Annotated in this window: 49 protein-coding genes and 2 tRNA genes (2 of these 51 running past the window's edge); 27 read left to right on the top strand and 24 right to left on the bottom strand. The window is 67.4% G+C overall.

Features of this window, described 5'->3' with window-relative positions:
* Both H7H34_RS06465 and H7H34_RS06470 read right to left on the bottom strand, forming a co-directional pair.
* Positions 1-554: the 5' portion of a DUF697 domain-containing protein gene (locus tag H7H34_RS06465; protein WP_147421864.1), read on the bottom strand. Its footprint begins 175 nt before the window's first position; only the first 554 of its 729 coding nucleotides appear in the window; the start codon lies at positions 552-554; its stop codon lies off the left edge, out of view.
* Positions 551-1,207, bottom strand: coding sequence for a ParA family protein (locus H7H34_RS06470; RefSeq protein ID WP_120269028.1), 657 nt, complete (start codon positions 1,205-1,207; stop codon positions 551-553). The genes H7H34_RS06465 and H7H34_RS06470 overlap by 4 nt, the downstream gene beginning before the upstream one ends.
* A gap of 206 nt (positions 1,208-1,413) precedes the next feature.
* Between H7H34_RS06470 and H7H34_RS06475 the strand changes: the two genes are divergently transcribed.
* Positions 1,414-3,243, top strand: a complete 1,830-nt coding sequence (locus H7H34_RS06475; protein ID WP_185924639.1) for a glucosamine inositolphosphorylceramide transferase family protein — start codon at positions 1,414-1,416, stop codon at positions 3,241-3,243.
* Here the strand turns inward: H7H34_RS06475 and H7H34_RS06480 are convergent.
* Positions 3,170-4,159, bottom strand: coding sequence for a hypothetical protein (locus H7H34_RS06480; protein ID WP_185924640.1), 990 nt, complete (start codon positions 4,157-4,159; stop codon positions 3,170-3,172). The two genes, H7H34_RS06475 and H7H34_RS06480, sit on opposite strands and share 74 nt — an antisense overlap.
* 39 nt (positions 4,160-4,198) lie before the next feature.
* The gene (locus H7H34_RS06485) at positions 4,199-4,768 is read right to left on the bottom strand and encodes a DUF2585 domain-containing protein (RefSeq protein WP_185924641.1); all 570 of its coding nucleotides are present in this window, start codon (positions 4,766-4,768) and stop codon (positions 4,199-4,201) included.
* 180 nt (positions 4,769-4,948) lie between these two features.
* On the opposite strand from H7H34_RS06485, the gene H7H34_RS06490 reads away from it, so the two are divergent.
* From H7H34_RS06490 to H7H34_RS06525, 8 genes are all read left to right on the top strand, one after another.
* Positions 4,949-6,589, top strand: coding sequence for a peptide chain release factor 3 (locus tag H7H34_RS06490; protein WP_120269032.1), 1,641 nt, complete (start codon positions 4,949-4,951; stop codon positions 6,587-6,589).
* A 230-nt stretch (positions 6,590-6,819) separates the two neighbouring features.
* Complete coding sequence (locus H7H34_RS06495; protein ID WP_067222624.1) at positions 6,820-7,293, top strand: NUDIX hydrolase; 474 nt, start codon at positions 6,820-6,822, stop codon at positions 7,291-7,293.
* A gap of 102 nt (positions 7,294-7,395) precedes the next feature.
* Positions 7,396-8,892 (top strand): inorganic phosphate transporter, encoded by a 1,497-nt coding sequence (locus tag H7H34_RS06500; RefSeq protein ID WP_185924642.1) that lies wholly within the window; start codon positions 7,396-7,398, stop codon positions 8,890-8,892.
* 148 nt (positions 8,893-9,040) lie between these two features.
* A complete protein-coding gene (locus tag H7H34_RS06505) occupies positions 9,041-10,393 on the top strand; it encodes a DUF2157 domain-containing protein (RefSeq protein WP_185924643.1) in 1,353 nt (450 codons plus the stop codon).
* Positions 10,390-10,944: a GDYXXLXY domain-containing protein gene (locus tag H7H34_RS06510; RefSeq protein WP_185924644.1), complete on the top strand. Its 555-nt coding sequence runs from the start codon at positions 10,390-10,392 to the stop codon at positions 10,942-10,944. Before H7H34_RS06505 ends, H7H34_RS06510 begins: the two co-directional genes overlap by 4 nt.
* 131 nt (positions 10,945-11,075) lie before the next feature.
* Positions 11,076-11,516 carry an Rrf2 family transcriptional regulator gene (locus H7H34_RS06515; protein ID WP_185924645.1) on the top strand — a complete coding sequence of 147 codons (441 nt, stop codon included), beginning with the start codon at positions 11,076-11,078 and terminating at the stop codon, positions 11,514-11,516.
* Positions 11,513-11,968 (top strand): group III truncated hemoglobin, encoded by a 456-nt coding sequence (locus H7H34_RS06520; RefSeq protein ID WP_185924646.1) that lies wholly within the window; start codon positions 11,513-11,515, stop codon positions 11,966-11,968. Before H7H34_RS06515 ends, H7H34_RS06520 begins: the two co-directional genes overlap by 4 nt.
* Positions 11,965-12,198 carry a hypothetical protein gene (locus H7H34_RS06525; protein ID WP_185924647.1) on the top strand — a complete coding sequence of 78 codons (234 nt, stop codon included), beginning with the start codon at positions 11,965-11,967 and terminating at the stop codon, positions 12,196-12,198. The genes H7H34_RS06520 and H7H34_RS06525 overlap by 4 nt, the downstream gene beginning before the upstream one ends.
* Positions 12,199-12,345: 147 nt before the next feature.
* Here the strand turns inward: H7H34_RS06525 and H7H34_RS06530 are convergent, their stop codons facing one another.
* Both H7H34_RS06530 and H7H34_RS06535 read right to left on the bottom strand, forming a co-directional pair.
* On the bottom strand, positions 12,346-14,166 hold the full coding sequence (locus tag H7H34_RS06530; protein ID WP_185924648.1) for an ABC-F family ATP-binding cassette domain-containing protein: 1,821 nt from the start codon (positions 14,164-14,166) through the stop codon (positions 12,346-12,348).
* Positions 14,167-14,282: 116 nt separating this feature from the next.
* Entirely contained in the window at positions 14,283-15,023 is a 741-nt protein-coding gene (locus H7H34_RS06535) for a FadR/GntR family transcriptional regulator (protein WP_120269037.1), read from the bottom strand.
* Positions 15,024-15,275: 252 nt separating this feature from the next.
* Between H7H34_RS06535 and H7H34_RS06540 the strand changes: the two genes are divergently transcribed.
* Positions 15,276-16,028 carry a L,D-transpeptidase gene (locus H7H34_RS06540; protein ID WP_120269279.1) on the top strand — a complete coding sequence of 251 codons (753 nt, stop codon included), beginning with the start codon at positions 15,276-15,278 and terminating at the stop codon, positions 16,026-16,028.
* 6 nt (positions 16,029-16,034) lie between these two features.
* On the opposite strand, the gene H7H34_RS06545 is transcribed toward H7H34_RS06540, so the two are convergent.
* Positions 16,035-16,742 (bottom strand): GntR family transcriptional regulator, encoded by a 708-nt coding sequence (locus H7H34_RS06545; RefSeq protein ID WP_120269038.1) that lies wholly within the window; start codon positions 16,740-16,742, stop codon positions 16,035-16,037.
* 175 nt (positions 16,743-16,917) lie between these two features.
* Here H7H34_RS06545 and H7H34_RS06550 point away from each other — a divergent pair, with 175 nt between their 5' ends.
* The 5 genes from H7H34_RS06550 to H7H34_RS06570 all read left to right on the top strand — a co-directional run bounded on the left by H7H34_RS06550 (position 16,918) and on the right by H7H34_RS06570 (position 22,762).
* Complete coding sequence (locus H7H34_RS06550) at positions 16,918-17,922, top strand: TRAP transporter substrate-binding protein (protein WP_120269039.1); 1,005 nt, start codon at positions 16,918-16,920, stop codon at positions 17,920-17,922.
* A 166-nt stretch (positions 17,923-18,088) separates the two neighbouring features.
* The gene (locus H7H34_RS06555) at positions 18,089-18,574 is read left to right on the top strand and encodes a TRAP transporter small permease subunit (RefSeq protein WP_120269040.1); all 486 of its coding nucleotides are present in this window, start codon (positions 18,089-18,091) and stop codon (positions 18,572-18,574) included.
* Positions 18,571-19,887, top strand: coding sequence for a TRAP transporter large permease (locus tag H7H34_RS06560; protein ID WP_097175591.1), 1,317 nt, complete (start codon positions 18,571-18,573; stop codon positions 19,885-19,887). The genes H7H34_RS06555 and H7H34_RS06560 overlap by 4 nt, the downstream gene beginning before the upstream one ends.
* Complete coding sequence (locus H7H34_RS06565; protein WP_185924649.1) at positions 19,884-21,248, top strand: malonyl-CoA decarboxylase; 1,365 nt, start codon at positions 19,884-19,886, stop codon at positions 21,246-21,248. The genes H7H34_RS06560 and H7H34_RS06565 overlap by 4 nt, the downstream gene beginning before the upstream one ends.
* The gene (locus tag H7H34_RS06570; protein WP_185924650.1) at positions 21,245-22,762 is read left to right on the top strand and encodes a malonate--CoA ligase; all 1,518 of its coding nucleotides are present in this window, start codon (positions 21,245-21,247) and stop codon (positions 22,760-22,762) included. Before H7H34_RS06565 ends, H7H34_RS06570 begins: the two co-directional genes overlap by 4 nt.
* 69 nt (positions 22,763-22,831) lie before the next feature.
* On the opposite strand, the gene H7H34_RS06575 is transcribed toward H7H34_RS06570, so the two are convergent.
* Together H7H34_RS06575 and H7H34_RS06580 are read right to left on the bottom strand one after the other, a co-directional pair.
* Positions 22,832-23,395: a rhodanese-like domain-containing protein gene (locus tag H7H34_RS06575; protein ID WP_185924651.1), complete on the bottom strand. Its 564-nt coding sequence runs from the start codon at positions 23,393-23,395 to the stop codon at positions 22,832-22,834.
* 175 nt (positions 23,396-23,570) lie between these two features.
* Positions 23,571-25,373: a methyl-accepting chemotaxis protein gene (locus H7H34_RS06580; RefSeq protein WP_185924652.1), complete on the bottom strand. Its 1,803-nt coding sequence runs from the start codon at positions 25,371-25,373 to the stop codon at positions 23,571-23,573.
* 245 nt (positions 25,374-25,618) lie between these two features.
* Between H7H34_RS06580 and H7H34_RS06585 the strand changes: the two genes are divergently transcribed.
* The 3 genes from H7H34_RS06585 (at position 25,619) to H7H34_RS06595 (ending at position 31,495) form a co-directional block, all read left to right on the top strand.
* Positions 25,619-27,100 (top strand): helicase HerA domain-containing protein, encoded by a 1,482-nt coding sequence (locus H7H34_RS06585; protein ID WP_120269045.1) that lies wholly within the window; start codon positions 25,619-25,621, stop codon positions 27,098-27,100.
* A gap of 213 nt (positions 27,101-27,313) precedes the next feature.
* On the top strand, positions 27,314-28,435 hold the full coding sequence (locus H7H34_RS06590; protein ID WP_185924653.1) for an efflux RND transporter periplasmic adaptor subunit: 1,122 nt from the start codon (positions 27,314-27,316) through the stop codon (positions 28,433-28,435).
* A 3-nt stretch (positions 28,436-28,438) separates the two neighbouring features.
* Positions 28,439-31,495, top strand: coding sequence for an efflux RND transporter permease subunit (locus H7H34_RS06595; protein WP_185924654.1), 3,057 nt, complete (start codon positions 28,439-28,441; stop codon positions 31,493-31,495).
* 334 nt (positions 31,496-31,829) lie between these two features.
* Here H7H34_RS06595 and H7H34_RS06600 read toward each other — a convergent pair whose 3' ends face one another.
* On the bottom strand, positions 31,830-32,639 hold the full coding sequence (locus H7H34_RS06600) for an IclR family transcriptional regulator (RefSeq protein WP_120269048.1): 810 nt from the start codon (positions 32,637-32,639) through the stop codon (positions 31,830-31,832).
* A 240-nt stretch (positions 32,640-32,879) separates the two neighbouring features.
* On the opposite strand from H7H34_RS06600, the gene H7H34_RS06605 reads away from it, so the two are divergent.
* The 7 genes from H7H34_RS06605 to H7H34_RS06635 all read left to right on the top strand — a co-directional run bounded on the left by H7H34_RS06605 (position 32,880) and on the right by H7H34_RS06635 (position 42,315).
* A complete protein-coding gene (locus tag H7H34_RS06605; protein WP_185924655.1) occupies positions 32,880-34,421 on the top strand; it encodes a M81 family metallopeptidase in 1,542 nt (513 codons plus the stop codon).
* A 159-nt stretch (positions 34,422-34,580) separates the two neighbouring features.
* Positions 34,581-36,167 carry an ABC transporter substrate-binding protein gene (locus tag H7H34_RS06610; RefSeq protein ID WP_120269280.1) on the top strand — a complete coding sequence of 529 codons (1,587 nt, stop codon included), beginning with the start codon at positions 34,581-34,583 and terminating at the stop codon, positions 36,165-36,167.
* A gap of 239 nt (positions 36,168-36,406) precedes the next feature.
* Positions 36,407-37,348, top strand: a complete 942-nt coding sequence (locus tag H7H34_RS06615; protein WP_120269050.1) for an ABC transporter permease — start codon at positions 36,407-36,409, stop codon at positions 37,346-37,348.
* Between the two features lie 57 nt (positions 37,349-37,405).
* The gene (locus H7H34_RS06620) at positions 37,406-38,290 is read left to right on the top strand and encodes an ABC transporter permease (protein ID WP_120269051.1); all 885 of its coding nucleotides are present in this window, start codon (positions 37,406-37,408) and stop codon (positions 38,288-38,290) included.
* Between the two features lie 2 nt (positions 38,291-38,292).
* On the top strand, positions 38,293-39,954 hold the full coding sequence (locus H7H34_RS06625; RefSeq protein WP_185924656.1) for an ABC transporter ATP-binding protein: 1,662 nt from the start codon (positions 38,293-38,295) through the stop codon (positions 39,952-39,954).
* Between the two features lie 37 nt (positions 39,955-39,991).
* Positions 39,992-41,155 (top strand): M20 aminoacylase family protein, encoded by a 1,164-nt coding sequence (locus tag H7H34_RS06630; RefSeq protein ID WP_120269053.1) that lies wholly within the window; start codon positions 39,992-39,994, stop codon positions 41,153-41,155.
* 29 nt (positions 41,156-41,184) lie between these two features.
* Positions 41,185-42,315 (top strand): M20/M25/M40 family metallo-hydrolase, encoded by a 1,131-nt coding sequence (locus H7H34_RS06635; RefSeq protein ID WP_185924657.1) that lies wholly within the window; start codon positions 41,185-41,187, stop codon positions 42,313-42,315.
* A gap of 1,296 nt (positions 42,316-43,611) precedes the next feature.
* Here the strand turns inward: H7H34_RS06635 and H7H34_RS06640 are convergent.
* Positions 43,612-44,109, bottom strand: coding sequence for a hypothetical protein (locus H7H34_RS06640; RefSeq protein ID WP_185924658.1), 498 nt, complete (start codon positions 44,107-44,109; stop codon positions 43,612-43,614).
* 46 nt (positions 44,110-44,155) lie between these two features.
* The gene (locus H7H34_RS06645; protein WP_185924659.1) at positions 44,156-44,602 is read right to left on the bottom strand and encodes a hypothetical protein; all 447 of its coding nucleotides are present in this window, start codon (positions 44,600-44,602) and stop codon (positions 44,156-44,158) included.
* A 98-nt stretch (positions 44,603-44,700) separates the two neighbouring features.
* On the opposite strand from H7H34_RS06645, the gene H7H34_RS06650 reads away from it, so the two are divergent.
* Positions 44,701-45,630: a mechanosensitive ion channel family protein gene (locus H7H34_RS06650; RefSeq protein WP_185924660.1), complete on the top strand. Its 930-nt coding sequence runs from the start codon at positions 44,701-44,703 to the stop codon at positions 45,628-45,630.
* Between the two features lie 126 nt (positions 45,631-45,756).
* On the opposite strand, the gene H7H34_RS06655 is transcribed toward H7H34_RS06650, so the two are convergent.
* A tRNA-Pro gene (locus H7H34_RS06655) sits at positions 45,757-45,833 on the bottom strand.
* Positions 45,834-46,084: 251 nt separating this feature from the next.
* Between H7H34_RS06655 and H7H34_RS06660 the strand changes: the two genes are divergently transcribed.
* Positions 46,085-46,159 (top strand) — tRNA-Gln (locus H7H34_RS06660).
* A gap of 198 nt (positions 46,160-46,357) precedes the next feature.
* Here the strand turns inward: H7H34_RS06660 and H7H34_RS06665 are convergent.
* The 11 genes from H7H34_RS06665 to H7H34_RS06715 form a co-directional block, all read right to left on the bottom strand.
* Positions 46,358-46,942 (bottom strand): formyltransferase family protein, encoded by a 585-nt coding sequence (locus H7H34_RS06665; RefSeq protein ID WP_185924661.1) that lies wholly within the window; start codon positions 46,940-46,942, stop codon positions 46,358-46,360.
* Positions 46,939-48,048 (bottom strand): ABC transporter ATP-binding protein, encoded by a 1,110-nt coding sequence (locus tag H7H34_RS06670; protein ID WP_185924662.1) that lies wholly within the window; start codon positions 48,046-48,048, stop codon positions 46,939-46,941. The genes H7H34_RS06665 and H7H34_RS06670 overlap by 4 nt, the downstream gene beginning before the upstream one ends.
* The gene (locus H7H34_RS06675) at positions 48,045-48,230 is read right to left on the bottom strand and encodes a hypothetical protein (protein ID WP_185926644.1); all 186 of its coding nucleotides are present in this window, start codon (positions 48,228-48,230) and stop codon (positions 48,045-48,047) included. Before H7H34_RS06675 ends, H7H34_RS06670 begins: the two co-directional genes overlap by 4 nt.
* A gap of 2 nt (positions 48,231-48,232) precedes the next feature.
* The gene (locus tag H7H34_RS23700; protein ID WP_185924663.1) at positions 48,233-48,394 is read right to left on the bottom strand and encodes a Com family DNA-binding transcriptional regulator; all 162 of its coding nucleotides are present in this window, start codon (positions 48,392-48,394) and stop codon (positions 48,233-48,235) included.
* Positions 48,395-48,561: 167 nt separating this feature from the next.
* A complete protein-coding gene (locus H7H34_RS06685; protein ID WP_185924664.1) occupies positions 48,562-49,131 on the bottom strand; it encodes a DUF4376 domain-containing protein in 570 nt (189 codons plus the stop codon).
* Entirely contained in the window at positions 49,128-50,168 is a 1,041-nt protein-coding gene (locus tag H7H34_RS06690) for a glycine-rich domain-containing protein (protein WP_185924665.1), read from the bottom strand. The genes H7H34_RS06685 and H7H34_RS06690 overlap by 4 nt, the downstream gene beginning before the upstream one ends.
* On the bottom strand, positions 50,161-53,928 hold the full coding sequence (locus H7H34_RS06695; RefSeq protein WP_185924666.1) for a phage tail protein: 3,768 nt from the start codon (positions 53,926-53,928) through the stop codon (positions 50,161-50,163). Before H7H34_RS06695 ends, H7H34_RS06690 begins: the two co-directional genes overlap by 8 nt.
* Before the next feature lie 20 nt (positions 53,929-53,948).
* Positions 53,949-54,383, bottom strand: a complete 435-nt coding sequence (locus tag H7H34_RS06700; protein ID WP_185924667.1) for a C40 family peptidase — start codon at positions 54,381-54,383, stop codon at positions 53,949-53,951.
* Between the two features lie 8 nt (positions 54,384-54,391).
* Complete coding sequence (locus tag H7H34_RS06705; RefSeq protein WP_185924668.1) at positions 54,392-54,910, bottom strand: DUF1833 family protein; 519 nt, start codon at positions 54,908-54,910, stop codon at positions 54,392-54,394.
* Positions 54,911-54,914: 4 nt separating this feature from the next.
* Positions 54,915-55,274, bottom strand: coding sequence for a hypothetical protein (locus H7H34_RS06710; protein WP_185924669.1), 360 nt, complete (start codon positions 55,272-55,274; stop codon positions 54,915-54,917).
* Positions 55,271-55,820, bottom strand: partial view of a phage tail tape measure protein gene (locus H7H34_RS06715; protein ID WP_185924670.1) — the final stretch only. The gene runs 1,181 nt beyond the window's last position; 550 of the gene's 1,731 nt are visible here — the last part of the coding sequence; its start codon lies off the right edge, out of view; its stop codon occupies positions 55,271-55,273. Before H7H34_RS06715 ends, H7H34_RS06710 begins: the two co-directional genes overlap by 4 nt.

Raw genomic sequence — 55,820 nt, forward strand, 5'->3', positions numbered from 1 at the left:
CCGACGCCAGCCAGCAGCGATAGGGCAATCCGGCCGCTGCGGTCGCGGTCGAGCGGGATCTTGTAGCAGCGTGACAGTTCCCGCAGCATCCGCGCCACCAGTGCGGCGACGGCGGCAAGATCGACCCAGGGCAGCGGCACGAAGCCGGCGATCCCTGCCAGCGTCGAATGCCGCTCGATGATCAGCCGCGCCCGGGCCCGGCGCAGCGCACTGCCGGTCGGCGGTCGCGTTGCCAGGGCGCGTCCCTTGGGCGGCGGCGCCTGCGTGCGTTCCGCATCTTCCCGTTCCGCGGTGGTCTGAGCCTTGCCTTCCGGCTGCCCGCCAGAGGTCGTGGCAGAGGCGTTGGCAGGAGCCTCAGCCCGCGCGTCGGCCTCCGGGGCGGGGGCTGACTGCGGCGGCGCGGCCTTGGCGGCAGCCTTGCTCGCCGGCTCGCTTGCCGGCGGGGGAGAGGGGGGCTGCGCCTGCGGGGTATCCTGCGCCTGCTCCGCCTCGTGCATCTCGCGGCGGATGTCGTGGATCGTGCGCTGCAAGGTCCTGGGGAGTTTCCGGCTCACGCGCTGCGCACCTTTCGTGTCGCCAGCAGGGCCTCGACCTCGCCGGCCAGTTCCTGCACGTCCTGCGCCGCCGCGCCGTCCGGCTGGGTCAGCGTCGGCGTTGCGCCATAGAGCGCGGCCTCCGCATAGGACACCCGGTTCTGCAGCTCCTGCCGCAGCAGCGGAAAACCGGCTTCCTCCAGCTCGGCGCGGATGTGGCGGGCGATCACGCTGCCCCGCGTCGTCTGCGTCAGCACGCAGCGGAAGGTCGGGGCCCAGCCCTGCACGCCCGCCATCAGCAGACCCACCGTGTCGGTCATCCGGTCGACATCGAGCGGCGACGGCTTGACCGGGATCAGCACCAGGTCGGCGACCGCAAGGCCTGCCGCGGTGATCTCGCTGTCGAAGCCCGGCGTGTCGACGACGATCAGGTCGTAGTCGCCTGCCTGCTCCTTGACCGCTTTCCACATGTCGCGGTCGGCGCGGGCGATCACCGGAAGTCCTCCGAGCGCCTGCTCGCGCGCCGCCAGGCGCAGTACGGAATGCTGCGGGTCGGCATCGACCAGCAGGACGCGCCAGCCGCGCATCCGCCAGTTGACGGCAAGGCAGCTGGCAAGCGTCGACTTGCCGCTGCCGCCCTTCAGCGACGCGACGGTGATAACCTGCGCGCTCATGGCCGAAACGCCCCCTTAAGCTGATTCCCCGTTTGCACTGCGTTAACTATAGCGCAGTTCGCAGGGGCGGGATGCCCATCCGGCGAGCAGGTCCGACTGTTCATGGCGCGCGGTTCTTCGGGCGCGCTTGCGCTCATCGCCCTTCTCCGACAAGAACGCATACGCCGGGGTGCGCTCCCCGTCTTCGTGCCGCCCGGGATCCCTTAATGTCGCTCACACTCGTCACCGCCGCCGATGCCGCCTTTGCGCCGACGCTGGCCCAGTATCTGGCAAGCGTGAAGGCGCGCGGGCTCGACAGCGATGCGCGCATCGCCGTCTACGATCTCGGTCTCGACCCGGGCGAGCGGGGACGCCTTGCGACGCGGTTTCCGTTCGCGGAATTCCTGCCCTTCAGTCTCGTTCCCTATCCCGCCCATGTGGCGCCCTCGGCGGGCACTTATGCCTGGAAGCCGCTTGTGATCGCCGATGCGGCGGAGCGGTTCGGCGGGCGGATCTTCTGGTTCGACAGCGCAACGCTCTTCCACGGCACGCTTGCAGAGCCGCTCGCCGAGCTTGCCCGCTGCGGCGTCTACACCCTTTCCGGCCAGTCGAACCTGGCGCAGCGCTGCGCCGCCGACGTGCGCGCCCGCCTTGCCGTAGAGCCGGCCTTTCTCGACCGCCGCATCCGCGTCAGCGGCGTCGTCGGTTTCGACCTGGAGCAGCCCACGGCTCGCGATATCCTCATCGACTGGGCGGAGCTGGCGCTGGCCCCTGCGGTCTTCACCCGCGCCGACCGGGCCAGCCACAACACCGACCAGGCGATCCTTTCGATCCTGCTGTTCCGGGCCGAGGCGGCCGGCCGCCTGGTGCTGAACGACGGCGATATCGACATCAGTTCGCCGCGTCCGGTGCGCTGGATGAGTTCACGCAACAAGCTCGATCCGGCCCGCCCGCGCTGGACCGATCCGCTCGCCCGCCTCTGGTATCGGCTCTACAAGGCCGGCGACCGGGCGAACCTGCGCTGGCAGGATTTCTACCGGCGTCGCATCCTCGGCATGCACCGTTGGCCGAAGGAGAACTTCCGCACCTACGTGATGCGCGCGGGCGATGCCGCGCCAACGCCGGTGCCGTGCCCTGCGCTCAGCTACTACGCCGATCCCTTCCTGTGGCGGCGCGACGGGCGGCTCTGGCTCTTCGTGGAGGAATTCCGTTATCCCGAGCAGCTCGGCCGCCTCGTTGCCATGGAGCTCGGCGAGGACCTGCGGCCCGGACCGTTGATGCCGGTCCTGCCGCTGCGCGAGCACGCGTCCTATCCCTTCCTCTTCGAGGCGGACGGCGCGCTCTACATGCTGCCCGAGACCTGCTCGCTGCAGGCGCTCGACCTCTATGTCTGCGACCGGTTCCCCGACCGATGGCGCCGGGTGCGGCGGATCTTCGAGCAGGCGGATGCCGTCGACAGCGCGCTCTTTCGCCATGACGGCGCCTGGTGGATCCTCACCTGCGGCAAGCCGCTGGGGCAGGACGGCGCGCGCACGCTGGCCCTCTACCGCAGCGAGGATCTGCTGACCGGCACGTTCGAACCGCACCCGGTCAATGCCGAGGGCATCTTCGCCGATGGGGACTACGGCTTCGGCCGCGGGGCGGGCAGCATCCTGCGCGACGAGACCGGCCTTCTGCGCGTGATGCAGAAGAACCTGACCTATTACGGGCAGGGCGTAGAGGTTCGCCGCATCACGCGCCTTGATGCGGGAGGCTACCGCGAGGAGCCGGCCGAGAGCGACCATCCGCTGGCGCGTCTCGCGGAGCTTGCCTCGCCGCACCACATCGCCCTGCATGACGAAGTCGTCGCCTTCGACGTGCGCGCCCGCGTCGGTTTCGTCTCAGGACTGCCGTGGATCGGCCGCCGGCTCAATGCGCTCGACCCGGCGGCCAAGCGTTTCCTGTCGGGCGCGCCCGGGCTTGCTGGGGAGATCGCTGCGGCCGTCAGCGCGGCGTGTCGCCGCCTGCGGCCAGTCGATGGCCGCCCACCGTCCAGCGATCCGCCATGTGACGGATGACGATGGTGTTGTTGCGGCTCTCGGGCGTGCCTTCGCCGCTGTTGACCTTACCCAGGCTGTTGGCCCGGTAGAACGATTGGCGGGTGATCATCTGGAAGCCCGCACGTGCCGCCGGCACCACGTATTTGCGCGCCGCGCAATGGCCGGAGATCCACACGTCGTCGACATAGAACGCGGACGGCGGGGCGCCGCGATGGGTCAGCATCCCCTCCATGTCGGGAAAAAAGCGCGGCCGCACCAGATAGCCGGAAAACCCTTGCAGGATATCGATCTCGTAGCGCTTGCGCAGCCGGCGAGCGCGGATCGGTGCGGGCGGTTGCATGTAGAGATTGCTGCGGATCGTCGTCGGGCGGTCGGTCAGGTCGGCCGGCACCACCCAGCCGGAGAGGCCGATGGCCGCATCCCGGTCGACCTCCGCCTCGCTCGCCAGCACCTTCAGGAAGTCCGGCGGATAGATCCGGTCGTCGTCTACCACCACGATGGCGGCATCCGCATCGAGAGCTGTGAGGCTCGGAAACAGCTTCGTCGCCGGGCCGAAATCCTCGCAGCGCACGATGGTGACCGTCGCAAGCGCAGACAGCCACTCGGGGATCTCGTAACCGCAGTTCTCCCGGCGCGAGTGATGCGGCACGTTGAGACGGATTTCCGCCGGCGGCAGCGACTGGTCGAGCAGGCTCTTTAGCGTCATGCCGATATGCTCGATGCGGCTCGGGATCGTCGTCAGCGTCACCACCGGGCCGCGAGACGTTGCCGCCTGCGCCTTTCTATCCAGCTCGGCGATGTCGCGCCGTGCCAGCCTGCGCGTGCGGAACAGGTCGGCAATCAGCGTCTCGCCTTCGAAGAAGTCGTGGACGGCGATGGCCGTGGCGACACCGCCGCCGATGGCTGCGAGCGAGAGCGGTAGAACGAAGGACATGGAACTCTTTCCTCGGCCTTTTGTCGGCTGCCTCGGCGCTCAGAGCGCCTGTTGCCACTCGCGGATCGCGTCCACGGGCCAGACCAGCATCAGCACGTTGAGGGTGAGGTTGTCGCGGATGACGGCGAGCGCGACCAGCTCCATGGCGATGGCCAGCAGAACGGTCACCCAGACCGGCAGGCGCAGCGCCATCCAGAAGCCGACCAGCATCCACACCACGTCGAAGACCGAGTTCAGCACGCTGTCGCCGGTATAGCCGGCCGCGATGGTTGCCTCGCGGTAGCGGTCGATGATCCAGGGGCTGTTCTCGACGATCTCCCACACCGCCTCGATGACGATCGAGCCGACCGCCCGCCAGCCCATAGAGAGCCGGGGCGTCAACAGGTGGAACAGCCCGTAGAACAGCATCCCGTGGATGATGTGCGAGGGGGTGTACCAGTCGGAGATGTGCTGCGAATTGTCGGAGGAGGTGACGTCGGCGGTCCACAGCTTGATCTCGCCGCAGGTGCAGATCGGCACCCGCCCCATGGCGAGCAGGATGATGGCGGTCAGCGCGATCAGGGCGAGCGCGACGAGAAGGGGGAGGGCGCTTTTTCGCGAAAGCGTCATCGACGGGGTTCCTGCGTTGGGGCAGTTTCGGGAGAAGGGCTTCGCATGAGCCGCCAGCTATGGGCGGTAACGCGGCCATGCGCAAGCGGCACTGGAATTTGCCGGCGCAAGCGACTAGACCTCTGTCCACGAAAAGCGGGCCGCAACCGGCACCGCGCCACGAAATTCCATGGAGAGCGCATGAGCCTCACCGAAGCCCAGGCCGACGGCGGCCGGGACACGGCGCCGGACGCGGCAAGCCACCTGTCGCGCCGGACCTTCGCCATCATCTCGCATCCGGACGCCGGCAAGACGACACTGACGGAAAAGCTGCTGCTGTCGGGCGGCGCCATTCGTGCTGCCGGTCAGGTGCGCGCGCGCGGCGAGCGCCGGCGGGCCCGTTCGGACTGGATGAAGATCGAGCAGGAACGCGGCATCTCGGTCTCGTCCTCGGTCATGACCTTCGAGCGCGACGGCATCACCTTCAACCTGCTCGACACGCCGGGCCATGAGGACTTCTCGGAAGACACCTACCGCACGCTGACCGCCGTCGACGCGGCGATCATGGTCATCGACGCGGCCAAGGGCATCGAGACGCAGACGCGCAAGCTCTTCGAGGTCTGCCGCCTGCGCGACATCCCGATCATCACCTTCGTCAACAAGATCGACCGCGAAGGCCGCCACCCGCTGGAGGCGCTGGACGAGATCCAGGAGGCGCTCGCCCTCGACGTGGTGCCGATGACCTGGCCGGTCGGTATGGGCTCGGACTTCTTCGGCGTCTACGACTGGCAGGCGAAGCGCTTCCTCACCTCCTCCGAAGGACGCGGCAACCGCTTCGACTCCATCGTCGACGTCGCCGGCCTCGACGATCCCGCGCTCACCGAACGGGTGTTCCCGAACGTGCTCGCCGAGTTGGAGGAGAATGTCGAGCTCGGGGCCGAGGCCTATCCGGCCTTCGACCGCGAGGCCTTCATGGAAGGCCACATGACGCCGGTCTTCTTCGGGTCGGCGCTGCGCGACTACGGCGTTGAGGAAATCATCCAGTTCATCGCCCGCTTCGGTCCCGCACCGCATGCGCAGCCGGCGACGACCCGCGTCATCCGCCCGGAAGAGCCGAAGGTGACCGGTTTCGTCTTCAAGGTGCAGGCGAACATGGATCCCAAGCACCGCGACCGCATCGCGTTCGTGCGCCTGTGCTCGGGCACCTTCCGGCGCGGCATGAAGCTGAAGCATGTGCGGGCCAACAAGACCATCGCCGTGTCCGCGCCGATCTTCTTCTTCGCCGAGGAGCGCGAGCTCGCCGAGACCGCCTATCCGGGCGATGTCATCGGCGTGCCCAATCACGGCCAGTTGCGCGTCGGCGACACGCTGACGGAGGGCGAGGAGATCCACGTCACCGGCCTGCCGGCCTTCGCGCCGGAAGTGCTGCGCCGCGTGCGTCTGTCCGACACGATGCGCGTCAAGCAGATGCGCCAGGGTCTGATGGATCTCGCCGAGGAAGGCCTCGTGCAGATCTTCAAGCCGCAGATCGGCTCCAACTGGATCGTCGGCGTGGTCGGCGTGCTGCAGCTGGACGTGGTGGTCGACCGCCTGCGCAACGAATATGCGACGGAAATCGGCTTCGAGGCCGCGCCCTTCAGCACCGCGCGCTGGATCGAGTGCGACGACGAGCTGAAGCTGCGCAAGTTCCTGGAATCCAACCCGTCCAGCGTTGCCGAGGACCGCGACGACCGGCCCGTTTACCTTTTCAAGAACTCTTGGGAGGTAAACTATGTCGGAGAGAAGAACCCGGACATCCGCTTCCGCGAGACCCGCGAGATCGTGCATACGCCGGAAGGGTGAGCGTGAGGTGCGCCGCAGGCCGCTTCACGGCGCATGCAAGTGCAGGGCAGGGACGCAGAAGGCGTAATGAGTGCGCCTTTTCCTTGCATTGCACAGCAATGCATCCTATTTAATACCAATGCGCCGTTTGTTTGACGGCTTCATGATTCCACGCGTTTCGTCAAAGGCTAAGTGACCGAAGGGGGCTTGTTGCCATGGCCCTGGCATTCCCGACCGTACCGAAGGCATCGATGCGCGCGTCCCGTGTGATCGAGACCCTGCGCCTTTGGCTCGGCGGCAAGCCGGAGGCGGTGCAGGTCGCGGCCCTTCCCTGGCGGCGCGATGCTGAGGGGCAGCTCCTGGTGCTTCTCGCCACCAGCCGCGATACCGGACGCTGGGTCCTGCCCAAGGGCTGGCCGCAAAAGGGCCGCTCGCTCAGCGAGACGGCCGCCGTCGAAGCCTGGGAAGAGGCCGGCCTGTCCGGTCGTATCGGCAGCGATCCGCTCGGCAGCTATTTCTATCGCAAGCTTCTCGACAATGGGCTGCCCCGCCGCGTGCGCGTGCAGGTCTTCCCGCTGGCTGTGACCGAAGAGGCGCAGGACTGGCCGGAAAAGGGCCAGCGCGAGCTGCGCTGGTTCCTGCCCCACGAGGCTGCCCGCAACGTCCACGAGCCGGAGCTCGCCCGTATTCTCGGCAATGCCCGTCTTCTGGAGGAGTTGCGGTGATCTCGGTCTTCGTCTCCGCCTTCGGCGGCAGGTGACAGCCTTGCAGCCTTCATCCGTGGCGACCGTCGCCGGATCGTTATCTTTTGCGCGCAGCATGGCGCCATGAGCGACGGCAAGACCTCCCGCAACCGCAACACCATCGACAAGGACCTCGACAAGTTCACCTATGTCGAGGAAGCGACAAGCTATCTGTCGCGCTCCTATGTCACGCTGGGGTTCGGCTTCCTCTTTCTCGTGCTCGTCGGCAGCCTTGCCAGCCTGCTTGTGGCCGAGAATTCCCACTGGTTCCTGCTGACCGCGGCGCTCGTCCTGGGCGGCTACATGGCGCTGAACATCGGCGCCAACGACGTCGCCAACAACATGGGCCCGGCCGTCGGCGCGCGCGTGCTGACCATGGGCAGCGCGCTGGTGCTTGCGGCCCTGTGCGAGAGTGCCGGCGCGCTGCTGGCTGGCTCCGGGGTGGTCTCGACCATCGCTTCCGGCATCGTTTCGGCCGACCAGTTCGCGCGGCCGGGCGATTTTCCGCTGGCGATGCTCGCCGCGCTTGTCGCTGCGGCCCTTTGGATCAATCTGGCGACGGTGATCGGCGCGCCCGTGTCGACGACGCATGCGGTGGTCGGCGCGGTCGTCGGTGCGGGGCTGGTCTCTGCCGGCTCGGTCGCATTGGACGGCTTCACGCTGATCGCCATTGCCTCCGGCTGGCTGGTCTCGCCGGTCCTGGGCGGGGTATCCGCCGCGGTTCTGCTGTCGATGATCCGGCGGTGCATCCTCAGGGGCGACAACCGCCTTGCGGCCGCACGGCGCTGGCTGCCGGTGATCTTTGCGACCATGGCGGGCACCTTCACGCTCTACCTGATCCTTGTCGGGCTGCCGTCGCTGCGCGATTCCGGCCCGGTTCCGGTCGCGGCGCTGGGCCTTGCGGCGGCCGTGCTTGCCTTTGCCGTGTCGCGCCCGGCGGTGACACGCGCCTCTGAAGGGTTGGACGACCGCAATCAGTCGCTGCGCAAGCTGTTCCGGCCGCCGCTGGTGGTTGCCGCCGCCATCCTGTCCTTCGCCCATGGCGCCAATGATGTCGCCAATGCGATAGGTCCGGTCGCCGCTATCTTCTCCGCCCTCGGCCAGGACGGCATCGCCGCGCCCGGCGGCGGGTTGCTGCTTCCCGTTCTGATGGTCGGTGCGCTCGGCATCTCCCTCGGCCTGCTGCTGTTCGGCCCGCGCCTGGTGCGCATGGTCGGCGAGCGCATTACCCGGCTCAATCCGATCCGCGCCTTCTGCGTGCTGCTTGCCACCGCCATCACCGTGCTGCTCGCTAGCGCCGCCGGCCTGCCGATCTCCTCCACGCATACGGCGGTCGGGGCGATCTTCGGCGTCGGCTTCTACCGCGAATGGACGATGAACCGCGAGCGCCGCCAGCGCCTTGCGGAAAATGCCACGGAGCTGCTTGCCCCGCCCGACGGCAGCGAGCCGGCCGATATCCGCCGCCGCATGCTGGTGCGCCGCGCCCATGTGCTCACCATCATCAGCGCCTGGATGGTAACGGTCCCCGCCAGCGGCTCGCTCGCCGCCATCGTCTGGCTGCTGCTCTCCGCCGCCCTTTGACGGCAATGCCTGCGCGCCGTGTCCTGCCTCGGACCGAATTTCGGCGCAATCCTCCGCGATCCGTGACGACTTGACCGAACGCTTGATCCATCCTCACTGGACCGGATGAAAGCGACGATGAGTCCCGGACGGGAAGGGCGATGAATTGATGAACCGCGCAAGCTATCTGAAACAGCTGGAGGCGGACCTTGCCCGCTGGTCCGCCAAGGGGTGGATCGGCGCCGACGGGTTGGCGCAGATCCGGGCCGAGATCGGCCAGGCGCCCTCGGGCTGGTCGCGCCTTCCGGCCCTGTTCGCCGGTATCGGCACCATCTGCCTTGCGCTCGCGGTCGCGGCCTTCGTTGCCGCCAACTGGGAGGTGATCCCGCGCCCGGTCAAGCTGACGGGCATTGCGGTTCTGCTGCTGGCGGCGCATGGCTTTGCCGCCGCCATGGCCTCGCGGGGGCAGCGCCTCGTTGCCGATCTGGCCACCATGTTCGCAACCCTTGTCTTCGTCAGCGGTCTCGCCCTTGTCGGGCAGATCTACCACCTGCCGTCCGACTGGGCGGGCGGTGCGCTGCTCGTTGCCATCGGCGCCCTGGCCGCTGCCTGGCTGTGCGGCTCGCGGTCCTCGCTCATGGTCGCCGCGGTCGCGTCCATCGCCTGGCTGTTGTGGATCGGCGACCCGCCGCGTCCGACCCTGGCCGAGGTCGTCACCGCCCTTGCGCTGCTGGCCGCCTGCCTGGGCCATGTGGTGCGCATGACCTCCTTTGCCGGCCGCTGGCTGGTGCTGTTGCTGCTGACCGCCGTCTATGCCTGGCTGTTCGCGGCCTGGCTCGACATCAACTACCTGTTGTCCTCGAGCGAGATGGAGTTCTCGATCCTGCTCGTCGGCGCCGCCTTCGGCGCGCTGCTGCTGGTCTGGGGCCATCTCCTGTCCGGCGACGAGGCGCAGGGCGATGACGGCTCGGGGGATGTTTCGGCCCTTGCCCGGTCCGCCGCCAGCTTCGGCGTGATGGTTCTGGTCGGCATTGTCTTGCTGACGCTGATCATCGGTTTCACCGAAACCGTCTCGGACGAGGTCGCGCGCGAGATGCCGCATGTCTGGCCGCTGCACCTGACGCTTGCGGCCATGCTGGCCGGTCTCGTGCTGCAGGCCTTGCGCGCTCCGGCATCGCGCCCGCTCCGTATCGTCGCCGCGGCCGTTGTCCTGTCTGTCGCTTGCCCGGCGCTGCTGGTCTTCCTGCCGGGCAATACGGTGGTTCTCGCCTCGTTCACTCTGGCGGCCCTCGTTGCGATCAGCGCCGCCGGTTCGACCGCCTCGCAGTCCGGCTGGAGCTTCTGGGGCAATCTCGGCCTGGCCGCCGCGCTGCTCTATCTGCTCTACGAGACAGTGGGCTCGCTGCTCGGTCAGTCGGTCTTCTTCTTCGTCGCCGGCCTGCTGCTGGTGGCGGTGGCGATTGTCTCCGCAAGGCGGCTCAGAAAAAGCTCGGCCGCAGCCGCCGGGGAGGGCGCACAATGAAAACGCTTCTTGCTTCTCCCTGGGCCCGTTGGGGCCTTGCCGGCCTGTTGCAACTCGCCCTCGTCGGCCTGCCGCTGGCGGATCGGCTGCAGGTTCACTGGTTCGGGCAGGAGGTGACGCTGGCGCTGCGCCCGGTCGATCCGCGCGATCTGCTGCGCGGCGATTACGTCATCCTCAATCCGGAGATCCAACTGGTGGATGTCGGGGTCGGCGTGCCGCAGGACCTGTTCGGCGGCGATGCCGTCTGGGTGGTCGTCGAGCCGGACGGCGAGGGGATTTCCCGCGCCGTCGCCGTGCTTTCGGCGCCGCCCGCCGATGGGCGCATCGCTCTCAAGGGACAGGTCAGCAGAACGTCGCCGCCGACCGCCGATACCCTGCGCATCGACTACGGGCTCGACGCCTTCTTCGTGCCGGAAGGGCAAGGACTGGAGATCGAGCGGATGCCGCGCGACCGCGTGCGCCTTGTCGTTGCCGTCTCCGCCGACGGGCGCTCGGCGCCGCTGCGTCTCGTCGCCGACGGCGAGGTGTTGCTGAAGGACAGCGCCTTCTAGCGCAGTCCCCTTTCAGACGGGGCCCGTGCCCCGGTCGCTTTGTCGCAGCCGCCCCGGTCCTTTCCGGGGCGGTTTGCGTTGAAGCTCTGCCTTAAAAGAGGTATATCAGATACTGCTTTTAAGGAGACCGCATGCGCCTGACCCTTCAGACCGACTACGCCTTGCGGATGATGATGCACCTTGCCGTCATGGACGGCGTGCTCGTCACCATCGCCGATGTCGCAGACACGTTCCGTGTTTCCCGCAATCACCTGATGAAGGTCGCCCAGGCGCTGGCCCATGCCGGTCTCGTGGAAACCGTGCGCGGTCGCAGCGGCGGGCTCCGGCTCGCTCAGCTGGCAGACCGGATCCGCGTCGGTACGATCGTCCGCAAGCTGGAGCTGCAGACCGCGCTGGTCGACTGCTTTCCCGGCGGCAACGGCACCTGCCGCATCACCCCCTCCTGCCAGCTGAAGCCGGCGCTGTTCCGGGCGCGCGAGGCCTTCTTCGCCGTGCTCGACGAATACACGATCCACGACCTCGTCGCCGGCAATGCCGGCCTCAGGGATATCCTCACGGGAGAGGCGGCATGAGCGACATCCGCATCCGCAGCGCCAGCGAGCGCCGGGCCGAGATCCAGGCCGCCGCGGCCAGCCTCGGGATCGATGATGCCTATATCTCGGTGCTGGTCGACACGTTCTATGCCCGCGTGCGCCGCGACCCCGAGATCGGCCCGATCTTCGAGGCCGAGATCGCCGACGACTGGGAGCCGCATCTGGCCAAGATGAAGGACTTCTGGGCCTCGGTCGCGATGAATGCCGGCCGCTACAGCGGCCGCCCGGTGCCGGCGCATATCAAGCTCACGGCCCTCGAGCCCCGGCATTTCGCCATCTGGCTCGGCCATTTCGAAGAGGTCCTGAAGGACACGGCCCCGCATCCCGGCGCCGTCCCCTATTTCATGGAACGGGCGCGCCGCATCGCGCAGAGCCTGGAATTCGCCATCTCCGGGCTTCCCCCGATCCTCGCCCAGGGAGAACGCACATGAGCACCGTCGGTCTCGTCGTCATCGGCGCGGAAGTCGCCACGTTCCTGTTCTTCGCCGTCTATCTCGCGGCGCTGACCATCGGCATTATCGAGGACCGCGCGGTCGGGCGCGTGCCGGCGCTGGATGCGACCGGGCGGGCGCTGTTCCGTGCCGCCAGATACGGCTTCACCACCGGCATCGCGGCGGTCGTCCTTCTCACCCTGTGGAACATCGCGGAGAGCATCGCATGAGCACGCCCATGAGCACGCAAGACACCGTCCGGCCGGTCCTCTGGCCCTGGCTGCTGCTGTGGGTCGCAGCGCCCATGCCGCTCTATATCTGGCTCGTCGTCGCGCTGCTGCTGTAGCAGTGCTGCAGTAGCAGAAACGGGGGCGGGCTCAGTCCGCCCCTTCTTCCTCGGCCAGCATCTCCAGCTCCAGCCAGGTGTCCTCGGCTTCCGCAAGCTTGGTCTGAAGTTCCGTCAGTTTGGCCATCAGGGTGTCGAAGCGTTTCGGGTCGCGGGCATAGAGGTTCTGGTCCTCCAGCTCGCCCTGCAGCTTGCCGATCTCCTTGCCCAGCTTCTCGATCTCCTTCGGCAGCGTCTTCAGCTGGTGCTGCTGGGTGAAGCTCAGGCGCGATTTCTTCTTCGGCCGCTCCGCCGCGGGCTTCTCCTTCGCCGCCGCCGGCTTGGCACCGCCCGCATCGCTTGCGCCCTTGCGCGCCGAGACGCCTTCGCCGCGCTGCGCCACCATGTCGGAATAGCCGCCGGCATATTCGCGCCACAGCCCGTCGCCCTCGGCAAAGACCGTCGACGTCGCCACCCGGTCGAGGAAGTCGCGGTCGTGGCTGACCAGCAGCACGGTGCCCGGATAGTCGGACAGCATCTCCTGCAGGAGATCCAGCGTCTCCAGGTCGAGATCGTTGGTTGGCTCGTCGAGCACCAGGAGGTTCGACGAGCGGGCAAGCGCCCGCGCCAGCATCAACCGGCCGCGCTCGCCGCCCGACAGCGCAGCAACCGGCGTGCGTGCCTGCTCCGGCGCGAACAGGAAGTCCTTCATGTAGGAGACGACGTGGCGCGGCCCGTCCGGCAGCATCACCGTGTCGCCGCCGCTGCCCGTCAGCACTTCGGCGACGGTCTCGTCGTCCTTCAGCGTCTCGCGCGACTGGTCCATGGTCACCATGGTCAGCGACGAGCCGAGGATCACCTCGCCGCTGTCGGGCTGCAGTTCGCCGGTCAGCAGCTTCAAGAGCGTCGTCTTGCCCGCGCCGTTGGCGCCGACAAGGCCGACCCGGTCGCCGCGCAGGATGCGGGTGGAGAAGTCCTTCACCACCGGCCCGTTGCCGTAGTCCTTGGAGATGCCGCGCGCCTCGATCACCCGCTTGCCGGAAACCTCCGTCTCGCCGACCGTCAGCTTGACGGTGCCCTGCGGCCCGCGATGGTCCTTCTTCTGCGCGCGCAGGTCGGCGAGCTCGCGCACGCGGCGCATGTTGCGCTTGCGCCGGGCGGTGACGCCGTAGGTCATCCAGTGCTCCTCGCGCTTGATCTTCTGCGCGAGTTTCTGCTGGTCGCGTTCCTCCTGCTCGAACACCTCGTCGCGCCAGGCCTCGAAATGGGCGAAGCCCTTGTCGAGCCTGCGCGCGATGCCCCGGTCGATCCACACGGTGGCGCGGGTGAGGTCGGCGAGGAACCGCCGGTCGTGGCTGATCAGCACGATGGCCGAGCGCATCGAGGCGAGTTCGCTCTCAAGCCATTCGATGGCCGGAAGGTCCAGATGGTTCGTCGGTTCGTCGAGCAGCAGGATGTCCGGCTCCGGCGCCAGCGTGCGGGCGAGCGCCGCCCGGCGCTTCTCGCCGCCCGACAGCCGTCCCGGCTCCTCGCGGCCGGTCAGGCCGAGCACGTCCAGAAGGTATTGCGCACGGTACGGGTCGTCCCCCGGCGCCAGCCCGCCGCTCGCATAGTCGAGCACGGTGGCATAGGCGGACAGGTCCGGCTCCTGCGGCAGGTAGCGGATCGTTCGCCCCGGCTGCACGAAGCGCTCGCCGTGATCGGCCTCCACCAGCCCGGCGGCGATCTTCAGCAGCGTCGACTTGCCCGAGCCGTTGCGACCGACGAGGCCGATGCGATCGCCCTCGCCGACCTGCAGCTCGGCCGAGGTGAGGAGCGGCGTGCCGCCGAAGGTCAGGGCGATGTCGCGAAGATGGAGAAGGGGAGGGGCCATGTGCGTCCGGGTCGGGGTTGTGTCGGAAAATCGGTATGGGCGCGCGTCAGCGACCTGCGGCCGCGCTGCGTCAACTGCTGCGCGGCTCGGCACCGTCCTAGGACGGAAAGCCTGTCTCAGTCCAGAGCCTTCACCCGGGTCAGCAGGGCGCGGGTCAGTGCCATCAGCTTGCGCATCTCCTCGCGCGCCCGCTCCGGCTCGCGCGCCTCGACGGCGTCCAGCACGCGGGCATGCTGGCCGAGCGCGATTGGGTCGCTGACGCCCGGATCGGAGCTGATGCGGATCGAGGCCCGCAGCGCGTTCTCGATGCAGGCGCCGAGGCCGGACAGCAGCGCGTTGCCGCCGGCCGCCAGCAGCAGCCGGTGAAAGCGCACATCCGCGTCCTGGGTCGCCGGTGTGCGGTTGCCGTCGGCGATGCCCATGGCGTCCAGCGCCTCGCGCATGGCGGCGATGGTCTCGGCGTCGGCGTTCTGCGCGGCAAGGGCCGCGGCCTCCGGCTCCACCATCTCGCGGATGGCGACCAGCTCGGCCAGCAGCTGGCTCTGCGGCACCACCTTCTGCCGCCAGGCCAGCATCTGGTCGTCGAGGAAGTTCCAATGGACTTCCGGGCGCACGCTGGTGCCGTGCTTGGGCCGCGAGGTGATCAGCCCCTTGCCGACCAGGATCTGCAGCGCCTCGCGCAGGCAGGTGCGGCTGACGCCGAGGCTGCCCAGCAGTTCGGCTTCCGTCGGCAGGGTCGCGCCGGGCTGGTAGGTGCCGTCGAGAATGCGCAGGGCGAGCGTCTCCGCCACTGCCGACTTGAGGTTGCCGCGCATCGGCTGGGATGCGACCGGCAGGCTGGTCTTGTCTTTCTGCATTGTCCCGGTGGGGCTTGTGCTTCGCCGTCTATGCCTTCGGCTATTGCACCGGCCAAATCAAGAGAAAGCGCCGAATTTGGTCGCAGGAGGGTACTAACCCGTATGCCGACGGGCATTCTCGCGCGAATTTTATCGAATCTTGGCGCTGCGTTGCGCGCCTGCACTCGCGCGCGGCACGCTGATCGGATATTGAGGCGATAGCATCGCGAGGGGGCAAGGCGAGGCACCAGACGGGAGCATGGATTGACCAGCATGGACGCCGATACCAAAGACATTCGCCAGATCGCTAGCGCGGCCGAAGGGCCGCTGCGGCTCAGCCGGCGTGCACTCATCATCGGCGCCCCGCTGGTGCTGGCGGCCTGCCAGAGCTCGGGCATCGCCACCACCGGTGCCGCCGTCACGCCGGCGGTCGTCAAGGGTCCGCCGCTGCCGGGCGAGGATTTCGACTACGCCTCGGCCTATGCGGCGGTGACCGACTACGACTTCAAGGTTCCTGCGCTCCCCTACAAGAAGTTCGATCGCAAGTACTGGCGCCAGGTCGTCGATTACGACAGCCGCCATCCGGCCGGCACCATCATCGTCGACCCTTACGGCAAGTTCCTGTACTGGACGTTGCCGGGCGGCAAGGCGCTGCGCTACGGCATCGGTGTCGGCAAGGCCGGCTTCGCCTGGTCGGGCGATGCCAAGGTCCGCGTCAAGCGCGTGTGGCCGCTCTGGCGCCCTCCTCGGGAGATGATCGCCCGCAACCCGCAGCTCGAGAAGTACTGGAAGGACGGCTATCCGCGCGGACCGCAGAACCCGCTCGGCGCGCGCGCCCTCGACCTGTGGCAGGGCAGCGTCGACACGCTGTACCGCATCCACGGCACCAAGGAGCCGAACAGCATCGGCCGCAGCGTGTCGTCGGGCTGTATCCGCATGTGGAACCAGGACATCATGGACCTGTTCGAGCGGGTGCCGACCCACACCAATGTCGTCGTTCTGGGCAAGCCTTCGGCGAGTTCCTGATCGGCCTCAGATTTTGAGCCGGCGCGCCTGTGCCGGCTCCACCCGGGCGAGCGAGGCGACGAAGTCGTTGAACCGCTCGCCCTGGATCAGGATATGCGAGCGCAGCGCCGCTTCCGCCTTGCGGTCGTCGCCTGCCACGATCGCGTCGACGATCTCCTTGTGCTCGCTCAGCGAATTCCCCACACGGTTTCGCACTCTCAGCTGAAGACGCCGATAGGGCTTGAGCCGGTTCTGCAGCGCTCTTGCCTGATCGGCGAGGAAGCCGTTGCCGCTGCCGCGATAGATCGTGTCGTGGAACGTCTCGTTGGCGTAGAAATAGGCGTCCGGCTCGCCGGCATCGGCCGCCGCCGTGCAGGCCTCGTGCGCGGCCAGCAGGTCCGCGTGCTCGCCCGCCGTCATCCGCCGGCAGGCCAGCCTTGCGCACATCGCCTCCAGCTCCGCCATCACCTCGAACATCTCGATCAGGCGGGAGACGCCGATCTCCTGCACGAAGGCGCCGCGCCGGGGACGGATCTCCACCAGCCCGGATGCCGACAGCTCGATCAATGCTTCGCGGATCGGCGTGCGCGAGACGTTGAAGCGCTTGGCCAGCGACACCTCGTCGAGCCGCGTTCCGGGCGCGAAGACGCCGGTGGCGATGTCGTATTCCAGCGCTTCACGCAGGATCTGGGCGGTGCGAAGAGCTGGCTTGTGTGGGGTCGGCGAGGCATCCATGCGCACATTTTATGCAAGCCCCGCTCCCTTGTATACAAAAACCGTTGACTTGAATGCATGCCCCGTGGTCACCTTCGGTCGAGACGGGCTGCCCCAGGGAAGAGGGGGGCGGTTATCGTCCGCACATGCAAGCCGGTGGCCGCGAACATGGCCGGCCGGCACTGGGAGGAAACCAATGTTCAAGTCATTCACGAGGGCCGCTCTCGGCCTGACCACCGCCCTTGCTCTCGCCGTGCCGGCCGCGCATGCCGCCGACGTCGTGCTCAAGGCCTCGCACCAGTGGCCGGGCGGCAAGGGCGACGTTCGCGACGAGATGGTCCAGATCCTTGCCCGCGAGGTCGCCAAGGCCAATGTCGGCGTCGAGATCAAGGTCTATCCCGGCCAGTCGCTGTTCAAGGCGAACGAGCAGTGGGGCGCCATGACCAAGGGCCAGCTCGACATCTCCGCCTTCCCGCTGGACTACGCCTCGGGCCGCCATCCGCAGTTCTCTGCGACCCTGATGCCGGGCCTGGTGCGCAACCATGACCGCGCCGGCCGCCTCAACACCTCGCCCTTCATGGACGACATCAAGAAGATCGTGAACGATGCCGGCGTCGTCGTCATCGCCGATGCGTGGCTGGCCGGCGGCTTCGCCTCCAAGAAGCAGTGCATCACCTCGCCCGACACGATGCAGGGTCAGGTGACCCGTGCGGCGGGACCGGCCTTCGAGCAGATGCTGGTGGGAGCGGGTGCCTCGATTTCCTCGATGCCGTCCTCGGAGATCTATACCGGCCTGCAGACCGGCGTGCTCGACGCGGCCAACACCTCGTCCGGCTCGTTCGTGTCCTATCGCCTCTATGAGCAGACCACCTGCCTGACCGCGCCGGGCGCCAACGCCCTGTGGTTCATGTACGAGCCGATCCTCATGTCCAAGCGCAGCTGGGACAAGTTGTCGAAGGAGCAGCAGGACGCTCTCATGGCGGCCGGCAAGGTGGCCCAGGACTACTTCGCGGCCGAGGCCAAGGGGCTCGACGACAAGATGATCAAGGCGTTCAAGGATGCCGGCGTCGAGGTCGTGGAGATGTCGCCCGAGAACTATGACGCCTGGCTCGCGATCGCCAAGGAGACTTCCTACAAGAACTTCTCCGAGAACGTGCCCGGCGGCGAGGACCTGATCGCCAAGGCTCTGGCTGTCGAGTGATCGCGGTTTGCCGGCGGCAACAGACCGCCGGCATTCGCCCTGCGCGGGGCCGGCACGGCCGGTCCCGCAACATCCAACACCTGCGCTTGCCGTTGCCGCCGGCCGACCTGCCGGCCGGGGAGGGGCTTTGCCCGGCGGGCGCCGATGCAACCGGAACCAAAAGGCGATGTCCTTCTACATAACCGCGGTCTCGGCCGTGTCGCGCTTCTTCGGGCTGATCGCGATGGTGCTGACGGGAAGCGCCGCGCTGGTCGTCACGCACATGGTCATCGTGCGCTATTTTCTCGGAGGCTCGACCGTCTGGCAGACCGAATTCGTCATCTATGCGCTGGTCGCCGCCACCTTCCTCGGCTCGCCTTACGTGCTGCTTAACAAGGGCCACGTGAACGTCGACCTGCTGCAGCTGCGTGCCGCCCCCGTTCCGCGCCGGATCATGCAGACCCTGTCGGCGCTGGCCGGCATCGCCTTCTGCGCCCTGCTGGCCTGGTCGGGCTGGATCTATTTCCACGAGGCCTGGTCCTACGGCTGGCGCACCAGCACCGTGTGGGCGATCCCCTTGTGGATCCCGTTGTTGCCGCTGCCGGTCGGCGTCGGTCTGATGGTCCTGCAATACATCGCTGAAATCATGAAAATCCACGGAGGTGCGCGATGACGCCCATGCTCTGGGGCGCCGGCGTCCTCGTCGCGCTGCTCGCGCTTCTCGCGGTCGGAACGCCGATCGCCTTCGCCCTCGGCCTCGTGTCGATCCTGGCCCTGATCCTCGCCGACGGCTGGGGCAGCGTGTCGATCCTCGGCGAGACCTTCTTCGGCGGCCTGGCCTCCTTCGGCCTGGTGTCGATCCCCATGTTCATCCTGATGGGTGCGGCCGTTGCGTCCTCGCCCGCCGGCAAGGACCTCTACGAGGCGCTCGACCGCTGGCTGAACCGGGTGCCCGGCGGCCTCGTCCTGTCAAATCTCGGCGCCTGCTCGATCTTCGCCGCCCTTTCCGGCTCGTCCCCGGCGACCTGCGCTGCCATCGGCAAGATGGGCATCCCGGAGATGACCAAGCGCGGCTATCCGAACGAGATCGCCGCCGGCTCCATCGCCGCCGGCGGTACGCTCGGCATCCTCATCCCGCCGTCGGTCACCATGATCGTCTACGGCATCGCCACCGAGACCTCCATCGGCCGCCTGTTCCTGGCCGGTCTTCTGCCGGGCTTCATGCTCACGGTCCTGTTCATGGCCTGGACCATCTACGACTGCCGCCGTCGCGGCGTCGGGCTCGACATGCTCGGCCGCCGCTTCTCCTTCCGCGAGCGCCTCGAGGTGCTGCCGCGCGTGCTGCCCTTCCTCGGCATCATCGCGGCGATCCTCTACGTGCTCTATGGCGGCGTCGCCACCCCGTCGGAGGCCGCCGGCGTCGGCGCGCTGTTCTGCCTCATCTTCGTGGCCGTGATCTACCGGCTGTGGAAGCTTTCGCTCTACAGCTCGCTGTTCCGCGACACGCTGAAGGAAAGCGTCATGATCATGATGATCATCGGCGCCTCGGAGCTGTTCTCCTTCGCCCTGTCCTCGCTCTTCATCACCCAGACCATCGCCGAGTGGATCTCCCTGCTCGACGTCAACAAGTGGGTGCTGATGGCGATCATCAACGCCTTCCTGCTGTTCGCCGGCTTCTTCCTGCCGCCGGTGGCGGTGATCCTGATGACGGCGCCGATCCTGCTGCCGATCATCATCCAGGCGGGCTTCGATCCCTACTGGTTCGCGGTCATCCTCACCATCAACATGGAGATCGGGCTGATCACCCCGCCGGTGGGCTTGAACCTCTATGTCATCAATGGCATAGCGCCCAACATCACCCTGGGCGAGATCCTGCGTGGATCGCTCCCCTATGTCGGGTGCATGGTTGTCGGTATCGTCTTGCTGTGCCTGATGCCGGAGATCGCGCTCTGGCTGCCTAACCTCCTGATGGGACCCGCCCTATGAGCAGCAGCAGCTTCTTCAACGACCTTCTCGCCTCCATCGCCGAGCAGGGCCGCCACTTCCTCGACCTTCGGCGGGACCGTCCGCCGAGCGGTCGGGCGCTCGGCGATCTGTGCGAGGCGCTGCTGTCGGGGCGCGGCGAGGCGTCCGGCGTCGCCCTGGCCAAGGACGTGCTGGCGAGCTATGCGGCCCTGTCGCCGGAGGGGCGTGCCGAGTTCTTCGACGATCTCGCCGCCCGCTTCGGCCCGGACCGCGACAAGGTCGAGGAAGCTGCCCGCTCTGTGCTCGAGGACCCATTGGACGAGGCGCGCCTGCGCCGCCTGCACGCCGTCTCCGAGCCGCGCCGGCAGGAGCTGATCCGTCGGCTCAACCTGGCGCCGGGCGGGACCTCCGCGCTGGTCGGCATGCGGCGTCAGCTGCTTGCGGGCCTGCGCGAGCATCCCGACTGGGCCAATGTCGACCGGGACTTCGAGCACCTGTTCTCCTCGTGGTTCAACAGGGGCTTTCTCGTGATGCGCCGGATCGACTGGTCGACCCCGGCGGTGATCCTGGAGCGGATCATCCGCTATGAGGCGGTGCACGAGATTCGCGACTGGGACGACCTGCGCCGGCGCATCGACGTGCCCGACCGGCGTCTTTACGCGTTCTTCCACCCCGCGCTCGTCGATGATCCGCTGATCTTCGTCGAGGTGGCGCTCACCAAGGCGATCCCCGACGCGATCCCGCCGATCCTTGCCGAGCAGCGGACCGGTATCGACGCGGTCGAGGCCAACACGGCGGTCTTTTATTCCATCTCGAACTGCCAGGAGGGCCTGCGCGGCATTTCCTTCGGCAACTTCCTGATCAAGCAGGTGGTGGAGGAGCTGCGCCGCGACCTGCCCAACCTGAAGACCTTCGTCACCCTGTCGCCGGTGCCGGGTCTGCGCACCTGGCTCGGCAAGGCGCTGGCGGAGGAGGGCAATCCGGCCGTCTCGATCCTGACGCCGGAGCTGCGCGAACTGCTGGCAAACGGCGGCGGCGAGGCGCCGCTGCCGGAGGAGGCGCGCGAGCCCTTGCGGGCCCTTTGCGCCCATTACCTTGCCCGCGAGAAGCGCGGCGGCCGCAAGCCGCTCGATCCCGTCGCCCGCTTCCATCTGGGCAACGGCGCCCGGCTTGAGCGCATCAACTGGAACGCCGATCCCTCGCGCAACGGCCTGCGCCAGTCCTTCGGCCTGATGGTCAACTATCTTTACGATCTCGGCGATATCGAGAAAAACCACGAGGCCTTCGAGGCTCAGGGGACGGTCGCTGCCGCCAGCTCCGTCATCCGTCTGCTGAAATCCGTCCCAGAACTCAGGACACAGACACCGGATCCCGTCGCATGACGCAAGAAAACCATCTCTTCTCCCGTATCCGCGCCGCCATCCGCAACGAGCAGGCGCCCTTCATCGAAAAGCCCTCGGGAGAGGTCATCACCTATGGCGGGCTGCTGGCCCGCTCGGCCGCCTATGCCAATGCGCTCGTTGCCCTCGGCGTCAAGCCGGGCGACCGCGTCGCCGTGCAGGTGGAAAAGTCCGCCGATGCCCTGATGCTCTATCTCGGCACCGTGCGCGCCGGCGCCGTGTTCCTGCCGCTCAACACTGCCTATACCCCGGCGGAGATCGACTATTTCGTCGGCGACGCCGCTCCGGCCCTGCTGGTCTGCGATCCCGCTCGCAAGGACGCGCTTTCGCCCATCGCCGAAAAAGTCGGTGCGCGGGTCGAGACGCTGGATCCTGAGGGGCGCGGTAGCCTCAGCGATGCGGCGGATGCAGCCGCCACCGACTTCGACGACGTTGCCCGCGGCGCCGACGATCTTGCGGCCATCCTCTACACCTCCGGCACCACCGGGCGCTCCAAGGGCGCCATGCTCAGCCACGAGAACCTGACGTCCAACGCCTCGGTTCTCGTCGACTACTGGCACTACACCTCTAACGACGTGCTGCTGCATGCCCTGCCGATCTTCCACACGCATGGGCTCTTCGTCGCCACCAACGTGACGCTACTGGCCGGCGGATCGATGCTGTTCCTGCCGAAGTTCGATCTCGACGAGATCCTGCGCCTGATGCCGCGCGCCACCACCATGATGGGCGTGCCGACCTTCTATGCGCGCCTGCTCGGCACCGACCGCTTTACCCGCGAGCTCGCGGCCCACATGCGCCTGTTCGTCTCCGGCTCGGCGCCGCTCTCGGCCGAGGTGCACAAGGCGTTCAGCGCCCGCACCGGCCACGCCATTCTCGAGCGCTACGGCATGACCGAGACCAACATGAACACCTCCAACCCCTATGACGGCGACCGCCGTCCGGGCACCGTCGGCTATCCGCTGCCGGGCGTGGAGCTGCGCATCGCCGATCCGGACAGCGGCAAGGTGCTGGCCCAGGGCGAGGTCGGCGTCATCGAGGTCAAGGGCCCGAACGTTTTCAAGGGCTACTGGCAGATGCCGGAAAAGACCGCGTCGGAGTTCCGCACCGACGGCTTCTTCATCACCGGCGACATGGGGCTCATCGACGAGCGCGGCTACGTCTCCATCGTCGGCCGCGCCAAGGACCTGATCATCTCCGGCGGCTTCAACGTCTATCCGGCCGAGGTCGAGGCAGCGATCGACGAGATCGAGGGCGTGGCGGAGAGTGCGGTGATCGGCGTGCCCCATGCGGATTTCGGCGAGGGTGTCGTCGCCGTGGTCGCCCCGCACAAGGGCGTTTCGCTCGATCCGGAGGCGGTGGTCGCCCCGCTCGCCGAGCGCCTTGCCCGCTTCAAGCAGCCGAAGAAGGTCTACGTGCTACCCGAGCTGCCGCGCAACACCATGGGCAAGATCCAGAAGAACGTCCTGCGCGACATGTACAAGGACACGTTCGCCTGACGGATCGGTCTTGCGGATAAGCTCAAAGGGCCGGCGGTGCGTCTTGCACCGCCGGCCTTTTGCGTTTCGTCAGAACAGGTTCTCGACGGTGGTCAGGCCCAGCACCAGCCAGTCCTGCATGCCGCCGCGATAGTAGTGGATCTTCTCGGCCGGAAAGCCCTCGCGCACCATGGCGCGGATCGCCTGCGGGCTCTGGCCGCAGGCCGGGCCGTTGCAGAAGGCGAAGACGTCCAGCGCGCCGCTGCAGTCCCACTTGCCCTGCTCGCCGGAGCAGCCCAGCTCGTCGAGCCGCATCGACACTTCGGTATAGGGAATGTGGATCGAGCCGGGGATCGTCGACTTCACCCGCCACTCCATCGTCCGCATGTCGACGACACGGGCGTTTTCGTCCTGGAGCGCGGCCAGCACTTCCAGCTCGCCGGCCGGATGCACGCCGGGCACCGGGATCATCGGCTGCAGCACGCCGCCGATCAGCTGGGTCTCGTTCATCGTGCGGGTGATCTCGACCGGCCCGTCCTCGGTCTGGATGGTGACGGACTTGGTGTCCGGACCAAGATCGAGAGCTTCTTCCGCGGCAAGCGGAAGCGTCGAGGCGGTCAGGCCCATCGCCACGAGGGCGGTCAAAAGGCGCATCGGATTTCCTCCCGTTGGGCTGTCGGCGCAGCCCTGTTACACATTCATGATTTCGAATGCGTGGCCGTTACGCAAGCCGGAAATGGTCGCGCCTTGCGTTTTGTCGGAAGGAACGGCTGGAAGGGACGGAAAGGGAAGGGCGCCCGGCGGCAAGCCGGGCGCCCGTTCCAGGTGTCTAGTGTGCCTTGCCGCGCGTCGCGGGGGCACTGGCGGGCTGATGCCGGCGCCGCTCGAGGCTGCTGAGTTCCGTGTCGAATGCTTCCGACAGGGCGTCTAGCGCGGCCAGCACCTCGTGGCTCGCCTTGTCCAGATCGCCGAGGCGTGCGGCGGCGACATCGCTATCGCCGATGGCATGGGCGGCAAGCGCCGCCTTGGCTGCGGCATGCACGCGCTGGTGCGGCGCCTGTACGGCCAGATAGGCCGGATGCGCGCGCACGGCTTCGTTGTCGATGGCATCGTACCACTGCCCGAAGCGGCAGCCGTGATGGTCCGGCACCGCATCGACGGTCCAGTCGTCGCGGCCGATGACCGTGTCCACAACCTTCTTCTTGAACAGGACGTGGTCGATCTTCGCCATCTCGCAGAGCGAGCGATGCGAGGTCGCGTTGAACCAGGTCTGCGCGTTGTTGGAGAAGCGGTCGTTGCTGGCCTGCAGCGTCGCGCTCATCGAGATCAGCTGGCGGTCGTTCTCGGCGGCAAGGTCGGCAACGCCGGTGATGCTCACCGCGATCTCCTGGCTCGATTCCTTCTGCTGGCCGAGGATCTGGGAGATCTCCTGCATCCGGGCCGAGACTTCGCTGATCTGCGCGCTGATCGAGTGCATTTGCTCGTTGGCGCCCGAGATCGTCTCCTGTCCGCGCGTCACCGCCTCGCAGGAACTGTCGATGGCCATCTGCGTCGTGCTCATGCCCGCGCGCAGCGCCGCGATGCGCTGGGTGATGTCCTCGGTCGCCTTCGCCGTCTGGGTGGCGAGGCTCTTCACCTCGCTGGCGACGACGGCAAAACCGCGGCCCGCCTCGCCGGCGCGCGCCGCCTCGATCGTGGCATTCAGCGCCAGCAGGTTGGTCTGGCTGGCGATGCTCTCGATCACCGACAGGAATTCGCCGATCTGCTCGGACGCCTTCTGCAGCTCGGCGAGGTTGGACGAGCTCTCCTGCGCGGTTGCCGCGATCTCGCCCATGCAGCGGGACACGTCGTCCATCGCCCGCAAGCCGTGTGCCACCGCCTCGTTGGTGGCGTCGGCCTGGCGTGCGGCGCTGTCGCTGTTGCCGGCGATCTGCTCGACCGAGGTGACCAGTTCCGTCGCGGCGGCGGAAATTGCCTGGCCGCTTTCGCGCGCCCTGCGGGTGTTGCGCGAGAAGGTGGCCATGCCGATGGCCACGTCATTGATGTCGGACACCGTGCCGGCCAGGCTGCGCAGCGAGGCCAGCTCGTTGTCCATCTTGTTTTCCTGCGCCTGTTGGCGCAGCACGCCGTTCTCGTACGCGTCGTAGGAGACGATCATGTCGAGGAAGGTGCGGCTGACCAGCACCTGCAGCGCCTCGGCGAGCTTCGTCGGCTGCAGGCGGTGACGGCTGGCGAGCGCGGGGATCGCCTCCACCAGCAGCCGGCCGTAGGAGGCCAGATACCACTTCGGTTCCAGGTTGATGCGCACATGCGCTTCGCCGATCCTCACCGCACGCGCCTCGAACTCCGCGTCCGGCTCGTGGTTGAAGATGTAGTCCCAGTGGTCGGTCTGGGCATTTTTCAGCCGAGGCACGTTCTCGCCCTTGGCGCCCAGCTTGGGCGCCAGCGAGGGGTGCTTGGAGATGCTGGCATAGAAGCCGTCGAGAATTTCCGGCATGGCCGGCTTGAGCTTCTGCCACACGGCCCTGGCCTGGTCGGTGGTAAACTCGTCGGCACCGATGAAACCGGCAATCTCCTCGCCAATATTCTGGGATTTCTTCGAGGGCCCGGTTTTCCGCGCTGCACTTGCCATTCTTTGTCCTTCGCCAGTCGAGACGCTTTACGGAGGTTTCGGACAGTCGGGTAAACAGTGAGCTAACAGTTCTGAAATATCGAATGTTTTCGAGCTTTTGCCGGCAAGCCGGTCGGCCCGCTTTGGAGCGCGGGGCGAATCGCCGATAGTGGCGGGGTTCCCGCGAATGGCCCTTGCAATGCGCAGGCCGGGCTGCCATGCCGGCGGGACCGTTCGACTTCCACCACACGAGACCATCGGCACGCATGACTGTCAGCATCGACATGGGCGAGGTGAGGGGAGCGGGCTCGGCCGCCTCCTGCCAATTCGATCTCGAGGAGCTGCTCGCAACGCGCCTGCTCGTCCAGGGCAATTCGGGCTCCGGCAAGTCTCACCTGTTGCGCCGCCTGCTGGAGCAGAGCGCACCCTGGGTGCAGCAGGTCGTCATCGACCCGGAAGGCGATTTCGTCACCCTCTCCGAGCGCTTCGGCCATGTGGTGGTCGATGCCGCAGGCAGCGAGCGCGATCTTGCGGTCATCGCAACGCGTGTGCGCGCCCACCGTGTTTCCGTCGTTCTCAACCTGGAAGGGCTCGAGCCCGACCGGCAGATGAAGGCCGCCGCCGTCTTCCTCAACACCCTGTTCGAGGCCGAGCGCGACCACTGGTATCCCGTCCTTGTCGTTGTCGACGAGGCGCAGCTCTTTGCACCGGCCGCGTCCGGCGATACGGGCGAGGAGGCGCGCCGCGTTGCCCTCGGTGCCATGACCAACCTGATGTGCCGTGGCCGAAAGCGCGGCCTTGCCGGCGTCATCGCCACCCAGCGTCTGGCCAAGCTTGCCAAGAACGTTGCCGCCGAAGCCTCCAACTTCCTGATGGGCCGGACCTTTCTCGATATCGACATGGCCCGTGCCGCTGATTTGCTGGGCATGGAAAAGCGTCAGGCCGAGGCCTTCCGCAATCTCGACCGCGGTCATTTCGTGGCGCTCGGGCCGGCCGTTTCGCGCCGTCCCATGACGGTGCGCATTGGTGCGGTGGAGACCGCCGGCCGCGGCGGCGGTCCGCGTCTGACGCCGCTGCCGCAGGGCCGTCCGGAGGATCTGCAGGACCTTCTGTTCCAGCCGGCAAGCCAGGACGAGCGGGTTGCCGCCGAGCGCCCGCCGGTGCAGCACGCGATTCCCGCCTCCGAGGTGCTGGAGCGCCTGACCCGTCAGGCGGCCAAGCGTGAGGAGGCGGAGACCGAGCCGCTCGACCGCGAGGCGCAGGACAAGGCGGTGGACGCCGTGATCGCCGAACTGCTCGGCGATGGCGAGGCCGCGTTCCAGCCGATGGCCGCCCTCTATCAGGACTTTCTCGTGCGCTGCCGCATCGCCCGCCTGCCGGGCCGCCCGCCGGAACTGCCCGAGTTCCGCCAGCGTGTCGCGCTCGCGCGTGCCGGCGTCGAGGCCAGCGACATCGACCCGTCCGTCTGGTCGGCCGCCGAAACGGTCGCCGGCAGCCTTCCGGAGGAAATGCGCGGCGTCTATCTGCTGCTCGCCAAGGCGGCGCTGGAAGGGCGCCCCTGTCCGCCCGACAGCGAGATCGCCCGCGCCTATGGTACCCGTTCGCCGGGCCGTGCCCGCTGGCTCCTGACCCATATGGAGGAACAGGGCGTTCTGGTCTGCGCCAACGACCTGCGGGGCAACCGCATCGTCACGTTGACCGACCTCGACTGCCAGACGGCGCCCCAGTCTTCGCGCGCGGCCGGCTGAGCCGGAAAAGCCTCTGCGGTCACGAAGAGTTGACCGCAGAAAACCGCGCGTTTTGCGCGATTGCTCTCCTTGTCAGTCCTGACAGGCCGGTCTAATCTTTCCGGTGTTTTCTCATGCATTGCGCGGTTTCGGTCGTTTGCCGGGGGCTCGGGCCGCATGAACCTCCCGGCCCGGCTGCCTGAGCCGGCGGGTCAGCCTTGGGGTTGTTGCCAGATGAGTTACCGGAGCGTACCCGCCGTCGGAACCGCCATCGTCGCGTTGGCGCTTGCTGGCGGCGTCGCCTATCTCAGCTGGACCGAAGGACCCTCTCTCTTCGCCTCCGCTTCCTCGACCGTATCCACTGCCACCGCCTCTCCGGGGGCAGCTGGCGCCGGCCAGCGCCGCGGCGTTGCCGTTGAGACCGCCGCCGTCGGCGTGCGTGACGTGGTGGAGGACATCCGCGCCTTCGGCACGCTGGTCGCCAATGAGTCCGTCGTCATATCGCCGGAGATAGCGGGCCGCGTTGCGCGCATCGGCTTCCAGGAAGGGCAGCGGGTCGAGGAAGGCGATGTGCTGGTCGAGCTCGACGCCCAGATCCTGCGGGCCGAACTCGACAAGGCCAAGTCGGAAGTCTCCCTTGCCGAGGCCAATTTCGAGCGCGCGCGCAAGCTTGCCGAGCAGGGCAGCGGCACCTTGCGCGCCCGCGACGAGACCTCGCAGGGCTACACGGCGGCGCAGGCCAATGTGGCGCTGGCCGAGGCGCGCCTTGCCAAGACCTCGATCGCCGCGCCGTTCTCCGGCATCGTCGGCTTCCGCGACATCAGCGTCGGCGCCTATGTCAGCCCCGGCGATCGCATCGTCGAGCTCGCCAGCATCGATCCGCTGAAGGTCGAGTTCCGCGTCTCCGAGACCTATCTGCCGAACCTGCGCACCGGCCTGCCGGTCACCGTCACCGTCGACGCGCTGCCCGGCGAGACGATCACCGGCAAGATCACCGCCATCGACCCCATCGTCGATGTGTCGGGCCGGGCCATCCGCCTGCGCGCCGAACTGCCCAACCCGGACGGGCGCCTGTCTCCCGGCCTGTTCGCCCGCATCCGCATCGTCATCGAGGAGCGGTCCGAGGCGATGGTGGTGCCGGAAGCGGCGGTCTTCCGCGACGAGGGCAAGCTCTTCGTCTACCGCCTCGAGGACGGCAAGGCGGTCAAGACGCCCATCGAGATCGGCCTGCGCAGTCCGGGCGACGTGGAGATTCGCGCCGGTCTTGCCTCCGGCGCGGTGGTCATCACCGCCGGCCAGCTGCTGCTGCGCGATGGCGCTGCGGTCGAGGTGGTCGACGGTCCGCGCGGGGGCTGAGCCATGCTCGAGTTCTTCGTCCGCAAACCGGTCTTCGCCACCGTGGTCAGCCTGATGGTGCTGCTGCTCGGCCTCGTCGCCTTCTTCCGCCTGGCCGTGCGCGAATATCCCAACATCGACCCGCCGGTCGTCTCCGTGCGCACGGACTATCCCGGCGCCAGCGCCGAGATCATCGAGTCCCAGGTCACCCAGGTCCTGGAAGGCTCCATCGCCGGCATCGGCGGCGTCGAGGTGCTGGAAAGCCGCTCGCGGCCCGAGTCCAGCCGCATCACCGTCCGCTTCCTGCTGACCGTCGATCCGGACGAGGCCGCCAACGAGGTGCGCGACCGCGTCAGCCGCGTGCGCGGCCGCCTGCCCGACGAGGTGTCGGAACCGGTCGTCTCAAAGGTCGAGGCGGACGCGCAGGCGATCATCTTCATCGCGCTGACCAGCGACCGGAACACCGCCATCGAGGTCTCGGACTATGCCGACCGCTATATCCGCGACCGGCTGCAGAACCTGCCGGGCGTGGCGGAAGTGCGCATTTTCGGCGAGCGGCGCTACGCCATGCGCATCTGGGTCGACCGAACGCGCCTTGCCGCCTACGAACTGACCGTCCAGGACGTGGAAAGCGCCCTGCGCCAGCAGAATGTCGAGGTGCCCTCGGGCCGCATCGAGAGCCTCGACCGCGAGTTCACCGTGCTCTCGCGCACCGGCCTCACCACCAGCGAGCAGTTCCGCCGCATCGTCGTCAAGGACGCCGGCGGCTTCGCCGTGCGGCTTGGCGATGTCGCGCGTGTCGAGATCGGGCCGGAGGACGAACGCCGCACCACCCGCTACAAGGGCGAGAACGCGGTGATCCTGGGCATCGTCAAGCAGGCGACGGCCAATCCGCTCGACGTCTCGCGGGCGATGAACGACGCGATGCCCGACATCCGCCGCGACCTGCCGGCGGGCATGAACGCCGACATCTCCTACGACCGCTCGATCTTCATCGACCGCTCCATCGAGGCCGTGTTCACCACCATCGGCGAGGCGGTGGTGCTCGTCGTTCTGGTGATCTTCTTCTTCCTGCGCTCGCTGCGGGCGACGCTCATCCCCATGGTGACGATCCCGGTCTCGCTGATCGGCTCCTGCATCTTCATCTATGCGCTCGGCTTTTCCATCAACACGCTGACGCTGCTGGCGATGGTGCTGGCCATCGGCCTCGTCGTCGACGATGCCATCGTCGTGCTGGAGAACATCCACCGCCACATCGAGAACGGCATGAAGCCGGTCCGTGCGGCCATCGTCGGCATCAAGGAGATCTCCGGCGCCGTCGTCGCCATGACGCTGACGCTCGCCGCCGTCTACACCCCGGTGGCCTTCGCGGACGGGCGCACCGGCAAGCTCTTCACCGAGTTCGCGCTGACGCTCGCCGCCGCCGTGCTGATGTCCGGCATGGTGGCGCTGACGCTCTCGCCGATGATGTGCTCCAAGCTGCTCAAGGAGCACGAGGAACGCGGCCGCGTCTCCGCCGCCCTGGAGCGCGGGCTGAATGCCCTGAACGACGGCTACAAGTACCTCCTGCTTCTGTCGCTGAAGGTGCGCTGGCTCATCGTGCTGATGGTCTTCGCGGTCGCCGGCGGCTCCTGGGTGCTGCTGACGACGCTGAAATCGGAACTGGCTCCGCTGGAGGATCGCGGCGTCCTGTTCATCTCCGGGTCGGCGCCGGAGGGCTCGACCATCGACTTCACCAGCCGTTATGCCACGCAGGTGGAGACGCTGCTCGCCGAGGTTCCCGAGGTGCGCTCCTATTTCGTCATCGCCGGCTCGCCGGAGGTCACGGACATCACCTCCTTCTCGCAGCTGGTGCCGTGGGAGGATCGCGAGCGCAGCCAGATCGAGATCGGCGGCGAGCTGCAGCCGCAGATCCGCCGTGTTGCGGGCCTGCGCGCCTCGGTCAACCATCCGGGCTCCTTCGGCGTCAGCGCCCGCTCGCGGCCCATCGAGTTCATGATCCTCACCTCCGAGCCCTATGAGCGGCTCGACGAGATGGTCAACACGTTCCTGGAGGCCATCGAGGAGAACCCGAACCTCGTCAACGTCACCAGCGATCTTGCGCTGAACAAGCCGCAGATCGAGGTGGAGCTCGACCGCGACCGCGTCGCCGACATGGGCGCGGGCGTGCTCACCGTCGGCCGCACCATGGAAACGCTGCTCGGCGGGCGCAAGGTCACCCGTTTCAACATGAACGGCGAGCAGTACGACGTCATCGTCCAGGTCGACCCGTCCGGCCGCCAGACGCCGGGCGATCTGGAGGATATCTACGTTCGCGCCCAGAACGGCTCGATGGTCCAGCTGTCCAACCTGATCAGCGTGCGCGAGACCGTTTCGCCCAAGGAGCTCAACCGCTTCAACCAGCTGCGCGCGGCCAAGATCGCCGGCAACCTCGCCCCCGGCTACTCGCTCGGCGAGGCGCTGGACTATCTTGAGGCGACGGCGCAGCGCGTGCTGCCGTCCACCGCGCGCACCGATTACGGCGGCGTCTCGCGCGAGTTCCGACAGACGGGGTCCAGCCTCGCCTTCATCTTCGTGCTGGCGCTCGGCTTCATCTATCTGGTGCTGTCGGCCCAGTTCGAGAGCTTCGTCGATCCCTTCATCATCATGCTGACGGTGCCGCTGTCGATGCTGGGAGCACTGGCGGTGATGCACCAGACTGGCGGCACGCTCAACATCTACAGCCAGATCGGCCTGATCACGCTCATAGGCCTGATCACCAAGCACGGCATTCTCATCGTGCAGTTCGCCAACCAGCTGCAGGAAGAGGGCAAGAGCCGGTTCGATGCGGTGGTGGAGGCGGCGGCCCTGCGCCTGCGTCCGATTCTCATGACCACCGGCGCCATGGTGTTCGGCGCGGTGCCGCTGGCGCTCGCCGGCGGGGCGGGCGGCGAAAGCCGCCAGGCCATCGGCTGGGTCATCGTCGGCGGCATGTCCTTCGGCACGGTGCTCACCCTCTTCGTCGTGCCGACCGCCTACACGCTCTTCGCCCGCGACCGTTCGCGCACGGCCGCCGTTCCCGCGGCCCATCCGGCGGAATAGGGCGGGCTGCGCTCCATCGCGGGCGCGAGGCCTCGCTTCTCTCTCGGACGTCATCCCGGTCAAGCGCAGCGCAGAACCGGGAACCATTGGCTGCCAGAGCGGGGCAATTTTATGGTGCGGTCGAGAAGACTCGAACTTCCACCTCGCCTCGACCTCTCAGCGGCGTCTTCCCGGACGAGGCCGAAGGCCGAAGATCCGGGACCGGAGAGGCACAAGCGTTTGTGGGACAGTTCCGGAGCGTACCCCAGAGGCCCTCGGCTCCCCGATCCCGGGTCTCGCGATGCTCGCCCGGGAGGACGCCGGGATGGGTCGAAGAGCGGGTGGCCCGCCCCCCTCACGCCCGGCTGATCGCCCGTGCGGCCGATTGCGCCAGCGGCGCGAAGCGCTGGGCAAAGTCTTCCGGCTGCCATTCCGACAGGGAGCCGGCCACATGGATCGCGGCGACCGGCCGACCGTCCGGCCCGGTGATGGCGGCGCCGATGGCGATCTCGCCCGGCACCACCTCTTCCAGCGCCAGCGCATAGCCGAGCTCCCGCGCCTCGCCCACCTTCTCGCGGATCGCTGCAGGATCGGTGATGGTCTTCGGCGTGATCTGGATGAACTGCGACCGGACGAGGATGTCGTCGACCTCCGCGTCCGGCAAAAGCGCCATGATCGCCCGTCCGCCGCTTGCACAGAATGTGGGCACGGAGTGGCCCACCAAAGTGGCGAAGAATGTCTCCCGCTTGCTCTGGTTGCGCGCGGCATAGACCACACGCAGGTCGTCGAACAGGCTGAGGTCGACGCGCTCGCGCACGTTGCGCCGCAGCTCCAGCAGAATCGGCGTTGCCCGCTCCACCAGCGGATTGAGCCGCAGATAGTCGAGCGAATGGTCGAGCAGCCGCAGCCCCGGCACGAAGCCGCGGTCGGTCGGGTCCCGCTCGATGTAGCCCAGCTGTCGCAAGGTATGGACGAACCGTTGCGCCGTGCTCTTGCCCATGCCGGCGGCGGCGGCGATCTCGGCTAGCGTCAGCGGGGCGTCCGCCTTGTGGAAAGCCGCCATCACATCGGCGGCACGGGCAATGGAGCGGACGAACAGCGGGTCTTGCACCTGTTCGTCTGGTGTCCCGGCCTTTGGCCTGGCGCGCGGCGACCAGCTGGTCATGTCGGTCTCCCTCGAGAAACGGTCTGCTTAGAAAACAGCATTGACTCGTCAACTTCAGCATTCGTATCGTAGAAAAATAATACGATCGTATTATATTTCAATACGAACTGGAGTTCCGATGGTTCGCAGGCTGGATCGAGGTCTGAAACTCCTCTGCGTGGCACCTGAATATGGTGCCCCGCTCGCACGCGCCGCTCACGCCGCAGCGTCCTCCAGCCTCGCCATCTGCGGAGCCGTTCGATGAGCCGCCGCGTCGCCCTTGCCGGCTTCCTGCACGAGACCAACACCTTCGCGCCCTCGCTCGCCACCATGGCCGAGTTCGAACAGGGCGGCGGCTATCTGCCGCTGTCGCGGGGCGAGGAGGTCATGGAGCGCTCGCCCGGCGTCAATCTCGGCATTTCCGGCGCCATCGCCCATGGCCGCGCCGCCGGCTGGAACATGGTTCCGGTTCTGTGGACCGGCGCCATTCCCTCCGCCCATGTCACGCGCGAGGCCTATGAGCGCATCGCCGGCGAGATCGTCGAGGGCATCGCGGCCGCCGGCCCGCTCGACGGCGTCTGCCTCGACCTGCACGGTGCGATGGTCGCCGAGCATCTCGACGACGGCGAGGGCGAGCTGATCGCCCGCGTGCGCAAGGTCGTCGGCCCGGATGTGCCCATTGCCGTCAGCCTCGACCTGCACGGCAACACGACGCAGCTCATGGTGGAGTCCGCCGACCTGCTGGTCGCCTTCCGCACCTATCCGCATGTCGACATGGCCGAGACCGGTCGCCGTGCGGCCGAAGGGCTGGACCGCTTGATGCAGCGCGGCAAGCCCTTTGCCCATGCGTTCCGCCAACTGCCGTTCCTCATCCCGATCCCCTGGCAGTGCACCTTCATCGAGCCGGCCCGCACCCTTTACCGGGAGCTGGAGGAGATGGGGGGCGGCGACGTCGCGAGCCTCTCCTACTGGATGGGCTTTCCGGCCGCCGACATCGCCGATTGCGGCCAGACCGTGCTGGCCTATGGCGAGACGCAGGAAGCGGCCGACCGGGCCGCCGACCGCCTGGTCGCGCGCATCATGGAGAGCGAGGCCGCCTTTGCCGGACGGGCCTTCGACCCGGACGAGGGCGTGCGCGAGGCCATGCGCCTTGCCAAGGACGCTACCCGCCCTGTCGTCATCGCCGATACGCAGGACAATCCCGGCGCTGGCGGCGATTCCAACACGATGGGCATGCTGAAGGCCCTGCTGCGCAACGGTGCGCAGAACGCGGCCATCGGCCTCATCATCGATCCCGCCGCCGCCCGCGCCGCCCATGCGGCCGGGGAGGGGGCGGAGATCGCCATCGCGCTCGGCGGCCAGTCGAACGTTCCCGGCGACAGCCCGCTGGAGGCGACGTTCCGCGTCGAGGCCCTGTCCGACGGATCCCTGCATGCGACCGGCCCCTACTATGGCGGCACCCGCATGAATGTCGGCCCGTCCGCGTGCCTTTCCATCGACGGGGTGCGCGTCGTGGTGGCCAGCCACAAGGCACAGATGGCCGATCTGGCGATGTACCGCTATGTTGGTATCGAACCGACACGCATGGACATCCTCGTCAACAAGAGCTCGGTGCATTTCCGAGCCGATTTCGACCCGATTGCCGAGACCGTTCTCGTCTGCACCGCCCCGGGGCCCATGCCCCTCGATCCGGCGGATCTTGCGTGGACGAAGCTGCGTCCCGGCATGCGCCTGTCGCCCGGTGGTCCGGCTTACGACCCGGACCGTGCCGCGGCGCAGATGCCGCAACCTGTGGAGGGCTGATCCGCCATCGGCGAAAGGTCTCAAGGGGTTTGCGTTGCGGAGCGGGAGGAGTTTCCGCTTCAAAAATAAAAAAGAAAATCACCTGACCAGAAAAAGGGAAGCATCATGTTGCATGACACTGTCACCACCTGTCAGCCCCGCAGCCGCAAGGGCTGGGCGATGAAGGCCCGCCACACCGTCGCCGGCCTGCTCGCCGGTGCGTTGCTGGCCGGTACCGGTCTCGTCACCCCGGCCGACGCTGCCGGCAAGACCATCACCGCGGTGATGCACTCGGGTCTGCGTGTGCTCGACCCGATCATCACGACGGCGCATATCAGCCGCAACCACGCCTACATGATCTACGACGTCCTGGTCGCGGTGGATGAGAACTTCACCCCGCGCCCGCAAATGGCCGACTGGACGGTCTCCGACGATGGCCTCGTCTACACCTTCACCCTGCGCGACGGGCTGAAGTTCCATGACGGCGCCCCGGTCACCTCGGCCGATGCCATCGCCTCGCTGACCCGCTGGGGCAAGCGCGATTCCGGCGGCCAGCTGATCTTCGACATCACCGCAAGCCTCGAGGCCAAGGACGACAAGACCTTCGTCTGGACGCTGAAGAGCCCGTTCCCGGCGCTGCTCGACACGGTCGGCAAGCAGTCGGCTCTGCCGCCCTTCATCATGCCCGAGCGCGTCGCCAGCGGCCCGGCAGATGCGGCGATCACCGAATATGTCGGCTCCGGTCCCTTCGTCTTCGTCGAGGAAGAGTACCAGCCGGGCGTCTCCGTCACCTATCGCAAGTTCGAGGACTACGTGCCGCGCGACGAGCCGGCGAGCTGGATGGCCGGCGGCAAGGTGGTGAACGTCGATGAGGTCAAGTGGGTGACCATGCCGGACGCCCAGACCGCCATCAACGCGATCATGTCGGGCGAGATCGACTATATTGAACAGGTGCAGATCGACCTTCTGCCGATCCTCGCCTCCAGCGAGGACGTGACGGTCGAGACCCGCGACGATCTCGGCTACCAGACCATCGGCCGGATGAACTTCAAGCATCCGCCCTTCGACAACAAGAAGATCCGCCAGGCCGCCCAGATGGCCCTCAGCCAGGCCGATGTCCTCGGCACGCTGATCGGCAATCCGGACTACTACACGGTTTGCGGTGCGATCTTCGGCTGCGGCACCCCGCTCGCCGACGAGTCCGGCGCCGAGACGCTGACCTCCGGCGGTGACATCGAAGGTGCCAAGAAGCTGCTCGAGGAAGCCGGCTATGACGGCACCCCGATCGTCCTGATGCAGCCGACGGATGTCGTCAGCCTCACCGCCCAGCCGGTGGTCGCGGCCCAGGCGATGCGCAATGCCGGCTTCAACGTCGACATGCAGCCGATGGACTGGCAGACGCTCGTGACGCGCCGCGCCAGCCAGGCCAAGCCCTCCGAGGGCGGCTGGAACATCTTCTTCACCAACTGGCTGGTGCCGGAGATCAACTCGCCGCTCATCAGCCCGATGCTGAACGGGCGCGGCGACAACGCCTGGTTCGGCTGGCCGACCGACGAGACGATGGAGGCCCTGAAGGCCGAGTTCATCGCCGCCGATACGCCGGAGAAGCAGAAGGAAGTGGCGGTCAAGATCCAGAAGCACACTCTGGACAACGTCCTCTACATCCCGCTCGGCCAGTACGCCTCGCCGCAGGCGCGCAGCAACAAGCTGACCGACATGCTGCCCTCGCCGGTTCCGGTCTTCTGGAACGTCAAGAAGGCGGACTGATCGGGTCCTGAGATCCGCCGCCCGGCCCTTGCGGGCCGGGCGGACGGCTCGCAAGATCTCGTGAAGCGCGTCTTTTCGAACAGACGCAGGCTGCGATCCCCGATGCGGACCGGCACTGCCGGCCCGCGCCCCCGTCCCGTGGGCGCGCCCATCATGGCGTGAAGCGGTGGGCCCTCGCACCTCGACGTCCGGCGGAACAAGCGGTTCCGCGCAACCAGGTCCAGGAGCAGCAACCCGCGATGCTAGGCTATATCCTGCGGCGCATCCTCGCCGTCATCCCGGTGATGATCATCGTCGCCGTCTTCGTCTTCCTGCTGTTGCGGCTGACGCCGGGCGATCCGGCGGCGATCATCGCCGGCGACATGGCAACGCCCGCCCAGCTGGAGCGTATCCGCACCTCGCTCGGTCTGTCCGAGCCCCTTCATGTCCAGTTCGTCACCTGGGTCGGGCTGTTGCTGCAGGGCGACCTCGGCACCTCGCTGATCTCCAACACGGCGGTCACGACGATGATCGGCCAGCGCATCTGGCCGACGATCAACATCGCCATCATGACCATCCTGCTGTCGGTGGCGATTGCCGTGCCGATGGGCGTGCTCGCCGCCTGGCGGCACCGCACCTGGGCCGACTACGCGGTGATGAGCTTTTCGGTGCTCGGCTTCTCGATCCCCGTCTTCGTCATCGGCTACATCTTCATCCAGGTCTTCTCGATCGAGCTGCGCTGGCTGCCGGTGCAGGGATATGCCGCCCCGTCCGACGATTTCGGCCGCTTCCTCGCTAGGGCGATCCTCCCGTGCCTGACGCTGGCGACGATCTATGTGGCGCTGATCGCCCGCATGACCCGCGCCTCCATGCTGGAAGTGCTCGGAGAGGACTATATCCGCACCGCCCGCGCCAAGGGCGTGACCGAGCGCATCGTCCTGTTCCGCCATGCGCTGCGCAACGCGGCCGTGCCGATCATGACCATCATCGGCACCGGCTTCGCGCTGCTGATCGGCGGCGTCGTGGTGACCGAGAGCGTGTTCAACATTCCCGGCATTGGCCGGCTCACGGTCGATGCGATCCTTGCCCGCGACTATCCCGTCATCCAGGCGATGATCCTGCTGACCAGCGGTCTCTACGTTTTCATCAACCTGCTGATCGACCTGTCCTACACCCTGTTCGACCCGAGGATCCGCTACTGATGGCCCGCCCGTTCCAGGACCTTGCGTCCCTTGCCCAGAGGAAAAGGAGGGCGCGCGATGCAGGCTGACCCGCAACCCGCCTCCCGCATGCAGTGGCTGTTCGGGGCCATCGCCCTGCCGGCCGGCTGGCGCCTCGGCGCCGGACCCGTGATCGCCGCCATCGTGCTGGTGGTGATCGCCGCCTCGGCGCTGCTCGCGCCCGTCATCGTCCCGCACGATCCCATGACCATGGACGCCGTCCAGCGGCTCAAGGGACCGAGCGAGATGTATCCGCTCGGCACCGATGCCTATGGCCGTGACGTGCTTTCGCGCGTCGTCACCGGCGGCCGCATCTCGCTGCTCATCGGCGTCGGCGCTGCCGTCGTCAGCGTGCTGATCGGCCTGATGATCGGCCTCGTCTCCGGCTTCTTCCGCACCGCCGATGCCATCATCATGCGCGTGATGGACAGTCTGATGGCGATCCCTTCGATCCTGCTGGCCATCGCGCTGGTCGCGCTCAACGGGCCGAGCATCTGGTCGGTCATGGCGGCCATCACGATCCCGGAGATCCCGCGCGTGGTGCGCCTTGTGCGCTCCGTCGTGCTGTCGGCGCGCGAGGAGCCCTATGTCGAGGCGGCCATCGCCCTCGGCTCCTCCATGCCCAAGATCCTGTGGCAGCACCTGATGCCCAACACGCTGGCACCGCTGACCGTGCAGGGCACCTATATCTGCGCCTCCGCCATCCTCACCGAGGCGATCCTCTCGTTCCTCGGCGCGGGCGTTTCCACCGAGATCCCGACCTGGGGCAACATCATGGCCGAGGGCCGCGTCTACTTCCAGCTCAAGCCCTCGCTGATCTTCTGGCCGGGCCTGATGCTGTCGCTGTGCATCCTGTCCATCAACCTGCTCGGCGACACGGCCCGCGACGTGCTCGATCCGCGCCTGAAGAAGCGGGAGGCCTGACCATGCTGTTCAAGACCCGCACATTCGACGAGGCTCCGAACGTCCTCACCATCACCGACCTGACGGTGCGCCTTGCCGGCAATGCGTCCGCGCAGCCGATCCTCGACGGCATCTCGCTGCAGATCCGCGAGGGCGAGACGGTCTGTCTCGTCGGCGAGAGCGGCTCGGGCAAGTCGGTGACCTCGCTCGCCGTCATGGGGCTTCTGCCCAAGGGCGCGCTCGAGGTGACCGGCGGCCGCATCGAGCTGGAGGGCCGCAACCTCCTGGAGTTCTCGCCCCAGGCGATGCGCCAGATGCGCGCCAGCAAGATCTCGATGATCTTCCAGGAGCCGATGACGGCGCTCAACCCGGTTATGCGCGTCGGCGCCCAGATCGAGGAAGTGCTGGACACCCATGCCAAGCTTCCAGCGCGGGAGAAGAAGGCCCGCGTCCTGGACATCATGAACCAGGTGCACCTGCCGGACGTGGAGCGCATCTATCGCTCCTATCCGCACCAGCTGTCGGGCGGTCAGCGCCAGCGCATCATGATCGCCATGGCGCTGATCCTGGAGCCCAAGCTGCTGATCGCCGACGAGCCGACCACCGCGCTCGACGTCACCACCCAGCAGCAGATCCTCAGCCTGATCGCCGAGCTGCAGGAAAAGCACGGAACGGCGGTGCTGTTCATCACCCACGACATGGGCGTGGTGGCGGAGATCGCCGACACCGTCCACGTCATGCAGTTCGGCAAGCTCGTCGAGCATGCGCCGGTGGAGGAGCTGCTGCGCCGGCCGAAGGAAGACTACACCCGCCGCCTGCTGAAATCGGTGCCGAGCCTGACCCCGCGCGCCGCCCGTCCCGTGCCGGAGGGCGCTCCGGTGATCTCCGTCGACGGGCTGCAGAAGGTCTACGGCTCGCACGGCGTCTTCCGGAAGAGCAAGGAGACGCTCGCCGCCAGCGAGGTCTCCTTCACCATCGCCAAGGGCCGCACGCTGGGCATCGTCGGCGAGAGCGGGTCGGGCAAGTCGACCGTGGCGCGCTGCGTCATGCGGCTGATCGATCCGACCGACGGCACGATCCGCGTTGCCGAGAAGGAGATCGCCAAGCTGTCCCGGCGCGAGCTGCGACCGCTCCGGCGGCACATCCAGATCGTCTTCCAGGACCCGTTCCGCTCGCTCAACCCGCGCTGGACCATCGGCCGCAGCCTCATCGAGGGGCCGCTGAACCTTGGCACCGACAGGGACGCGGCGATGGCGAGAGCCCGCGAGCTGCTGAAGCTGGTCGGCCTGCCGGACGATGCCGTCGACCGCTACCCGCACCAGTTCTCGGGCGGCCAGCGCCAGCGCATCGCCATTGCCCGCGCCATCGCCATGGAGCCGGACGTGCTGGTTGCCGACGAGGCGGTCTCCGCCCTCGACGTGTCGGTGCAGGCACAGGTGCTGGAGCTGCTGGATGAGCTCCAGTCGAAGCTCGGCATCGCCATCCTCTTCATCACCCACGACCTGCGCGTCGCCGCGCAGATCTGCGACGAGGTGGTGGTCATGCAGCATGGCCGCGTCGTCGAGCATGACGCCGCCGAAAGGGTCCTTGCCGACCCCAAGCACCCCTATACCCGTGCCCTCATCGAGGCTGCCCCCGGCCGCGCCTGGGACTTTGCCAATTTCCGCGAGCTGCGGACGGCCTGATCCCACGCGCCAACAACGATACCTGGAGGATTTCGAAATGCCCGTATTGCCGCAGATCGCCGGTTATGCCGACGAACTCACCGCCATCCGCCGCGACTTTCACGAGCACCCGGAGATCGGGTTCCAGGAGGTCCGCACCTCCGGCATCGTCGCCGAACTCCTGCGCAAGTGGGGCGTCGACGAGGTCCATACCGGCATCGGCAAGACCGGTGTTGTGGGCATCATCAAGGGCAACGGCGAGGGCGGACGCACGGTCGGCCTGCGCGCCGACATGGACGCCCTGCCGATGGACGAGCTGACCAACCTGCCGTATGCGTCCAAGAACCCGGGCGCCTTCCACGGCTGCGGCCACGACAGCCACACCGCCATGCTGCTGGGCGCGGCGCGCTATCTCGCCTCCACCCGCAACTTCTCCGGCACGGCGGTGATGATCTTCCAGCCGGCGGAGGAGGGGCTGGGCGGTGCCCGCGCCATGCTCGCCGACGGCCTGTTCGAGCGTTTCCCCTGCGACGAGATCTACGGGATGCACAACAACCCGCTCGCCCCGCCGGAAGAGTTCGGCATCAAGCCGGGACCGGCGATGGCGGGAGCCACCTTCTTCGACATCACCATCAACGGTGTCGGCAGCCACGGCGCCATGCCGCACCATTCGCGCGATCCGATCGTCATCGCCAGCGCCCTGGTGCAGAACCTGCAGACCATCGTCAGCCGCAATGTCGAGGCGACGGAGCCGGCGGTGTTCTCCGTCACCCAGATCCATTCCGGCTCGGCCTACAACGTGGTGCCGGACAAGGCGGTGATCTCGGGCACGATCCGCTACTTCTCCGACCATGTGCGCGACGTCATCCACCAGCGTGCGGAGAAGATCTGCGCCGGCTTCGCCGAGGCTTACGACGTCGAGATCATCGCCGACCTGCGTCCGACCTTCGACGTGCTGATGAACGATGCCGATCTGGCCGAGGCCTATCGCGAGGCGGCGGGCGAGATCGTCGGCGCGGCCAAGGCGACGGTCACCAAGGACCTGATGACCGGCAGCGAGGACTTCGCCGACATGCTCAAGGTGGTTCCGGGCGCCTATTGCACCCTCGGCCACAAGGGCGACGTGCCGGTCCACAATCCCGGCTTCCTGCTCGACGACGACATGCTGCCGGTCGGCGCCAGCATCATGGCCCGCATCGTCGAAAAGCGCATGCCGCTCTGACGCCCCGCAACCGTTTCAGGAACCTTCCCATGAGCTATCTCGACCTTCCGTTCGACACGGACACGATGCTTGCCGGCCTCAAGCCCTGGATCGAGTGCGAAAGCCCGACCTACGATGCCGCCGCCGTCGACCGGATGATGGACCTTGCCGCCTATGATCTTGCCGCCGTCGGCGCCGAGATCGAGCGCATCCCCGGCCGCATGGGCTTCGGTGGATCCTTGCGTGCGCGCCTGCCGCACAAGGACTTCGGCAAGCCCGGCATCCTCGTCTCCGGCCATCTCGACACCGTCCACCCCATCGGCACGCTGGAAAAGAACCCCTGGCGCGTCGAGGACGGGCGCTGCTACGGCCCCGGCATCCAGGATATGAAGGGCGGCAACTTCGTCACCGTCGAGGTGCTGCGCCAGCTCGCGCTTGCCGGCATCGACACGCCGCTGCCGATCACCGTCCTGTTCACGCCGGACGAAGAGGTCGGCACCCCCTCGACCCGCGAGCTGATCGAGATGGAAGCGCGCAAGAACAAGTATGTTCTGGTGCCCGAGCCCGCCCATCACGACGGCTCCGCCGTCACCGGGCGCTTCGCCATCGCCCGCTTCAACGTCAAGACCTATGGCCGGCCGAGCCATGCCGGCTGGGCGCTGAAGGACGGCCGTTCGGCGATTGCCGCCATGGCCCGCAAGATCCTCGAGATCGAGGCCATGACCACGGAAGACTGCACCTTCTCCGTCGGCGTCATCCATGCCGGCCAGTGGGTCAACTGCGTGTCCTCCTCCTGCAAGGCGCAGGTCCTGTCCATGGCCAAGCGCCAGCACGACCTCGACGAGGGCGTGAAGCGCATGCTGGCGCTGAACGGCGAGGAGAACGACGTGGTGATCGAGGTGACGCGTGGCGTCACCCGGCCGGTCTGGGAGCCGGACGAGGGCACGCTCGCCGTCTACGAGACCGCTCGCGGCATCGCCGGCGAGCTCGGCTTCGACCTTACCCATTGCAGCGCCGGCGGCGGCTCGGACGGCAACTTCACCGGCGCGCTCGGCATCCCGACGCTCGACTCCATCGGCGTGCGCGGCGCGGGCCTGCATACGCTCAACGAGCATATCGAGGTCGACAGCCTCGTGGAGCGCGCCCGGCTCATCGCCGGCCTGTTCCTCAAGCTGAAGTAACGCGCGGCGCCCTGAAGCTGGAGGTGCCGAGACCCCTTCCGGGTCGGAAGGAGCTCGGCACCTCTCTCAAGTTGCGGCATCCCAAGACCCACCGGCGCAGCGGCCACCGCCCCTGCGCCGGTTTTGTCTTACGGTCTCTCTTCGCCTCGCGCGTAGCCTGAGCGGGCGAGGGGAGGGGCGCACAGACTTGCCTCCCCACCGAGGTCACCCCGGCCAAGCGCAGAGCCGGGGCCCATTGGCTGCCAGAGCGGTTGCGAGGGCACGTCCGCGCGAACTCCACGCACAGAGTGTCATCCCGCTTTCGGCGCAGCCGAAGACCGGGATCCAGTAACCCCGAACGGCCGCGACTGAATCCTCGGCAGTTTTGCCGGACGGCGGTAGCTGCTGCCCTCGCACCACCCTCTCGTTTCGTCATCCCGGGCAAGCGCAGCGCGACCCGGGACCGGAGAGCAGAGGGCGTATGAGGTGCGCTCCGGGCCAAACCCGCACCCACGGTGGCTCCCCGGTCCCGGATCTTCGGCCTTCGGCCTCGTCCGGGATAACGGAGGGAGGGGCTGGAGCGCATGAGCTACGCTGCCACCGTCCTCCGTATCGCTCCCGCTGAGGGTGCCAATGGGTCCCGGCTCTCCGGCTTAGCCTGCGGCCGGGATGACCTCCGAGGAAGAGCAGCCGGGATGACGGCCTGTGAGAGTGGCAACGGCCCGCATCCTCTCTGCCGTCACCCCGGCCAAGCGAAGCGCGAGCCGGGGCCCATTGGCTGCCAGAGCGGTTGCGAGGGCACGCTGGCGCGAACTCCACGCACAGGGTGTCGTCCCGGTTTCGGCGCAGCCGAAGACCGGGATCCAGTACCCCCGAAAGGCGGTAGCTGCCGCCCTCGCACCACCCTCTCGTTTCGTCATCCCGGGCAAGCGCAGCGCGACCCGGGACCGGAGAGCCGAGGGCCTTGCGAAGGTACTCTGGAACAACCCCGCATCCACGGTGGCTCTCCGGTCCCGGATCTTCGGCCTTCAGCCTCGTCCGGGATGACGGAGGGAGGGGCTGGAGCGCATGAGCTACGCTGCCACCGTCCTCCGTATCGCTCCCGCTGAGGGTCCAATGGGTCCCGGCTCTCCGGCTTCGCCTGCGGCCGGGATGACCTCCGAGGAAGAGCAGCCGGGATGACGGCCTATGAGACCGGCAACGCCCTCGCATCCTCTCTACCGTCACCCCGGCCAAGCGCAAGCGCAAAGCCGGGGTCCATTGGCTGCCAGAGCGGCGGCAACAACGCGCCGGCCGAGCCCTACGCTTCCGATCGCGTCAGGGCTGAGCGCCCTGCTTGCCGCAGGGCTGGACGACGATGTCGTAAGCCTCTCTCATGCGCGAGATGTCGAACGATGCCTCGATGAGGACGGTGTCCTTGTCGCGCATGACCACGTCAAGCGTCCGGCCCCCGACAATCTGATCCAGGAAGGGCTTGGCCGTGTCGGCGTCCGGGAGGCTGAAGGCACGCTTGTTTTCAAAAGCGGGCATGGATACGGAGTGAGGCGGCCCCCCGTCGATCCTGTACGTTACCTCGGCGGCATCTGCGTCGAAAATCCTGTCGCGGTGGGCGAACCACAAGCTTAGCCTGTCCATGATACAGGTCATGAGAAACGCTGTGCCCTCGCCGCTTTCGGGCTTGCTCCATAGCACTCCTGACGTGATCACGGTCTCGGTCTGGTTCGGCCCGCCATCGATCTTCCATTCCGCGCTTGTGGTGCTGCCTGTCTGCGCGCTGGCCGCGCCTATTGTGAGTGCCAGCGCAGCGAGTGCCATTCCCGATTTTTGCATAGTGTTTCCTTGTTCGACCTGAGTTCCGATCTCAGCACATCGGCACGTTGTCCGTCCATGTCTCTTGCTCTGCTGGGGGGGAGCGGCTGGGATGTGCGCTGTGCCGGGTATCCGTTCCTTTCGCCTCCTGTTCGGGTTTTACTTCTTCCGGCAGGTTTTCAGTGCCGGCGAACGCTTTTGTCGCAGGTTCGCGATCCTTGATCTTTTTGGTTTTAATGCCTAGATCAGGTTCATGTCTGAAGCTGTTCTGAAAATTTTGTTCGGGTTCGTCCGGGAGACACATGTGTTTCCCGGAGCAGAACCGTATTGAGCCAAGCTTCAAGACGTTCTTGCTCCGGGTCTCCTTCACGGTTTCCCAGGTTCGCGCGGCCGCCGGCCGCGCCCGGAGAGCAAGATGTCCAGAAGAATACAGCCCCTCATCTGTTTCCATTGCCGGCAGGAATCGCCGCGCGCCGCCGCCCGCTGTCTGCATTGCCAACAGCCGCTTCTCCCGTCTGACAGGGCCCTTCAGTCGCGCCTGATGCTGCGCTCGGCGCGCCTGCGCGCAGCAGGGCCCGAGACGGCGGCGTATAGCAAATGAGCCGGGTGTCGGATGCGGTGCTACGGGTGATGTGGCCGGGCCTGAGCACGGCCGCCTTCGTTGCCGCCCACTTGCTGCACCAGCCGCTTTTCGAGCTGTTGGGGTTGGGCCTGCCGGCCAGGGCCATCTTTGTCCTGACGGGAGGCGCGGCCTATTTCTCTGCTGCCTGGCTGGGCGGACGGCTTGCCGGGCTGGCGCTGGAGCGGACCGGTTCCCGTCGGCGCCGGGTGCCGAAACTGCTGCCGGAACTCGTTTCCGCGGCATTGTTTCTGGCCGCCGGCATCGCGACGGTGATGCTGGTGGTCGGACAGAGCCTGAGCGGCGCATTGGCCGGCTCCGGCCTTGTCATCGCGGTTCTGGGGTTTGCGCTGCGCAACACGCTGGCGGACGTCTTCTCCGGTATTGCGGTCGGCGTCGAGGCGCCGTACCGGATCGGCGATTGGGTGGCCATCGACGACCTGACCAATGGCCGGGTGATCGAGATCGGCTGGCGCACCACCCGGCTTTCGACGCGGGACGACACCTATGTCATCCTGCCCAACAGCCAGATCGCCCGTCAGAAGCTGGTCAATTACAGCGCCCCCAACCGGACGTACCGGACCCGCGTGCAGGTCGTCCTCGATCACGGCATCCCGGTTCTCGATGCCAAGGTTCTGCTGGCCGAGGCGGCTGCACGCGCCGGGATCATCGTCGCGATGCCGGCGCCCGACGTGCGGGTCGCCTCCTACGACGTGGACGGCATCCGCTACCATGTGCGCTTCTGGGTGCCGAGCTTTGCCGATGATGTGGACTGCCGGGATGCGGTGTTCACGCAGATCGACACCGCCTTGCGTGAAAGGGGGCTGCCGCTGCCGGTCGGCGGGCTGCGGCTGCTTGGCCCGCAGCCGGAGGCGTCGGCAGAGCCGCGCGCGGTTGCCGCGTCCTGAGGGGGGATCGGGTCGCGGATCCGCTTGCCCAGGCGACGGCGTGCTCTGTCTGGAGCCTTGCCGAAGCAAAAGCCGATCGACCCCGGACCGAGGCTGCGGCAATTCAGCTGTGTATCTGAATTTGAATGGTCGGAGTGGCAGGATTTGAACCTGCGACCCCCTCGTCCCGAACGAGGTGCGCTACCAGGCTGCGCTACACTCCGAACCTTCGTCCCGCCGGCTGGGCCAGTCGGGTGGAGAGCGATTTTCCGGGCCGGGAGACCGGCGCTCATCCGTGGTGTGGCGGGTTCATATCACCGGCAATCGGGCTCCGCAACCCTGTGCGTGAAAGGTTTTTCTTCCTGCCTGTGGATGACGGCGGGCGGGGCGGATTTAAGCTGTGCGCGCGGCTTCGCGCGCCTAAGGCGCTGCTTGCGCGGCGCGGGCGCGCTCGCTATACAGGCGGCCTGCGATTTGGGGCGTAGCCAAGCGGTAAGGCAGCGGTTTTTGGTACCGCCATGCGCAGGTTCGAATCCTGCCGCCCCAGCCAGCTTTTCAGCTCGTTGCATCAATCTGCCGGGCTCCGCGTGATTACCCCTGTTCGAATCGTTCGGCGTGATCATACGATCTCCTGCATGAGCGGGGATAACGTCCCGGCGCGTTCGTCGGTCGTGCCTCTTGTAGCGCGCAAAATCGGTTGGCACTTCGCGCAAGTTCAAATGACAACAGAAACCGAAGCGCGCGAGGCTCAAGCGGCGCGGTCGGCCGGCCCTGCCGCGCCCGGCTTCAGGCAGGCCTGCGGCGCGGTGTTCAGAAACCCGTGCTCGGCAAGGTGCCACATGGTTTTCGTCAGCAGGTCTAACCCCATTGGTGCCAGTGCGCGCCTCCACAACGTGGCGGCCGTTTCGCCCGGCTCCACGAAACACCAGTCCTGATAGACGACCGCGCCGTCATCCACCCCGTCCTCCAACTGGTAGACCGTCCCCCCGGTCACGCGGTCACCGGCGCTTATGGCCCCCTCAACGGCGTGGCGGCCCTTGTGAAGAGGCAGCAACGACGGGTGGTAGCCTACCGACCATGCCGCCGACGCGCGGAGCCACGCGGGCACGTACAGGAACGAGTGCGCTGAAACGAGAAGGTCGACGGCCGGGAGCCCATAGAGGTCCCCGATAGCACCTGCGCAGATGAAGACGTCGGTTCCCGAAATGTGGGCCGCCTGGGCAAGCCGATCTTCCGGCGACGGGGCGATGACGTACTCGACCGCACCGAACGCCCTGGCCGCCGCAAGCACTTCACTGCCGAGCCACTTCTGGCCGATGATCGCAATCTTCATTGTCCCGACTCCACATATCTAAAGCCCTGCACGGCCCGGAAGTGCCCCCCGTATCCCGTTCCTGCGTGCTTTGTGCGTCGGATGCTGGCAGCGGATTTGGCCTTGTTCGCCCCGTAGAGGTTGCAGGAAACCTGCGCCCAATCCCGATGACGGCGGAGCGCGGCTGCAAGCCCCGGATGGGAGGTGTGGAAGAGGGTCGGCATGGGTTTGCCGAATCTGTTGTGCCCCCTGCGCCAGCGGGCGCAGATTGCATTGAGAAATCGGAGGCCGACCCCCGCGCCTTGCCATTCGGGCATGATCACAAGACGACAGGCGCGCGCCTCCACCATGCCCGGCCGGGTCGAGAATGCTACGTGCGCCACCGGGGCGCCCTCGACACACCCGACGTAGCACGTCGCGGCGATCATCTTCGGCAGCTTCAGATAGTGATGCGGCTCAAACTGCGGCCAAAACTCCCAGCCGCATTCGTGGATGTCGAGGGCGATGTCTGGTCGCCGTCGAAGATACCTCCCGGTGAACTGGCCGCTCGCGGTGTCATAGACCCAATCGGGCGAGAGCCAGTCCACAATGTCACGATGGCACGACAGCAGCACCGCTTGGCCGCTGGTTCGACGCCAGGCCTTCGCGAAGGCAAGCGCGCCGATGCGAGCTATCTGGCGGTCGACGACAGAGGTGAACTCGTCCACCACCACCCGTGCCGGGCGCTCGCATACGATGCGGGCGAGATCGGCCCGAAAGCGCTCGCCGTTGGAAAGGACGTGATACGGCCGAAGCCAGGCCGGCACGCTGCCAAGGCCGACAGCCGCAAGAGCGGCCGTCACCTCGTCAAACGCCCCATGGGGCGCGATAGCATCGACAATCGGGGCATCGGCCGGCCAGCCGGCCGCTTCATAGAAAGCACCGGCGCCGAAGATCTCGCGGCCGATGGATGTCTTGCCGGAGCCGGACGGGCCCACGACGAGCCCGATAGACCAGTCGTCACCTTCAACCGGAAGATCGGCCGCAATGTCGACGTTCGCGCCCGTCTCGACATTGAAGAGGGACTGCACCCGTGCGGCGCGGTAGCTGTCGAAGTGGTCGCAGCGGTGGCGGATGTCGATCCTCATGTGACCACCACCTTGAGCCGGGCGCCCTGAAGGGCCTTCAAACCCTCGTAGAGGGCACGTTGAGAGGCTTCATCAGGGCAGACAGCAATAACGCCATACTGCTCGCGGTAGCGGTTTCCGGGTGGTACGCCGGGGCATTTCGGGTCAAGCGGCGGGAGATCGGATTTGGCTTTTCCTGCCATGGTTATTCCCTGTCCGGCAGCTCGGGGCGCTCGGGTTGGGGCTCGGCAGGCCTCAGTGCATTGATGGTCCCGCAGCGCGGGCACTTGATCTCGATCACCCCACATATCGCGTACCGCTCGGCACGCATCAAGAGGCGTCGGCATATGCAGCGGATGGACTCCACTCTTGACCTCAAATAGACAGACCCCGCTGCTGATCGGATCCGGTCAGTAGAAGCGGCGGGGTCGCTGTTGAGGGTTGCTTGCAGCGTGTGGGGGACTGGTTGGCGCTAGACCCCACGGCCCGGAAGTCGCATTCCGGGCTCCCCGCTCCTTCGTCGGAGCGGGCGTCTTACTCGGGGTCCGGCACTGGTTCCGGTTCCGGCTCGGGCTCGGGCTCAGGCTCGGGCGCCGTAAAGGCCGCTTCCACGGCCTCCCGTGTGACGATCACGCCGGCCTCGATGTCCGCCGCCACGGCCGCCTCGATGGCGAAGGAGGCGCGCACATGCTCGCGCACGGCCAGGGCGAGCTCCTGCACATCCGCATTGGCCAGCGGCCTGAAGAGACCATCGGCGAACTTCCACGGCTCCCCATCGACCCGGTTCCCGCTGGTCACCGCCACGTGCTCGGCCAGGACCTTGGTCTGGCTCTGCCGATCGGTGTGCACCGGCCAGCCGCGCCACCCCATCCCGCCGACCTCGGTCTGCCAGCGCAGATCGGCCGCAAGCGCGATCAGCTCGGCCGGCAAAGGTGCCGGAGCGGGCGGCCGGGCAAAGCCCGTCTCCGGATCGTGCAGGTCGCCGATCACCGCCTCGTCGGCGTCCGCCAGATAGCCGTTCTCGACCCCGACTTCCGGCCCGGCCATGATGATGTTGACCACGACACCATCGACCACATGCGCGCGCGCTCTCACTTCGCTCATCCGATCACCCTCACTCTGACTTCGCCGCGTGCGCCAGGCGCACCGCCACCACCGCCGCCGCCAGGAGGCGAGCCGGCCTGGCCGCCGTCGCCACCCTTTCCGCCGAACAGCGAGGCCCCGCCGGGCCGGTTGCCGCCGCCGGGGCCTTGCCCGCCCCCGCCGCCGCCATAGCCGGCGGCCTCTCCGTTGCCTGTACCGGTCACCCCGCCGCCCTTACCCCCGCCGAAGACAGGCGACCAGATTGCCCCGTTGCTCCCGTCCGCACCCGAACTGCCGCCTTGACCGGCAGAGCCCCATCCGCCGCCGCCACCGCTGCCGAAAAGGCCGCTCGCGCCACTGTATCCACCGCCGCCTCCAAAGGCGGTGACATGCGAACCGAAAGAGCTTGTCCCGCCGGTGCCGCCCGGCTGAGTGTTTGTTACTCCGCCGGCACCCACCTGAACGGGCTCCGACGCGCCGAGTTCGCCGAGGCGCATCCAGCGCCAGACATAGGCGCCACCACCGCCGCCGCCGCGATAGGTGTTGTTGGCAAGGGAGCCGCCGCCGCCGCCCCAGGCTTCGATCAGGGCCAGGGCATCGGCCCCCAGGCCGGTCGGCTTCGTCCATGTGCCGGACGCGGTGAATACCTGATAGTCCAGCGCCGCCGAGCCGCCCCCGCCGCTGCCGGACGCGATCACGAAGGCGCCCGAAAGAAACACGACGAGATAGACGGTTCCGGCCATGAACTCGCGCTGTGCGAGCGGGCTGCCGTCTGCCTTGGTGAGCGGGTAGTAGGGATTGCCCGCATGCACCCTCAACCGGGCCGCGCCGGTGTTGGATACGCTCGGCCGGCAATAGAATGCCATGCCCGGAACGACGTCGGCATCGAGCACCGGGTCCACCTCGATGGTGTAGTCGTTGCCCGTGTTGGTCATGCTGGTCGGCCGCATGGCGCTGGCATCGAACAGCATGCGGACTTTTTCGGCGACCGCGTCCATGTAGGTCGCGCCCGTCACCGGCGACGGAGAGATCGACGTAGGCAGTTTTCTGTCAGCCATTGATGGCCTCCCATATTTCCGGCGCCTCATCGACCAACGTCAGCTGGCCGGTCAGGTTCTTGCCGTTGCGAATTTCCGAGACGATCATCCGCCGGTACTCGCGCCCCAGAGTGCCCGTGACGACGAGGCACCCCACGTCGAGGGTAAGCCGGCCGGCGACGATCTCCTTGGGCACGGGCACCGCCAATGTCAGGGTGGCGGTTTCCCCGGCCGCGTTCGAAAGCGCGTGTACCGAGACCACGCCGTCCGTCCGGCGGATCGCGATTCCGGTGCGCAAGCCGACCTCCAGCATGTCCGCCACAGCCAGCAGGTTGGCGGCGGCCAGCATGTCGGGGGCGTTCTTGACGTCGACGGTCGCATCGAGCACGACGGCCGTCACATTGCCGCCCACAGAGATCAGGTCGCGCATCCGCCCGAAGCCGCTGTGCCGCGTCAGGATGTCGTGATTGACCGCGACCAGTGATCCTCGCCGGCAGCGGATCGCTTCCACAGGTGCCGTGAAATCGTAGAAGGTCGAGCGATACCGCGCCTGGGCGAGATCGAAGTTCGCCCGGTCGATGACCTTGGCTTCGTCCACGAGCCCCTCATAGGTCACCTGCTCGGTTCGGGCGTCGGTGCCTACCGCGTCGGATCGATAGACGGTGAGCTGCCGCTCGGTGTCGCCCTGCGCAATGTCGTGGAAGGTGACGCGCAAGCCGGCGGGCAGTCGGGCGAAGGCCTTGGTCCACTGGAACGCCTGCAGATTGCGCGGCGAAAAGACCTGCACCGGCGCCTCGGCCGAGCGGTCGCGGTCGCGGATCACCCCCCATGTCTCGGACTGATAGGGGCGCGCGTAGCCGCAGCTCGCGATGATGCGCAGGAGCGCGTCCAGGCCTTCGCCCTCCGCCACCATGTCGCAGGTGTAGTTCTTCCCGTAGCAGTCCGCCCGCCAGTCCAGAATGCTGTCCAGGTCGATGACTTCGAGCGGGATCGGATCGGCGTTGAGGCTCCCCGTCATCGCTTCGAGCAGCCACGGGGCCGGATTGCGGCTGGGGGCAAGCACGTGCACCGACTGGCGCGATGTGTCGTGCTGCCGCCAGCCGGGCCAGACTCGCAAGGGACCCGCATCGGCCGGTGCGGACCAGTCGACCGGAACGACAGGGATGCCCGCGACCGCCCAATCGTTGGCGGATGAGGGGCGCAGATACCCACCGGCATCCACACCGGCATAGACGTCCCCCCACAGAGCGCCGCCGGTGGTGTGGGCTTCCCCGATCAGGACGCCGTCGATCCAAAGGCGCATCCGGCCGACATTGATCCGGATGTCCCAGGCGACACGGTGCAGCTCGCCGTCGAAGGGCAGCATGTCGAGCGGCACCTTCAGGATCACCGTGTTGTAGTCGCTGGCGGCAAGGGTCGGGCCGCCGTTGCCGGCCCGCGCGACCAGGCGACGGCTATTGTCGACATGGATGGAGGCGCCCACGCCGGTGCCGCCTTCTTCCCACAGTACCGACCACGGCGCCGGATCTGCCGGCAGGCGAACGTCGCATTCGAAGGCAATGGAGGCGGCCTTGTTGAAGAACCCGTCCGCAATGATCGCGAGAGGCGCCACCGCTACGGGGGCGACATGCTGCCGGCCGTCCGGCCAGACACGCAAGGTGCTGGCACCGGAGCGATCCGTCCACCACAAGCCGCCCGATGCCACACCCGCGAAGCTGCCGTCGCCGGTCGAGGGGCGCAGGTAGCCGCCCCAATCGCTGCCGGCATAGACCGAGCCCGAAAGCGGTCCCCCGCCCGTCGTGTGCGCTTCGCCGATCAGAACGCCGTCGATCCACAGCCGGACGCGGCCGGGATTGATCCGGATATCCCAGGCGATCAGGTGCACTTGACCGTCCGCCCCGACAGGCACCTTCAGAACGGCCGTGTCGGCGGTGCTCGCCTGCACCGCCGCAGACCCGCTGCCGGCCCGCAGAACCATTTGCCCGGTGTCGCTGATGCACAACGACGCGCCGACGCCCGCTCCGCCGTCCTCCCAGAGGACCGACCACGGCGCCGGTGATGTCGGCAGCCGGACGTAGCACTCGAAAGCGATGTTCTGGGTCTTGTCGAAAGTCCCGTCCGGAATCGTCGCCTCCTGGGCAATGGTGACCGGCCCGACCGGCGGCGTCATGTAATCGGGGGCCACATAGCCGCCGAGATCCCGCACGAGGCCGGATGCCAGGACGGACAGCTGGCCAAGCGCCCGGTTGCGAACCCGCACGGAGATCAACGAGACGTCCCGTCGCGAAACGGGCGGCCGGTGCTGGACCGATACGGCCCGGCGCAGCGTGAGCGTGTCGAGCAGCCCTTCGCGGGTGAGCGGCAACGTCCCGCCCTCGTTGGCCCCAAAAAAGTCCCAGATTGCACCGTTGTGCTGGTAGGTGCTGGACGTGAACAGGGCGTTGCGGAAGGTCGCGCCGCGAATGACCTCGATCTCGTAGACACCGGCCGGCCAGGAGACGCGATCCAGATAGACGGTGACCTGATCGGCTTGGAGGTTGAGGTTGCGCACATTCGTCGTGTCTTCGGTGCCGAGCCGATAGACATCGCCGCCGGCCCCGGCGGAGAAGTAGCTGTCGGCCGACCAACCGCCGCCGCCAGGAGCCAGCGTCTGTTCCGGCACCCACTTGCGGGCCTCGACGAAGCCGCGCGAGGCCGGAGGCGGAATCGGGTTGCCCGCGGCCGCCTCGCCGAACAGGAACTTCACCTGAAGCCGGCGCTGTGCCTGCGTGCTGTCCATGTAGTGCAGCTCGGGCAGGTGCCTCCAGGCGCTGTCTCCGCGCCGACGCATGCGGATGCGAAGCGGGATGCGCAGCTTGTCGGTCAGCGCGTCCTGGCGCAGCAAGCCGGCGCTGAAGAAGTGCACCCAGATCTCGTCCGGCCGATCAATCGACGCCATGCCGTGGAACACGGGCACGCTGCCCGCGAAGACGACCTGATTTTCCGGGTCGACGGAATGGACGGACATCTGGATGCCCAGATCGTCCGTGCGCCCGATCCGGCGCACGAGACTTGGTGCCGGCTCGCCCGGCCGCCCCTCACGCACCTCGATCTCAAGGCCGCTGTCGCTTTGGCCCGAAGAGCCGTCCCAGGTGGTCTCCCCGAGACGGATGTCCCGCAGCTTGTGCGGGCCGGCAAGCACGTGCACGGCTTCCGCCAGCTCGTCCTGGCCGACCAGCTCGATCACCGGCTGGCTGGCGAAGGGCGGGAAGACGCGCCGGGTGCCGATGACGCGCGGCACGGCGGCATTCGGGGCAAGCACGTTGCCGGAGACAGAGGCCGGGTCGAGCGTCACCCCGCCATCGGCCTGGCCGGGTTCGGCGCCGCGAGTCGGTGGCGCGGTGACGGCCGAAATGATCAGCGACCCGACGATACCGACGCTTGTGGCGATCAGCTTGGCGCCGAGCGATCCCGCCGCGATGCCGAGCGCCGGAATGCCGGCCGAGGCGATGCCCGCAGTCGCGAAGGTCAGGGCGATGGCCGCCACGATGGCGAGGATCTGCTTGCCGCCACGGCCGCCCTCGCGCACCGGCGCGTGGAAGGTGACATGGATGGTGCGGCCGGCAGCGGTGCCCGCTTTCGGGCGCACATGATGCCACATGGTACGGGGCACCGGCTCGCCGTCGATTGTCACCACGCCGCGTGTCGCGAAGTCGGCCGGCAGGCACGCCGCGCGGGAAACGATCTCCGCCACCGACAGGCCTTGCGGCCACAGGTCCACCCTCGGCGAACCCAGAGCCATCGGTGCGCGCCAGATCGTGGCTAGATGTGCCGGCCGGTCAGCCGGTGCCGCCTGAAGCATGCGATCCTCTCGCGTACGGTGAAATGAGTGATGGGAACGATGATGGCGTCGCAGGCCGCCTCGACATGCAGCACGTGGCCGGGATCGACCATGACGCCGACATGACCGGTACTGGACCCGCCCGAAAGACGCATCACGCACACGTCGAAGGCCGTTTGAGCCCCCGTTTCAACCGCCTGCCAGTCCTCGCCGTCCTTTCCTTGAGAAACGGCGCGGGCGACGGCGATCAGCGCCCGCGCGGAAATTTCGCCGTAATCAGGCAGTGCGATGCCGAGCTCGCGCTCGTAGACCAGCCGCACCAGCCCCCAGCAGTCGACGCCGGCCGGCGTGCGTCCCCCGTCCTGCCATGGCAGGCCGACATAGGCAGCGCTCCAGTGCAGCGGGGACCGGGTCATCGGCGCGCTCACAGGTACAGCCCGGGAAAGGAGTCCTGTGTGGCGCGCATCGAGGGCCAGGCCTCCTGGGTGTAGTCCCAGGAGCGGATGGTGCCCGTGAGCTGCAACACGTCGCCGCGCACATCGACCAGCGCCAGATGGCGGGCCGTGTAGATGCGTTCGACGCTCGGCCCGAGCGCAACGCGCGGCTCGACGGTCAGGTTGAACTGGCTGGCCGCGACGACGTCCAGGTCGAGCCGGGCCGGCCCGTCGATTGCCAGGATCGCTTCGCCGATCCGCACGTCCACATTCTGCACCGTCAGTTCGGTGCGCGGCGGTGCATCCGTGTCGCTGAGCAGGCGGATGTCGAACTCGAAGCCGCGCCACGTCGCACCGTCCATGACGTAGTCGGCGCCGTCAGAGACGATGCGCAGATCTTCCGGCAGTTGCCGATGGCTGATGCGCAGGAACACCAGGACGACTTCGTCCGTCTCCTGGGCCTCGATGTCCTGAACGACGCCGACCGGGATATCGCGGGAAACCGTCATGGCGTCAGCCCCTCACCAGCGCGCGAAACGTGACTGTCCATGCCTCGGGCGCGAAATACGCGATGCCGTAAGGCGTCTCGTCGATCAGGGTTACCGTCACCACCGCATCGGTGCGCGGATGCCGGATCGTGAAGGGCAACACCCCGCCCGCGAGCGTGGACCGCACGAAGGTCTCGAAGGTCGCGGCCTGGGTGGTCGTCATCACGAAGGCGAACGTCACGGCCGACAGGTGCACGGTGCTCCGGCGCCGGCTGATCGGCGAGCCGACTTCGGGCTTGAACATGGTGACGGCCGGTTGCGGCGTCTCCTGGTAGGGATGCCGGTCGGCGCGTTGCGGCAGGGAGGCTGGCCATGCTGCGGTCATCTGCGCACCTTGCTTGGGGTCGTTCCGAAGCGGGCGGCCTGCGCCTGGTCGAAGCCGCCGGTCGCATATTCCTGCTTCACCCGCTCGATGATGACGTCGACGATCTCCCGACCGTCGCTGTCGCGGCGGCGCTCTTCGCGCACTTCCCCGCCCGCATTGTTGTAGATGTTGACCTCGGTACCGCCGCCGCTTCCGATGCTGCGCAGCGACGAATTGGGCAGCACCTTGGCGCCCTGCGGCGTGCCGATAACCGGCTCGGGACCGCGCTCGCCGACGATGCCGAAGGTTCCGTTGGGGATGAGGCCGCCCTTGGCATAGAAGCCCGAGAACAGGGAAGACGACGACGAGCCACCCCCGAACAGGTTGCTGAAAAGGCCGCCAAGCAAGCCGCCGCCACCGTCGCCGCCCCCGGACGCGCCGTTCAGCTGGAACACCGCGTCGAGCACATCGTTCAGGATCTTGTCCGTGATCCGGTCGAGCGCCCGCAGGGCGTTGTCAGCCAGGGCATCCCAGACGTTCTCGCCATTCCGCACGGCCATCGCCAGG

The sequence above is a fragment of the Stappia sp. 28M-7 genome (assembly GCF_014252955.1).
GTDB lineage: Bacteria > Pseudomonadota > Alphaproteobacteria > Rhizobiales > Stappiaceae > Stappia.

What these genes read in the sequence shown, in the direction of transcription:
- H7H34_RS06470 (WP_120269028.1), bottom strand. Translation starts at nt 1,207, where the DNA reads ATGAGCGCGCAGGTTATCACCGTCGCGTCGCTGAAGGGCGGCAGCGGC.
- H7H34_RS06475 (WP_185924639.1), top strand. Translation starts at nt 1,414, where the DNA reads ATGTCGCTCACACTCGTCACCGCCGCCGATGCCGCCTTTGCGCCGACG.
- H7H34_RS06480 (WP_185924640.1), bottom strand. Translation starts at nt 4,159, where the DNA reads ATGTCCTTCGTTCTACCGCTCTCGCTCGCAGCCATCGGCGGCGGTGTC.
- H7H34_RS06485 (WP_185924641.1), bottom strand. Translation starts at nt 4,768, where the DNA reads ATGACGCTTTCGCGAAAAAGCGCCCTCCCCCTTCTCGTCGCGCTCGCC.
- H7H34_RS06490 (WP_120269032.1), top strand. Translation starts at nt 4,949, where the DNA reads ATGAGCCTCACCGAAGCCCAGGCCGACGGCGGCCGGGACACGGCGCCG.
- H7H34_RS06495 (WP_067222624.1), top strand. Translation starts at nt 6,820, where the DNA reads ATGCGCGCGTCCCGTGTGATCGAGACCCTGCGCCTTTGGCTCGGCGGC.
- H7H34_RS06500 (WP_185924642.1), top strand. Translation starts at nt 7,396, where the DNA reads ATGAGCGACGGCAAGACCTCCCGCAACCGCAACACCATCGACAAGGAC.
- H7H34_RS06505 (WP_185924643.1), top strand. Translation starts at nt 9,041, where the DNA reads ATGAACCGCGCAAGCTATCTGAAACAGCTGGAGGCGGACCTTGCCCGC.
- H7H34_RS06510 (WP_185924644.1), top strand. Translation starts at nt 10,390, where the DNA reads ATGAAAACGCTTCTTGCTTCTCCCTGGGCCCGTTGGGGCCTTGCCGGC.
- H7H34_RS06515 (WP_185924645.1), top strand. Translation starts at nt 11,076, where the DNA reads ATGCGCCTGACCCTTCAGACCGACTACGCCTTGCGGATGATGATGCAC.
- H7H34_RS06520 (WP_185924646.1), top strand. Translation starts at nt 11,513, where the DNA reads ATGAGCGACATCCGCATCCGCAGCGCCAGCGAGCGCCGGGCCGAGATC.
- H7H34_RS06525 (WP_185924647.1), top strand. Translation starts at nt 11,965, where the DNA reads ATGAGCACCGTCGGTCTCGTCGTCATCGGCGCGGAAGTCGCCACGTTC.
- H7H34_RS06530 (WP_185924648.1), bottom strand. Translation starts at nt 14,166, where the DNA reads ATGGCCCCTCCCCTTCTCCATCTTCGCGACATCGCCCTGACCTTCGGC.
- H7H34_RS06535 (WP_120269037.1), bottom strand. Translation starts at nt 15,023, where the DNA reads ATGCAGAAAGACAAGACCAGCCTGCCGGTCGCATCCCAGCCGATGCGC.
- H7H34_RS06540 (WP_120269279.1), top strand. Translation starts at nt 15,276, where the DNA reads ATGGACGCCGATACCAAAGACATTCGCCAGATCGCTAGCGCGGCCGAA.
- H7H34_RS06545 (WP_120269038.1), bottom strand. Translation starts at nt 16,742, where the DNA reads ATGGATGCCTCGCCGACCCCACACAAGCCAGCTCTTCGCACCGCCCAG.
- H7H34_RS06550 (WP_120269039.1), top strand. Translation starts at nt 16,918, where the DNA reads ATGTTCAAGTCATTCACGAGGGCCGCTCTCGGCCTGACCACCGCCCTT.
- H7H34_RS06555 (WP_120269040.1), top strand. Translation starts at nt 18,089, where the DNA reads ATGTCCTTCTACATAACCGCGGTCTCGGCCGTGTCGCGCTTCTTCGGG.
- H7H34_RS06560 (WP_097175591.1), top strand. Translation starts at nt 18,571, where the DNA reads ATGACGCCCATGCTCTGGGGCGCCGGCGTCCTCGTCGCGCTGCTCGCG.
- H7H34_RS06565 (WP_185924649.1), top strand. Translation starts at nt 19,884, where the DNA reads ATGAGCAGCAGCAGCTTCTTCAACGACCTTCTCGCCTCCATCGCCGAG.
- H7H34_RS06570 (WP_185924650.1), top strand. Translation starts at nt 21,245, where the DNA reads ATGACGCAAGAAAACCATCTCTTCTCCCGTATCCGCGCCGCCATCCGC.
- H7H34_RS06575 (WP_185924651.1), bottom strand. Translation starts at nt 23,395, where the DNA reads ATGCGCCTTTTGACCGCCCTCGTGGCGATGGGCCTGACCGCCTCGACG.
- H7H34_RS06580 (WP_185924652.1), bottom strand. Translation starts at nt 25,373, where the DNA reads ATGGCAAGTGCAGCGCGGAAAACCGGGCCCTCGAAGAAATCCCAGAAT.
- H7H34_RS06585 (WP_120269045.1), top strand. Translation starts at nt 25,619, where the DNA reads ATGACTGTCAGCATCGACATGGGCGAGGTGAGGGGAGCGGGCTCGGCC.
- H7H34_RS06590 (WP_185924653.1), top strand. Translation starts at nt 27,314, where the DNA reads ATGAGTTACCGGAGCGTACCCGCCGTCGGAACCGCCATCGTCGCGTTG.
- H7H34_RS06595 (WP_185924654.1), top strand. Translation starts at nt 28,439, where the DNA reads ATGCTCGAGTTCTTCGTCCGCAAACCGGTCTTCGCCACCGTGGTCAGC.
- H7H34_RS06600 (WP_120269048.1), bottom strand. Translation starts at nt 32,639, where the DNA reads ATGACCAGCTGGTCGCCGCGCGCCAGGCCAAAGGCCGGGACACCAGAC.
- H7H34_RS06605 (WP_185924655.1), top strand. Translation starts at nt 32,880, where the DNA reads ATGAGCCGCCGCGTCGCCCTTGCCGGCTTCCTGCACGAGACCAACACC.
- H7H34_RS06610 (WP_120269280.1), top strand. Translation starts at nt 34,581, where the DNA reads ATGAAGGCCCGCCACACCGTCGCCGGCCTGCTCGCCGGTGCGTTGCTG.
- H7H34_RS06615 (WP_120269050.1), top strand. Translation starts at nt 36,407, where the DNA reads ATGCTAGGCTATATCCTGCGGCGCATCCTCGCCGTCATCCCGGTGATG.
- H7H34_RS06620 (WP_120269051.1), top strand. Translation starts at nt 37,406, where the DNA reads ATGCAGGCTGACCCGCAACCCGCCTCCCGCATGCAGTGGCTGTTCGGG.
- H7H34_RS06625 (WP_185924656.1), top strand. Translation starts at nt 38,293, where the DNA reads ATGCTGTTCAAGACCCGCACATTCGACGAGGCTCCGAACGTCCTCACC.
- H7H34_RS06630 (WP_120269053.1), top strand. Translation starts at nt 39,992, where the DNA reads ATGCCCGTATTGCCGCAGATCGCCGGTTATGCCGACGAACTCACCGCC.
- H7H34_RS06635 (WP_185924657.1), top strand. Translation starts at nt 41,185, where the DNA reads ATGAGCTATCTCGACCTTCCGTTCGACACGGACACGATGCTTGCCGGC.
- H7H34_RS06640 (WP_185924658.1), bottom strand. Translation starts at nt 44,109, where the DNA reads ATGGCACTCGCTGCGCTGGCACTCACAATAGGCGCGGCCAGCGCGCAG.
- H7H34_RS06650 (WP_185924660.1), top strand. Translation starts at nt 44,701, where the DNA reads ATGAGCCGGGTGTCGGATGCGGTGCTACGGGTGATGTGGCCGGGCCTG.
- H7H34_RS06665 (WP_185924661.1), bottom strand. Translation starts at nt 46,942, where the DNA reads ATGAAGATTGCGATCATCGGCCAGAAGTGGCTCGGCAGTGAAGTGCTT.
- H7H34_RS06670 (WP_185924662.1), bottom strand. Translation starts at nt 48,048, where the DNA reads ATGAGGATCGACATCCGCCACCGCTGCGACCACTTCGACAGCTACCGC.
- H7H34_RS06675 (WP_185926644.1), bottom strand. Translation starts at nt 48,230, where the DNA reads ATGGCAGGAAAAGCCAAATCCGATCTCCCGCCGCTTGACCCGAAATGC.
- H7H34_RS06685 (WP_185924664.1), bottom strand. Translation starts at nt 49,131, where the DNA reads ATGAGCGAAGTGAGAGCGCGCGCGCATGTGGTCGATGGTGTCGTGGTC.
- H7H34_RS06690 (WP_185924665.1), bottom strand. Translation starts at nt 50,168, where the DNA reads ATGGCTGACAGAAAACTGCCTACGTCGATCTCTCCGTCGCCGGTGACG.
- H7H34_RS06695 (WP_185924666.1), bottom strand. Translation starts at nt 53,928, where the DNA reads ATGGCTCTGGGTTCGCCGAGGGTGGACCTGTGGCCGCAAGGCCTGTCG.
- H7H34_RS06700 (WP_185924667.1), bottom strand. Translation starts at nt 54,383, where the DNA reads ATGACCCGGTCCCCGCTGCACTGGAGCGCTGCCTATGTCGGCCTGCCA.
- H7H34_RS06705 (WP_185924668.1), bottom strand. Translation starts at nt 54,910, where the DNA reads ATGACGGTTTCCCGCGATATCCCGGTCGGCGTCGTTCAGGACATCGAG.
- H7H34_RS06710 (WP_185924669.1), bottom strand. Translation starts at nt 55,274, where the DNA reads ATGACCGCAGCATGGCCAGCCTCCCTGCCGCAACGCGCCGACCGGCAT.